We start from the raw sequence: 57671 nt of genomic DNA, 5'->3' as shown, positions 1-57671 counted from the left end.
GAGAGGCGCTCCCGACATCGCCGGCCGCGAGCGGGCGAAGTCCTCGATCGAAGCGCTGAGGACCTCGTCCGCCTCGGACCAGCGGCCGGTCCACAGGTGCACGGCCCCGTACTCCGCTCGGCAGAAGGCGAGCATGTACCGGCTTCCGTAGCGCTCCGCGAAGTCCGCGATGTGGGCGCACCACTCGCGTGCGCGCGCGTAGTCGCGGACGGACTCGCAGGCGCCGACCAGGAAGCAGCAGGCCCACGCGCCCGAGATCGGGATCTCCGGGGTCCCCTCGAGCGCGGTGACCGCCGCCTCGTCGAGCGCGCGCATGCCGTCGGAGACGTCGCCGGTCGCCACGAGCGCCGCGCCCTCGAGCGCGAGGCCGAGGATCTCGAGGTCGACGACGCCGAGGCGCCGCCCGGTCTCCGCCGCGGTCCGCGCGAGCCGCGCCGAGCCCTCGACGTCGCCGCCGAGACGGGCGAGGTAGCCGTCGAGGAAGGCGAGCCAGCCGTGCTCGGCCGACGGCGGGGCACCCTCGAGGAGCCGGTGCGCTCGTCGCAGCCAGCCGCTGGCGACGGAGGCCGCCCCGTTGAAGTCGAGCTCGTCGCTCGCGAGCCAGATCGCCATGCGCGCCGCGCCGGCGACGTCGCCGGCGTCACGGTGCCGCGCGAACGCCCGCTCCCGGCAGGCGAAGACCTCGCCGGCGTCGTCGAGCCACCACGCCGCCCAGCTGAGCCCCTCGAGCGCGGCGGCGTCCTCGCTGTCGCGGAGGACCTCCCGGAAGCGGTCGCGGGCCTCCTCCCACCGGCCGCCGCGCAGCGCATCCCGGCCGGCGGTCAGCCGCGGATCCTCGCGGGCGTCGGTCGTCGACTCCACGTCCCGATCCTCCCACGACCGCCACCCGTCCTGACGTTCCTCACGCCAGGCGTGAGGAACGTCAGGGACGACGGGTCCACGCGTCACTCGACGACGCGCAGAGAACCCGGGATGTCGGTGCGGCCGAGTCGCCGGGCCGTGAGGAGCGGCGCCGCGGCGACGACGATCGCGCCGGCGGCGACCGCGAGCAGGTAGGTCGACGGACCGACCGACAGGAGCATCCCGAGCTCGGGCATCGTCTCGGGCACGTTCGTCTCCACGACCCACCGCAGCAGCCGGTGGCCGGCCGCGATCCCGACCGCCGTGCCGAGGATGCCGATGAGGAGCGCCTCGACGACCCCGCCGGTGAGGATGCCCGGCACCCGCACGCCGTGCGCGAGCATCGTCGCGTTCTCGCGGACGCGCTCGTCGGCGTTGATCGCCGCGGCGTTGAAGGCGAGGAGGAGGGCCATCCCGGCGGCGATGAGGACGGTGACGAGGAGGATCTCGTCGAACTGGGCGACACGCTCGTCGACGGCGTCGATCGTCGCGGCGGCGCTCTGGACCGCGGTGACCGTCGACTGGCCGAGGAGCTCGGCCTTCACGTCGTCGGCGTCGCGACCGCGTGCCGGGACGACGGAGAGGCGGTTCACGAGGCCGTCGAGGCCGAGACGGTCGGCCGCCGCGGCGTTCGCGTAGCTGAGGAACCGCAGCGGGCTCGTGTGGATCCCCGTCACCGGGAGCGAGGCCGAGACGAGCCGGAACGACTCCGCTCCGCTCGGCACCGGGTAGGTGACGGTGACGCGGTCGCCCACGTCGACGTCGAGGACCTCCGAGGCGCGGCGCGCGACCACGAGGCCAGGAGCGCCGGTGGGGAGGCCGCCCTCGAGGAACGTGGGATGCCACAGCGACGTGTCGTCCCCGATGAGCTCGAGCGACACGTCGATGCGGTCGCCCGCCTCCCCGAGCATCGAGGGGAGCCGCAGGGACGCCTGGGTCGCCCCGACCGCCGTCGCCGCGCGGACGCCGCGGACGTCCTCGCCCCCGGCGGGGGCCGGTGACGCGAGGTCGACGGTGAGCCGGTCCGGGGCGCCCGCGAGCGCCTCCTGGCGGCTCTCGGCGAGCGTCGCGTCGAACGAGTCCATCATCCCCGCGAGGACGACGACGACGGTGACGACGGCGGCGATCCCGAGTGCCGTCAGGCCCGTCCGGCGCGGCGTCCGCAGGACGTTGCGGACGGGGAGGTTCGCGAGTGCCCCGCCCGGCAGCCGCACCCCGCGGGTGAGCCATGCGAGGCCGCTCCGCCGGGAGGCGCGGGCACCGACGCGGATCGCCTCGACGGGGGTGACGCGGAGCGCCCTCCACACGGGCCCGGCGGCGGCGAGGAGCGGGAGCACGAGGCCGAGGACGGCCCCGCGCGCGAAGATGTCGCCCTGGAGCTCCGAGCGGATGATCGGCAGCGGCGTGAAGTCCTCCATGATCCCCGCGAGCCACTGGCCGGTGAGGAGGCCGACCGGGACGCCGAGCACGACGCCGGCGACCGCGATCTGCCCGGCGAGGAGGAACGGCCGCCGCGCGAGCGCGCGCGGCTCGACGCCCAGCGCCATGCCGATGCCGATCTCCCGGCGCTGCGCGTCCACGGTGCGGCTCACGAGGTTGAACGCGGCGAGCGTCGCGGCACCGAGGAGGAGCAGGGCGAAGATGTCGAGCATCTCCTGGTCGCCTTCGGCGTCCTCGTAGATGATGCGATGCGCCGGCTCGTCCTCGCGGGCCGTGAACGTGAGGCCGACGCCCGGCAGCTCGGCGCGGAGGGCTCGCGCGAGCCGCGCCTGGGCGGCCCCTCGGTCGACCCCGGGTCGCAGGCGCAGGACGATCTCGTTCACGCGGCCGGGCGCGTCGGCGAGGGCCTGGGCCGTCGGCAGCGACGCGAAGAGGATCGCGAACGTCGACTCGGCGCCGAACGCGGCGCCGGGCAGCGTCACGATGAAGGACTCCGGCGCGAGCGCCTGTCCCGTGTATCGGACCGGTCGGCCGCCGGTGAGGGTGAGAGCCCCCGAGGGCGGCAGGTCGTTCGCGGCGGCGAAGTTGTGCTCGAGGAGCACCGTCCCCTCGGTCGCCGTGCTGCCGCGGCGAAGAGCGAGCGTGTCGACCGTCGACGCCGTCGGGGTGCCGACGATCCGGCCGGGGACGAGGATCGTGCGACCGGCATGCGAGGCGTCGACCTGGGTCTCGACGACGAGCCGCTCCGCGGCCGCGAGGACGTCATCGTCGTCGTCGGCGCGCCGCAGGGCCCCCCGCAGGCGCCCCTCCTCGGCGGTGCCGCCCTCGACGAGCGAGACGCGGAGGTCGTGCATGCCGAGCGCGGCGAAGCTCGCGTCCGCGGAGGAGAGCCTCCAGGCGGACATGCTGCTCATCGACGCGTACATCCCGACCCCGAGGGCGAGGAGGAGGGCGATCGTGATGACCTGCGTGCGGTGGCCGCGAGCGTCCCGGAGCGCCCAGCGGACCCACAGGCGGCTCCGCCGCAGACGCCTCATCGGCTCACCACCGGAGGTCGGCGATCTCGACCTGCCCGCCTTCGGGCGGGCCGATCCGCGCGACGCGGCCGCTCGAGAGCTCGACGACGCGGTCGGCGACGCGGGCGATCTCGCGGTTGTGGGTGACGACGACGACGGCGCGCCCCGTGTGCGCCTGAGCGTGGAGCAGCTCGAGGATCTGGCGGCCGGTCGCGAAGTCGAGCTCGCCGGTCGGCTCGTCCGCCAGGAGGATCGGATTCCCCGACGCGAGGGCACGCGCGATGGCGACGCGCTGCTGCTCGCCACCTGACAGCTCGTGCGGGAAGTGACGGAGCCGGTCGCCGAGTCCGACGCGCTCGAGCATGTCGGCCGCCACCCCCACGGGGTCGTCGCGGCCGGCGACGTCGGCGCCGAACTCGGCGTTCTCGAGCGCCGTGAGCGCGGGGAAGAGGTTGAACGTCTGGAACACGAAGCTCACGCCGTGCCGCCGGAAGGCGAAGAGCTCCTTGCGCGTCGCGCCGGTGATGTCGCGTCCCGCGACGACGACGCGCCCGTCGGTCGGGGAGTCGAGGGCGCCGATCATGTTGAGGAGGGTCGTCTTCCCGCAGCCGGACGGCCCGAGGACGACGACGAACTCGGTCGCGCGGATCTCGAGGGTGACGTCGGCGAGCGCGACGACCTCGCTCTCCCCGACGCGGTACCGCCGGCCGACGCCCTCGAGGTGGATGAGGACCTCGCCCTCCGCGGCCGGGGAGGCGGCGTCCGGCTGCTCGCGAGCGGTCGTCGACATGGCGCTCGACGGTAGGCGCTCACCTCGCGAGGGCCATCCGCACACGCCCTCACCCGTGAGGGGACGTTCTACGGAGCCTCAGTCCGCCCGCTCTCGGATGACCTCCGCGACGTCGAGGCGGCGCAGCGCGCGGACGCCCGGCACCTGGGAGACGAGCGCGACGGCGAGGATCGCCGCGGCCGCGAGCACCGGGGTCGAGGCGCGCATCTCCAGGTCGAAGCGGAACTGGTCGCTGCTGAACGACGACATGAAGGCCGAAGCCGCGAGGTATCCGAGAGCGAGTCCGGGGACGAGGGCGGCGGCAGTCGTGAGGAGGTTCTCGCCGGTGACGAGACGCGCGAGCATGCCGTGCGGGGCGCCTGCCGCCCGCAAGGTCGCCATCTCGATCCGGCGCTCCGAGAGGCTCGAGCTCATCGCGTTGAAGATGAGGGCGAACGCCATGACCGCGCCGAAGACGAGCATGACGCCGACGAAGGCGTAGAAGAGCGCGAGCGACTCGTCGACCGTGTCGCGGAGGGCTTGTGCGTCCTCGTAGGCCGTCACGCCCGGCAGCGAGCTCAGCCGCCGGCGCATCTCGTCGCGGTCGGCGCCGGGCGTGAACCGCACGAGGGCCGAGTTCGGTTGCGCGGCGGGGCCCGCGGCGGCGAGCGTGGCCTCGAGAGGCGCGTAGGCGAGGGTGCCGAGCGGCTCGTCGACGAAGCCGCGGAGCGGCACGGTCGTGGACACGTCGCCGTCGGCGGCCCTCACGGTGACGCGATCCCCCGCGGCGACGCCGAGCTCCTCCCGCAGCGCCCGGCCGGCGAGGAGCCCGGCGGGAGGCAGGCGCGTCGCGCCTCCCTCCTCGCCGATGAAGCCGTGCATCTCGGTTCCCCGGGGGAGCGCGACGAGGAGCGTCGCGTAGCGCTGGTCGCCGGCGCTGAGGACCACCGGGCTCTGGAGGGCCGGCTCCACGTCCTCGACGCCGACGGCTCGGCGGAGGCGCGCGAGATCTTCCGAGGCGACGCCGCGGTCGTAGAACAGCTCGGCGTCCTGTCGCTCGATCTGCTCGAACTGCCTCTCGACGAGGACGTCGACGGTGTCGACCATCCCCCACGATGTGAGAATGAGGACGAGCGCGAGCACGACGCCGCTCGCCGTCGCGAACACGCGCCGCCGGTTGCGCCCGAGCGCGCGGAGCGTCATCCGCCACCGCGCCGGGAGGCGGCGCAGCGGCGGGACGAGGCGCTCGACGAGGCTCGGGGAGCCTCCCGAGGCGGAGGTGACGCTCCGCATCGCCTCGGCAGGAGGCACGCGGGCGGCGCTCGCCGCCGAGAGCCCCGAGGCGGCGAGTCCGCTGAGCAGCGCGATGGCGATGCCGGTGAGCAGCGTGCCGGGGCGCAGCTCGGTCACGGTGAGCGGGATCGACAGCTCGCTGGTGTAGACGTCGGTGACGAGGCCCGCGAGGAGGAGCCCGGCGAGCGCCCCGGCGAGGCCGCCCACGCCGCCGACGAGCGCTCCGTATCCGAGGTAGTGACGCAGGACGGCTCCGCGCGAGAATCCGGCGGCGCGCAGCACGCCGATGATCGATCGCTGGGCGGTGACGAGCCGCCGCATGAGCACGGCGGTCGCGAGCGCCGCGGCGCCGAGGAAGAGGGCGGGGAAGAGGATGCTGAGCTCGGCGAACCCGTCGACGTCCTCCTGAAGCAGCGAGTTCGAGGGCTGCTCCGCGCGTGTGACGACGTCCGCCGCGCCGGCCGACTCTGCGAGACGCGTGAGCCGATCCGTGAGGCGTCCCCCGCCGGCCCCGTCGGCGTACGCGACGAGGACCTGGTCGGGGCCGGCCCCCGCGAGCTCCCGGGCGAGGGGCTCGGGGGCGAAGACGACGCCGAAGTCCTCCGGGGAGACGAAGATCTCCTGGCGGCTCGGGGAGGGCCAGAAGTACTCCGCGGATGCTGCCGTGCCGACGACCTCGAGCCGGCGCGGTCGCCCGTCGCTCCCGATCGCCCGGAGCTCGTCACCGGGTCCCAGCCCGAAGTGCTCGGCCATGTGCTGCTCGACCACCACGCCGCGAGGGCGGGAGGAGGAGATGCGGTCGCCCTCGAGGATCTCGATGCGGTCGACCGCGGCGGGGGCCGAAGGCGGCAGTCCGACGACGCGTCCGCGGAGCTTCGCCTCGTCCACGCGCAGCGAGACCTCCGCCTGCGTCCGCGTCTGCACGTGCGCGACGCCGGGAACGGTGCGTGCAGCCGCCGTGATGGCGCGCGTGTCGCCCCCGCTGATCGTGAGGTCGGCGAACCGCAGCTCCTCGAACGCCCGCTCGTAGGACGCTTCGAGGTTGCGGTAGGCGTCGTACGAGGCGCCGAAGAGCGTCACCCCGAGGAACATCGTCGCGCCGATCGCGAGGAACTGCGCGCGGCGCCGCGCGAGGTCACGCCACAGCTTGCGGCGCAGCGTCCTCATCCGCGGAGACTCACCACTCGAGCTTCTCGGGCGAGACCGGATGGGGGTTGCGCTCGTCCGAGGCGATGCGGCCGTCGCGCATCTTCAGCACGCGATCGGCCATGCGAGCGATCGCGGCGTTGTGCGTGACGAGGAGGATCGTCTGACCGAGCTCGTCGCCGACCTCGCGCAAGAGGGCGAGCACCGAGCGGCCCGTCTCGAGGTCGAGGGCGCCGGTCGGCTCGTCGCCGAGGAGCAGCCGCGGCTCGCCGGCGAGGGCACGCGCGACGGCGATGCGCTGCTGCTCGCCCCCGGACAGCTGCGAGGGGAAGTGGTCGCCGCGGTCGGCGAGTCCGACCCGGGCGACCATGTCCCGCGCACGGTCCCCTCTGCCGGTGAGCTCGGCGACGAGCTCGACGTTCTCGATGCCCGTGAGCGTCGGGATGAGGTTGAAGAACTGGAAGACGAAGCCGACGGTCTCGCGGCGGAACCGCGTCCGCTCCTCCTCGTCGAAGGACGCGATGTCGGTCCCGTCCACCTCGATCCGCCCGGCGCTCGGCGGCTCGATGCCGCCGATGACGTTGAGGAGCGTCGTCTTGCCGGAGCCGCTCGGGCCGAGGAGCACGACGAGCTCGCCCTCCTCGATCTCGAGGTCGACGCCCCGGAGCGCCTCGACCTCGGCGGCGCCCCGTCCATAGCACTTGGAGACCGCGCGGAGCGTGACCATCGGCGCAGCATCGCGGATGCCGTGCCGCCGCGAAGCGGGACGCCGGTCAGCCGCCGCCCTCTGTGAGCGCCACCTCGCCGTCCGGCCCGGTGCAGACGAGCACGACGGGGCGCGTCGCGGCCTCGCCGGACTCGCACGTGAAGCCCTCGATCTCCTGGACCTTCTCGCCCTGGGCGTCGTAAGCGGAGATCGCGGCGAGCGCCGTCTCGCAGGCGACGTCCCCGGCGACGATCTGCACGACGCCGCCGTCGACCTGACCGCACCCGTCGTCCGTCGCCTGCGGCGCGGGGGGCGAGGGATCGAAGGCGCCCTCGGCGTCCGTCTCGAGGTTCGGCCTGGGAGCGTTCGTCGTCGCCTGACCGTCGGGGACCGCGACGGGTGTCGTCTCCTCGTCGTCGCCGCACGCGGCGAGGCCGAGGGTGAGCGCGCAGAGCGCAGCGGTCGTAGCCCGTGCCGTCCTCATGGTGGCCGCAGTGTGCCCAGCGAAGCCGCCTGCGACACGTCTGCGTCGCCCGCGACGACCACGGGTACCACAGCAGCGAGATGTTCGATCAGGGACCGCTTCCGCTCTCGCTCCACGCGATCGCCGACTACGTCGTCGGCGCGGCGCTCGTCGCGGCGCCGTTCATCCTCGGCTTCAGCGACGTCGGCGCCCCGACCGCGCTCGCGATCGTCGCGGGCATCGCCATCATCGTCCTCGCGGCCTGCACCTGCTGGTCGCTGTCGCTCATCGAGGTCGTCCCGGCGCGGCTCCACGCGTCGATCGACCTCCTCCTCGGCGCGCTGTTCGTCGCCGCTCCGTTCCTCTTCGCGTTCAGCGACGACAGCGGGGCCGCGACCGGCCTCTTCATCGCGCTCGGCGTCGTGGGGATCCTCGGGACGATCGCCACCCGCTGGACCGACCGGGTCGCCGCCCACCGCTGATCCGCGCGGGCCGCTCAGGGGCCGACCGACGAGAACATCGCGTGGGAGGTGACGCCGAGCTGCTCGCGCCAGGTGACGAGCGCCTCGCCCGCGGGCGTCCAGGCCGCGCGCGGGACCGCCGACGGCCGCGGCCCCGACAGGGCGGTCGCGGGAGAGAAGCCGCCGTCCTCGCCTCCGGTCGACGCGACGACGCTGCTCGTCACCGGGGGGATCGGCTCGATCTCCTCCGCGGTCTCGAGCCAGGCGACGAGCGCCTGCCGGCCTGGGCCGATCGCGAGGTCGGGCTCCCCGCCGGAGAGGTCGCGCGGTCCGGCGAGGGTCTCGGTGGATGTCCGGGTCGTGCCGTGGACGTGCGTCACCTGGACGCGGTGGCGACCGTCGACCGGGGCCGACCACGCGACGAGCGCGTCGTTGGCGGAGACGTACTCCGCGTCGATGCCGGGGTGCTCGAAGCGCCCGCCGGTCGGCGAGTCGCTCAGCTCGCGGGCACGCCAGCCGGAGAGGCGCGGTCGGACCGCGAGGCCGGCGAGGACGCCGAGGTCGTCGCCGCCGGAGCCGATGTCGTGGGCCTGCCAGGCGATGAGGAAGCGGCCGGCGGCGTCCCCCGTGGCGACGGTCCGCGGCGCGCCGTGCGAAAGCGCGGCGACCTCGGCGACGTCCCGCCAGCGCGGGTCCCCGACCCGTCGGATCCGCGCCTCGATGCGGCGCCCGCTCCCGGTCTTGCGCCACCAGGCGGCCACGACGTCGCCGTTCTCCGCGACGGCGACCGCGGGGTTGCGCGCATAGCTCTTCGACAGGGTCACCACCTTTCCGAACGAGCGGCCGGCGGGCCGGATCGCCGCCTTCACGACGGTCGGGCCCGCGCGGCCCGTCGCCCAGACGGCGGCGGCGCGACCGTCGTCGGAGGCGTCGACCGCGCCGTCGACCGACGGGCCGGCGGCGAGGAGGCGCGAGGGCCCGAAGGTGCCGTCCGAGCGGCCGAAGCGCACGCGGACGTCCCAGTCGCTGGGGAAGCTCTCCCCGCTCGGCCGCAGGGCGAGGAGGATCGCGCGCGTCTGCGCGTAGAGGTCGATGACGGAAGGGCTGATCGCGTCTCGGATCGTCGGCCCCGCCGTCCAGGTGCCGTCGGTCGCACGCGTGGCGGTGCCCTCGACCTGCTCCTCGCCCTCGAAGCGCTCGAGCCAGGTCGCGAGGGCGCCGCCGCGGCCGTCGACGTCGAGCGTCGACTGGAGCGCCCCGGAGGACTCGGAGCCGGGGAGGAGCTGGGGCGGGGCCCACGCCGCGTGGGCGGCAGGGGCGACGGCGAGCATCCCAGCCGCAGCCGCAGCCGCAGCCGCGGCGACGAGGGCACGGGGGCGCGACCGGAGCGACGTCATCGGCCAACTGTCTCAGCGGTCGCGGTTGCGGGGCATCCGTGGGCTCCCGCGGACCACGACGGCTGACTACGCTCGTCTCTCTCCCCGCTCGCCGTAGGGAGCGATCTCGAGGAGGTCCTCGTCGCAGCGGTGGTCGACCTGCAGCGTCGTGTGCTCGATCGAGAAGCGCTCTCGGAGCAGCCGCTCGAGCGCGCGCCGGCGCTCGTGGCAGTCGTCGTCGCGGCCGACGAGGACGTGCGCGCTGAGCGCGGGGAAGCCCGAGGTGACCTCCCAGACGTGGAGGTCGTGGACCTCGACGACGCCGCGCTCGCCGCTCATCGCGCGCCCGATCTCGTCGGCGTCGACCCCCGCCGGAGTGCCCTCGAGGAGGATGCGCCCGGAGTCGCGCACGAGCCTCCAGCCCGAGCGGAACATGAGGACGACGACGACCGAGGCGGCGATCGGGTCGGCGACCCCGACGCCGGTGAGCACGATGACGACGCCGCTGACGATCGCGGCGACCGAGCCGAAGAGGTCCATGAGGACGTGCTGCATCGCGCCCTCGACGTTGAGCGAGCGGCGCTCGGCGCGCGCGAGCGCCCACGCGGCCCCGACGTTGGCGAACGCCCCGATGACGCCCACGGCGATGACGAGGCCGCCCTCGACGTCGGGCGGCTCGGCGAACCGGCGCGCCGCCTCGTAGGCGAGCACCGCGCCGAGCACGAGGAGCGTCGCGCCGTTGATCTGAGCGGAGAGGATCTCCGCCCGGCGCAGACCGAAGGTGAAGGTCCCCGAGCTCGGTCGCGTGGCGAGGCGCGCGGCGACGAGCGCGAGGGCGATCGAGCCGGCATCGGTGAGCATGTGCGCCGCGTCGGTGAGGAGCGCGAGCGAGTTCGCGACGAGGCCCGCGACGACCTCGACGAGCATGAAGCTCGCGATGATCGCCAGGGCGAGCGTGAGCTTCCCGCGGTCGGCGTCCGCGGTCGGCGCGTGCGAGTGGCCGTGGTGGTGCCCGTGCGCCATGTGCATCCAGCCTACGACCCCGATGTGCCGAACCGGATTCCTGTGGCGCTCTGGCGCCACAGGAATCCGGTTCGGCGTCAGAGGAGGGTGAGGGCGACGGCCCCGACGACGTAGAGGCCGAGGATCGCGACGCCCTCGAAGCCGACGCCGCGGCGCTCGCGGCTGATGAGGCCGGCGGCGGCGAGGGCGACGAGGCCGATCGTCCAGCCGACGACGAACAGGTCGTCACCCGTCATCGCGCCGTAGACCGAGCCCTCCTGGTAGACGGCGTCCCCGGCGGCGACGAAGAGCACGTCGAACGCGTTGCCCCCGATGATGCCGCCGATCGCGAGCGTGAGGGCTCCTGCGCGGACCGCGGCGACGGCGGTGACGAGCTCGGGAAGCGACGTCGCGATGCTCGTGAAGAACGTCCCGACCACCGTGGACCCGAGGCCCGTCTCCTCGATGATCCGCAACCCGCTCTGCCCGACGGCCCACCCCGCGGCGGCGAGCACCGCCGCGAGGGCGGCGAAGCGCAGCCAGAGCGCACGCGTCGACGAGTCGGCCTCGGCCTGCTCGTCGGGCTCGTCCTCCACCGTCTCGTCGGTGCGGCGCGGCTCCCACATCTGGCGCTTGCCGACCTCCCGGCCGAGACGCAGCCCGTAGGCGTAGACCGCGACGAGCGCGAACGAGGCGGGGTGGAGGCCGAGCACCGTCGTGTCCGGGCCGCTGGCGCCCATGAGCACGATCGCGAGGAGGAGCACCATGAGGACGGCGGAGAAGACGTTCGTCAGCGACGCCGCCGCGTGCTCGAGGTTGACGCCGCGGTACGCGACGTCGGCGGCGACGATGAACGCCGTCTGCGCGGCGATGCCCCCGACGGAGTTGCTCACCGCGAGGCTCGCATCGCCCTCCGCGGCGGCGACGACGCTCACGACGAGGCCCGACAGCGAGGTGGCCGCGCCGAGGACGACGGCTCCCGCGATCGCCTCGCCGAGCCCGGTGCGGTCCGCGAGCGCGTCGACCGTCTTCGCGAGACGGGTGCCCGTCAGGCCGATGACGAGCGCCGCGACCGCGAAGACGGTGATCGCGACGCCGAGAGGCCATGTCTCGGCGATGTCCACGGTGCCCTGGCTCTACCCGGTCGGCGGCCGTCTCCCGCACGCATCGTCCTGGCCGGACGCGGCGTCCGGCGAGCTTCTCGGGTCTGTTCACGCACGTTAAGCTCGTGCGTCCCGGCCCACATGAGGAGAGCACCGATGACCGACGTGTCCGACACCACCGCCGACGCCCCGAGGACGATCCCCGTCGAGGACCCCGCGCGCGGGACGACGATCCGCGAGGTGCCCGTCATGGACGCGGCCGCCGTCCGCGCGCTCGCGACCCGGGCGCGCATGGCGCAGACCGGCTGGCGCGAGACGAGCTTCGACGAGCGCGCGGAGATCCTGCGTCACATGCGCCGCTGGCTCGTGCGCAACAGCGACCGGATGATCCGGACGATCTGCTCGGAGACGGGCAAGACCTACGAGGACGCGACGCTCGAGGTGAGCATCGCGATCGAGAGCTTCACCTTCTGGGCGCGGCACGCCCAGAAGTACCTCGCCGACGAGAAGGTGCGCCCGGGCTCGCTGTTCCTCCTCGGTCGCCGCGTGCGCGTCCGCTACGAGCCGGTCGGCCTCGTCGGCGTCATCGGCCCGTGGAACTACCCGCTCGTCAACGCCTTCTGCGACTCCGTCCCCGCCCTCATGGCCGGCAACTCGGTGCTCCTCAAGCCGTCCGAGGTGACCCCGCTCACCGCGCTCCTCGTGAAGGAGATGGCCGATGCCGCGGGCCTCCCGCAGGACGTCCTCTCGATCGCGACGGGGGACGGCGAGACGGGCGGCGCGGTCGTCGACGCCGCGGACTACGTCATGTTCACGGGCTCGACCCGGACCGGCCAGAAGGTGATGGAGCGCGCGTCGAAGACGCTCACCCAGGTCTCGCTCGAGCTCGGCGGGAAGGACGCGATGGTCGTCTGCGCCGACGCCGACATCGATCGCGCCGCGAACGCCGCCGCGTACTACGGCCTCCTCAACGGCGGCCAGGTCTGCATCTCCGTCGAGCGGATCTACGTCGAGGAGCCGGTGCACGACGAGTTCGTCCGCAAGCTCGTCGAGAACGTCCGTCAGCTTCGCCAGGGCGTGCCGGGCGACCCCGGCACCGTCGAGGTCGGCGCGCTCACCTTCGCGCCCCAGCTCGACATCGTCGACTCGCACGTCAAGGACGCGGTCGCGAAGGGCGCGAACATCGAGATCGGCGGGAAGCCGGGTGCGGGTCCCGGCCGCTTCTACGAGCCCACCGTCCTCACCGGCGTCACCCACGACATGACGTGCATGCGCGACGAGACGTTCGGCCCGACCGTCCCGGTCATGAAGGTGCGCGACGTGGAGGAGGCCATCGCGATGGCCAACGACTCCGAGTACGGCCTCCAGGCGAGCGTCTGGACGAAGGACCGCGCGAAGGGCGAGAAGCTCGCCGAGCGCATCGAGGCGGGCGCGGTCGTCGTCAACGACGCGATGCTCAACTACGCCGCGTTCGGCGCCCCCATGGGCGGCTGGAAGTCCTCGGGCGTCGGCTCCCGGCACGGAGCCAACGGCATCCGCAAGTACTGCAAGACGCAGACGATCATGTCCGCGCCCTTCGCGCTGAAGAAGGACGTGAACATGTACCCGTACGCGCCGTGGCGGTCGAAGCTCCTCCTCCGCCTCGTGCGCGCGGTCTACTCGCGCTGACCGAATCGCCAACCTCTCCTGACGAAACTCACCGTCAGCGTGAGTTTCGTCAGGTCGGGGGTGGCTACGGGAAGGCCGGGATCGGGCCGCGGGCGCTGTCGACCGTCGGCGGCCCCTCGACGTCCGGCTCGGGCGGGGCGGTGTAGGGCGGCGACTTCGGGCGCGGCTCGCCGCCGGGGAACGCGAGCCGGACGATCGTCCGCTGGACCATGCCCCACTGCCTGAAGAACGGGCCCGTGTTGTACGGGAGGCCGAACTCCTCGCAGACCGCCTTCACCTGCGGCGCGATCTCCTTGTAGCGCGAGCTCGGCATGTCCGGGAAGAGGTGGTGCTCCACCTGGTAGCCGAGGTTGCCGCTCATGAGGTGGAACGTGTCGCCGCCCTCGATGTTCGCCGCGCCGATGAGCTGGCGGACGTACCACGCGCCGCGGCTCTCGTCCGCCGCCTCCTCCTCGGTGAACGTGTACGCCTGGTCCGGGAAGTGGCCGCAGAAGATGATCGCGTGGGACCACACGTTGCGCACGACGTTCGCCGTGAAGTTCGCGGCGAGCGTCTTCTTGAAGCCCTTGCGCCCGCTGAGCGCGGGGAACGCGATGTAGTCCTTGACGATCTGCCGCAGGCCCTTGCCCGCGATGCCCTTCAGCTCCTGCCGGAGGACCTTCGGGTCCTTCTCGCCGCGCCGGATCGCCTCGAGGTCGAGGTCGTGGAGCGCGACCCCCCACTCGAAGGCGAGCATGAGCAGGACGTTGTAGAGCGGCTGCGCGAGGTAGACCGGCTCCCACTTCTGCTTGGGGTCCACCCGCATGATCTCGTAGCCGACGTCCTTGTCCTTGCCGACGACGTTCGTGTACGTGTGGTGGAGGTAGTTGTGGGAGTGCTTCCACGAGGCGGCGGTCGAGGCGGTGTCCCAGTCCCACGTCGAGGAGTGGATGTTCGGGTCGTTCATCCAGTCCCACTGGCCGTGCAGGACGTTGTGCCCGATCTCCATGTTCTCGAGGATCTTCGCGACCGAGAGGCCCGCCGTCCCGAGGATCCAGGCCGGCGGGTACCGGGACGCCATGAGCACGATGCGCGAGAGCGCCGCGAGCCGGCGGTGGAAGACGATGACCCCCCGGATGTACTGCGCGTCGCGCTCGCCGAGGTCGGCGCGGACCTCGTCGTGGATCGCGTCGAAGCGGCGACCGATCTCCTCGAGCTGCTCGGGCGACAGCCGTCGGAGGGGGTGGTTCGGGTCCTCGCTGGTGTACGTCGCGGTCGTGCCGGGCATGATGCCCTCCTCTCGCGAGCCCCTGCTCAGAGCTCGATCTCGACGTGGCCTTCAGGTGCGTTGACGCAGGTGCGGATGGTCTGGCCGACCTCGCCGCCGAGCTCGCCCGTCCGCAGATCGCGGACCTGGCCCTCGAGCAGCTTGCCGACGCAGGTGTGGCAGATGCCGAGCCGGCAGCCGTAGGGGAGGCAGGCCCCCGCCTGCTCGCCGCCGACGAGGATCGAGACGCCGACGTCGCAGCTCGCCTCGACGTCGGTGACGCGGAAGCGGACGGTGCCGCCGGAGCCGACGTCGGCGTCGCCGGTGCCGATGATCGGCTGGAAGCGCTCGAGGAAGAGCCGCTGCGGATCGCCCTCGTCCGACCAGTGCTGCTCCATGGCGTCCATGAGCTCGCGCGGGCCGGACATGAACGTCTCGCGCTCGCGCCAGTCGGGGACCATCTCGGTGAGCCGCTCGGCGGTGAGGCGCGGGCCCTCGCTCGTGAGGTTCTCGACGAGCGTGTAGCCGGCTTCCTCGCGGTCCATCCTGCGCAGCTCGTCGCCGAAGATGACGGCCGCGCGTGACCTCTCGCAGTGGACGTGCATGACGTCGCGCAGCACCCCGCGGCGCAGGAGCTCGCGGAGCATCGCCCAGACCGGGGTGATGCCGCTTCCCGCGCTGAGGAGGAGCACGCGCTCGGGCAGCGGCTCGGGGAGGCGGAACTCCCCCTCCACCGCACCGAGGTAGACCATCGCGCCGCGGGCGATCTCGCGCGTGAAGTAGGGGGACATCCGGCCGTCCTCGACGCGCTTCACGGTCACCGAGACGAGGCCCTCCGGGTGATCGGGGTCGGACGTGATCGAGTAGGCGCGCCAGTGCCGCACGCCGTCGAGCTCGGCGCCGATGCGGAGGTACTGGCCGGGCCGGTGGCCGGGCCAGGGGAAGCTCGGCTTCACGACGATCGTCGCCGCCTCCTCCGTCTCGGGGACGACTCGGACGACCGTTCCGGTGAGCTCGCGCGCCGACCAGCGCGGGTTGATGAGCGCGAGGTAGTCGTCGGGGACGAGCGGCGTCGTGATCGCCTTCGCGAGGCGCATGAGGCGCCGGCGGACGGCGGGGACGGTGGGCTCGGCGGCGCGCTCGACCATGACATCGATCAATGTAACCGTTGTCGGGCCCGGGCAAACGCGCGGTCCGCACTCGACACCATGTCTGGCTGCGCAGCCAGTTCCGATAAGGTGCCGCCCGTGCTCGGGGGGATCGCCGAACTGACGTGGCGCCGGCCGCGCCTCGTCCTCGCTGTCGTCGCGGTCTTCGCGGTCATCGCCGGCGCGGTCGGCTACGACGTCGAGCACGACCTGCAGGCCGCGGGGTTCACCGACAGCTCGTCGGAGTCCGAGCGCGCGACCGCGGAGCTGCGCGAGGCGCTCGGCTACGACCCGACGCCCGCGATCGTCGCGCTCGTGCGGGACCCGGACGGCGATCGCCTCGATCTCGAGGACCCAGCCGTCCGCGAGGAGGTCGGCCGCGTCGCCGAGCGCCTCCGGTCGGTCGAGCACGTCGGCGACGTCGTCGACCCGCTCACCGACCCGCGGGGCGTCAAGAACGTCGCGTCCGACGGCCGGTCGCTCGTCATCACCGCGTTCCTCTCGGCGCAGGACGTCGAGGACGTCGGCGGCGACGCGGCGGTCGAGGCGAAGGAGAAGGCGACCTCCGACGTCCTCGACGTCACCTTCGCGGGCTTCGCGCCGACGTTCAAGGAGACGGAGCAGCAGGCCCGGCGAGACCTCACGAACGCCGAGCTCATCGCGTTCCCGGCGCTCACGATCCTGCTCCTCCTCGTCTTCCGCAGCGTCGTCGCCGCCGTCATCCCGCTCCTCATCGGGGTCCTGTCGATCCTCGGGGTCTTCCTGTTCCTCAGCCTCATGTCGCGGCTGGTGGACACGTCGCTCTTCGCGCTCAACCTCTCGACCGCTCTCAGTCTCGGACTCGCGGTCGACTACGCGCTCCTCCTCATCTCCCGATATCGGGAGGAGGCCGACACCCATGGCCACGGCCGCGAGGCGCACCGCCGGATGGTCGTCGGCGCGGGTCGCGGCGTGCTCTTCTCGGGCCTCACGGTCGCCGCTGCGATGGCCGCCCTCGTCGTCATGCCGCAGCGCTTCCTCTACTCGATCGGCGCGGCCGGAGCGGCGGTCGGCCTGCTCGCCGTCGTCCTCGCGCTCCTCGTCGTCCCGTCGCTCGTCGCCGTGCTCGGGCCGCGCATCGAGGCGCTCTCCCTCCGGCGCGGGTCCTCGGTCGCGGCGATCTCCCCCGGGTGGTACCGCCTCGCCCGCGACGTCATGCGCCGTCCGGGGCTCGTCGCGGCCGCGAGCGCCCTCATCCTCCTCGCGTTCTCGGCGCCGGTGGCCGTGGCCGAGCTCACCGGGCCGGCCGCGAGCACGGTTCCCGAGGGTCAGCCGTCGTACGAGCCGAACGCGTACATCGGCGACCGCTACCCGCGCGACGTCACCGAGGCGATCACGGTCTCCGTGCGCGGGGACGTCTCGGATGTGCGGCTCGCCGCCCTGCGCGACCGCATCGCGGGGACGTCCGGCATCGGCTCGGTGACGCCCTTCACCCGCGCCTCGCCGGACCTCGCCTTCACGATGGCCGCGGCGACGGGGCCGGCCCTCGACGACGCCGCGCAGGACGCCGTCCGCGAGATCCGCGACCTCGCGCCGCCGGCGAGGTCCGACCTCCTCGTCACCGGCAACACCGCGCGGTTCCTCGACCAGAAGGAGAGCCTCGTCCGCAACGCGATCATCGTCGCGGTGCTCATCGTGCTCGGCACGGGCGTGCTCATCTTCCTGCTCACGGGCTCCGTCATCCTGCCCATCAAGACGCTCGTCATGAACGTCGTCACCCTCGCCGCGACGCTCGGGATCGTGCTCCTCGGGTTCCAGTACGGGCTCCTCGAGACGCCGTTCGCCTATCCGGGACCGGACGCGGTCGAGATCATCAGCCTCGCCTTCCTCTTCGCCGTGACGTTCGCCCTCGCCACCGATTACGCGGTGCTCGTCCTCGCCCGCATCAAGGAGCAGCACGAGAGCGGCGCGTCGACCGAGGACGCCGTCGCTCTCGGCATCGCGCGCACCGGCCGGATCATCACCGCGGCGGCGGCGATGATCGCCGTCGTCTTCCTCGCGTTCGCGGTGAGCCCGATCTTCTTCATGAAGCAGATCGCGGTCGGTGCGGCGGTCGGGGTCATCATTGACACGACGATCGTCCGCGCGCTGCTCGTGCCGGCTCTCATGCGCCTCTTCGGCGAGTGGAACTGGTGGGCTCCGGCGCCGCTGCGGCGCTTCCACGCGCGATTCGGCCTGCGCGAGGGCTGAGCGCCTCTCGCGGGGCGACCCACCCCGCTCTACGATGACGCTCGCCGGCCGGGCCGGCGGGACGAGAGATGACATCGATCGCGCGAGAGCAGGACGGAATCGTCGTCGAGATGCTCGGCGGCTTCCGCCTGCGCCGGGAAGGCCGGGAGGTCGTCGAGGACGACTTCGCCACGCGCCGCGCCCACGAGCTCGTCGCGCTGCTCGCGCTCTCCGCGGAGCGGCGGCTCGTCCGCGACGTCGTCCTCGAGAGGCTGTGGCCGCACCTCGCCCCCGACCGCGCCGCGGCGAACCTCCGCAAGGCCGCCCATCACGCACGACGTGCGCTCGGCGACGACGACGCCGTCGTCCTGCGCGGCGGTCGCGTCGAGCTCTTCCCCGGGCACGCCGTCCGCACCGATCTCGACGCGTTCCTCGCCGACGGCGGCGCCGCCCTGGCGGCGGACGACGCGGCGGCGTGCGCCGACGTCGCGGCGCGCTGGACCGGTGACGTCCTCCCGTCGGCGCCCTACGAGGAGTGGACCCAGGACGCGCGGCGGCGCGCGCGCTCGCTCGCCTGCGAGCTGCTCGCGCGCGCCGGCGAGTGGGAGAGGCTCGCCGAGCTCGATCCGACCGACGAGACCGCCTGCCGCGAGCTCATGCGCGCGGCGATCGACGCGGGACGACGGCACGTCGCGATCCGCCGCTACGAGCGTCTGCGGGTCGCGATGGTCCGCGAGCTCGGCGCGCAGCCGGACGCGGAGACCCGCGCGCTCTACGAGGAGTGCACCGCCGGGGTGCGCCTCGGCGAGTCCGCCTTCGTGGGCCGCGCCGACGAGCTGGCGAGCGCGATGCGGATGCTCGGCGCGGGGCCGGCGGCCGAGACGAGCGCCCTCCTCGTCCGCGGGCCGACCGGGATCGGGAAGTCGGCCTACTGCCGCGAGCTGACCCACCGGGCGGCGGAGGGCGGCTGGCGCGTCGTCGGCGTGACGGGCGTCCCGTCGGGCCCGCCGTACGGGCCGGTCGGAGCCGCGATCGAGCAGCTCCTCGTCGACGGTCGCGAGGCGCTCGCCGCGCTGCCCGCCCGCACCCGGGCGATCCTCGCGGAGCTCAGCCCGCTCGTCGGCCCCGCCGAGCCGCTGGAGGGCCCGCTCACCCGGCACCAGGTCGTTGGCGCGCTCCGGCGCGCGCTCGCCCTCGGCGGCGTCGTGCCGACGGTTCTCCTCGTCGAGGACGCCCACGCTCTCGACGAGGCGACGGCGGACGTCCTCCACCAGCTCGTCGCGGGCGGGGGCGGCCCGCTCGTCGTCGTCCTCGCGTCGCGATCCGAGCGGATGCGCACGAGCCTTCCCCACGGCCTGCTCGAGCTCGCCCGCTGCGAGCGCACCGACGTCCTCGAGCTGGGCCCGCTTCCCGACGAGGAGGTCGCCGAGCTGGTCGCGCGGGAGGAAGCGCCGCTCGGCGACGAGGAGGTCGCGCGCATCGTCGCCGCCTCGGACGGCCGGCCGTTCTTCGCCCTCGAGCTCGCGCGGGCGCGGGCGACCGGCGGCGCGGAGGCGCTCCCGCCGACGGCGCGCGCGGCGATCACCGACCGCTTCGTCGGCGTCGACCCCGAGACGATGGACGTCCTCGCGATCCTCGCGGTCGCCGCCGACGAGCTCGACCTCGCGACGGTGCTCGCGCTCACGGGCCTCGACGAGGACCCCGCGTTCGCGCTGCTCGACGAGGCGCTCGAGCGCGGCGTGCTCGTCGTCGCGGGCACCCGCTACCGCTTCCGCCACGACCTCGTCCGCCAGGCACTCGTCGAGGCGATCCCTCCGCACCGGCGGGTGGTCCTGCATCGCACGGCGGCGGGCCGGCTCGCCGCGGCGGGCGCGCCGCCCGCGCTCATCGCCGACCACTGGCTCGCGGGAGGACGACCCGAGGAGGCGGTCGCGTGGCTCCTCACCTCGGCGCGCGAGGCGAAGGCGATCGGCGCGTTCGCCGACGGCCTCGCGCAGGTCGAGCGGCTGCTCGCGCACGACGACGCGCACCTCGAAGGGCTGACGCTGCGCGCCGAGCTCCTCGACGCCCTGGGCGACGGCCGCGCGCCGGAGGCCTACGCTCGCGCGGCAGCGGCCATCGGCGATCCGGAGGCGCAGGAGCTGCGCGCCCGGCAGGCGCTCGCGGAGATCAAGGCGAGCGACCCCGCGCGGGCGCTCCGGACGCTCGAGGGCACGCGGCCCCGCACGACCGTCGGGCGGCTCGCGGAGGCGCTCACCTTGTGCGCCGCCGCGGCGATCGGCTTCAACCCCGACGCAGAGACCGCGGCCGCGAAGGCGGAGGAGGCGCGCCTCCTCGCCATCGAGCTCGGGGAGCCGGAGGCGATCCTCGACGCGACGTGGGCGCATGCGCTCGCCGCGCATGCGAAGGGCGAGCTGCCGACCCGCCTGCGGGACTACCTCCGGGAGACGCGGGACCTCCCGGCGCTGGCGTCCCGGGTCTTCGACGGGCAGCTCTGCGTCACCGAGCGGATGCTCTACGGCGGCCTCCCCAACGACGAGATCATCGCGTTCGCCGACGCGCTCGCGAGCGAAGCGCGCCGGCTCGGCGCGGCCCGGGGCGAGGCGTTCGCCCACACGCTGCGGGGCGAGGCGGCGATCCTCGCCGGCCGCCTCGACGAGGCCGACGCCGATTTCGCAGAGGGTGCGCGGCTCCACGGCCGCATCGGCGCGGTCGCCGGAGAGGCGCTGTCCCTGCTCGGCCGCGCCCAGGTCGCGCGCTACCGCGGCCATCCCGAGGTCGCGCGAGCGTTCCTCGCCGACGCGCTCGTCATGGCCCGCGAGTCGGAGGTCGGCCACCACACCCTCGACCGCGTCTACGGCGCGATCGTCGCGGCGGCGGGCGATCCCGAGCACGGGCTGGACGCCGTCCGCGACGCGGAGACGGCGATCCGCGGGCCCGCCGAGACGTGCCCGACGTGCCGGATCGCGTTCATCGTCCCGGCGGCGATCGCGGCGGCGCGGGCCGGCGATCTCGAGCGCGCCCGGCGCTACGCCTCCGACTGCGACCGCGCGATCGAGGTCATCGCGCTCCCGCCCGCGTGGAGCGCGGCGGTCGAGGAGGTGCGGGGATGGCTCGCGAACGCCGAGGGTCGTCGCGACGAGGCCCGGTCCCGCTTCGGCGCGGCCGCCGAGGGCTTCGCCGCATGGAGCCAGCCGCTCGACGCGGAGCGCTGCCGCGCCCTCGCCCGCGGGTAGGGAACGTCCGAGGAACGCGCGTTGGCGACGGTGGGCCCCACCACGACACCGACAGGAGGCGCACCATGCGTTCCATCCCGCTCGACCAGATCCCCGTCGTCATCGAAGACGGCGACCTGCGCGTCCGGCTGCTCGACCAGGACGGCATGTCCATCGGCCACTTCCGGCTCCCCGCCGGGACCGATCTGCGCGGCGCGACGGCCGGGCTCCCGGACGACCTCTGCCCGTGCCCGCACTGGGGCTACATGATCAAGGGCCGGATCCGGATGCACACGAAGGACGGCCATCAGGACTTCGCCGCCGGCGAGGCGTTCTACTGGGCCGCCGGTCACGCGCCCGAGGCGCTCGAGGACAGCGAGTACGTCGACGTCTCCCCGACGCACGAGTTCGCGCCGGTCATCGCGCACCTCACGGGCGGCGCGACGACGACCGTCCCCGCCTGAGTGACTCCGCCGCGAGACGCAGGAACGTGGCCGCAACGGTCACGAACCTGCGTCTCGCGTGAGGACGCGCTTCTCTGAACGGTTCCGTACACTCGGCCCGCACTCGACGGGGAGGGGCCGGGGATGGAGCCGCAGGGGAAGACACGCGAGCACGGACGCACGCCGCGACGGAGGCGGGGGCTGCTCGTCGCGCCCCTCGTCGGGCTGGCGCTCGCCGTGCCGGTCGTCCAGGCGGCCTCGACGCAGCTGAACGACCTCCTCGCGCTCGGGAAGGGGGGCGGCCAGTCGATCGAGAAGGCCCCGCTGCGCGCGATCGAGGAGCCGCCGTACGCGCCGACGCCGCAGGTCGACTGCCTCCCCGGCTCCCGTCCCGAGCCCGGGATCCAGGGCCGCGTCCCCGCGGGTGCGGCGCGCAACGGCCTGCACTGCAACGCCGAGATCGTCGGGCGGCACGGGAAGTCCGGCGGCTTCAAGGTCCTGCGCTACACCGACCGCTCCGGCCGCGAGTGCGCCTACTACGACACGGCGCTGCTGTTCCCGGTGAACGCGCTCAAGTTCGGGGGCGACTCGCTCGGCGTCCAGGTCCTCGACATGTCGGACCCCACGAACCCGCGGCAGACCGCGACGCTCACCGAGATCCCGATGATGTCGCCGCACGAGTCGCTCACGCTCAACCGCGAGCGCGGGCTGCTCGCGGCCGTGCTCGGCAACCCGGCGACCTATCCCGGCCTCGTCTCGATCTACGATCTCAGCGAGGACTGCCGCACGCCGGTGCTGAAGTCGACGCGGCTCGTCGCGCGCTTCGGGCACGAGAGCGGCTTCTCCGAGGACGGCAAGACGTTCTACGCCGCGGGCACGGCGACCGAGTCGGTCACCGCGATCGACGTCACCGACCCCGCCACCCCCCGCGTCCTCTGGCAGGGGCAGATCGCCTCCCACGGCCTCGGCCTCAGCGACGACGGCAACCGCGCGTACCTCGCCGATCCGGGAGGCGAGATGGTCGTCCTCGACACGAGCGAGATCCAGGCGCGCCGACCCGATCCGCAGGCGCGCGAGATCAGCCGGTCGACGTGGGAGCGCGCGTCGATCCCGCAGAACGCGATCCCGTTCCGCGTCGGCGGCGCGCCGTACATCCTCGAGATCGACGAGTACACCGCCGGCACGACGGGTGGCGGCGGCCGCGACACCGTCGGCGCCGCGCGCATCATCGACATCTCCGACGAGACGAGACCGCGCGTCCTGTCGCACCTCCGTCTCGAGGTGAACGAGCCGGAGGCCCACCGCGCCGCGGCCGGCGATCCCGGTGCGGCGAGCCCGGTCCAGGGGTACGCGGCCCACTACTGCGACCTCGACTCGCGCGTGGACCCGACGGTCGTCGCGTGCTCGTTCATCGCCTCCGGCCTGCGGGTCTTCGACATCACCGAGCTCGAGAAGCCGAAGGAGATCGCCTACGTCGTCGCGCCGACGAAGGCCGTCGCCGAGACGTTCGGCCAGGAGTCGAGCTTCGCGATGTCGAAGCCGGAGGTCGTGAGGGACCGGCGTGAGATCTGGTACTCCGACGGCGCGAGCGGCTTCTACGCCGTCCGCGTCGCGCCGGAGGTCTGGCCCGCGGAGCGTCCCCGGTGCGCGGCCCGCTCGCGGCGCTTCGTTCGGCTGCGGACGCCGAAGGGCGCGAAGGTCGTGCGCACGAGCGCGCGGTTCGACGGCCGGCGGGCGAGGGTCGTCCGCCGCAAGGGCCGCCTCGGCGTCGTCGTCGACCTGAGGGAGCGCGCGCCCGGGACCTACCGCCTGTCCGGCACGATCCGGACGAAGACGGGCAGGGTCGTGAAGACGCGGCGGTCCTACCGCGTCTGCGCGGGCTGAGGCGCCGCGGCCCCGGCCTCCTCCTCGCGCATCACCTCGGAGATGCGCCGGCTGCCGACGGTGTCGGTGAGCCCGTGGGCGACGATCGACGCGAGGATCGTCGCGGCCGCGATCTCGAAGACGAGCGTCTTGTCGGGCGCCGACGAGTGCAGCGCGAAGAGCGCGAAGAGCATCGAGGCGATGCCCTTCGGGCCGAACCACGCGATGAAGCGCCGCTCGGCGCGATGGAGGTCCGTCCCGTGGAGCGCGACGAGCACGGACGCCGGGCGCGCGACGACGAGCGCGAAGACCGCGAAGGCGGCGAACGTCAGGAGATGGTCGCTCAGGCCGATGTCGATGACGAGTGCGCCGAACACGACGAACGCGACGAGCTGCAGGACGTTGAGGAGGTTCTCGTTGCGGCGGTGGAACATCTCGGGACCCTCGTCCCGCAGGAAGGCGAAGGCCGCCCCGCCGACGAACGCCGCGATGAAGCCGTTCCCGTGGATGAGCTCCGCGCCCCCGTAGGCGAGACCGGCGGTGCCGAGGAGGATCATGCCCTCGTAGGTGTCCGTGATCGCGCGGTCCGGGAGGAGTCCCACGAGACGACCCGACGCGAGGCCGATGACGAGGCCCGCGACGAGGCCGATGAGCGTCTCGACGGCGAGGTCCCCCGCGGTCGAGAGGACCTCGGCGCCGCCCGGGGCGCTGAGCGCGACGAAGAAGAGGACGAACGGGAGGGCGAGACCGTCGTTGAGCCCCGATTCGAGGTTGAGCGTCTGCCGGACGCGGCGCGGGACGTCCTCGGAGGCGACGAGCGCCGAGGTGACGACGGGATCGGTCGGGGAGAGGATGAAGCCGACGAGGAACGCCTCCGCCCACGAGAGGTCGCCGAAGAGCGTCTTCGCGGCGAGCGCCAAGATCGCCGCGTTGAGCGGCATCGCGAGCACGAGCGCGCGGGCGACGGCGCTCCAGTGATGGCGGAGCAGATCGTGCTCGACGAGCAGCCCGTCCGCGAAGAGCGTGACGAGCAGGACGATCTCGACGATGACGATGAGGCTCTCGGCCTCGGTGCTGACGCCGAGGACGCCCGTCCCGGTGAGGAGGGCGCCGGCGGCGACGGCGAGGACGGTGAGCGAGAGCACCGTCCGGTGCACGAGGCCGGAGACCGCGGCCGCCGCGACGAGGAGGACCCCGAGCGCGGCGGAGGCAGCGGGAAGTCCGATCTCCATGACGAGATGGTGGCGGGTCGCCCCTGAGGACGACCCGCCACCAGGCTCCTACGGCGTCGTCGGCGTCGTCGGGCTCGTCGGGGTCGTCACGGTCTGGGTCTGGGTCTCCGTCTCCGTCTCCGTCTCGGTCTCCGTGCGCGTCGGCGGCCGGACGACGTCGGTCTCGGTCTCCGTCTCGGTCTCGGTCTCCGTGTCGGTCGTCGTCTCGGTCTCGGTCGTCGTCACGGTCTGCGTGTCGGTCGGCCGCCCGCTCGTCACGTCGATCTCGCCGCGGATGTCGTCGGGCTGGTTCGCGTCGTAGATCGCGTAGGTGCCCGGATCGAGCGTCACCCGCAGGATCGCGTCGGCGCCGGGGTCGATGTCGTCCGTGCGGTCGACCTCGCCCTCGTCGCCCTCGACGACGACGGCGTGCGGCAGGTCGCCCTCGTTGGAGATCTCGAAGCGCACCTCGCCGTCGCTCACCTGGATGTCGGCCGGATCGAAGCCCGTGTCGTTCACGAGGAGGTCGACGGTCTGCGGGTCGGTGGGGGTCTCCTCGTCCTCGTCGTCGCTGCATGCGGCCACCCCGAATCCGAGGGCGAGGCCGAGCAGCAGAGCGACGAGCAGCTTGGGTCCTGGGAAGTTGCTCATGCCGCGGTCGGTGCCCCGCAGGGGCGCTCCGAAACGCGGAGCGCTCACCGTCCGGACGGATGACCGGCACGCCGCCGCGTCTCAGCGAGGGCGGTTCCGGGCATGCGTCACCCATGCGCGACATCGACCTCCACCTCGATCCCAACGAGGCCTCCGACCTCTGTCCCGTCTTCGACGACGCGGCGCTCGCCGCGCAGGGCTGGGACCGCGCGTTCGTCACCGTGCTCGACGAGGCCTCGGTCGCCGACGCGATCGCGCTCGTCGTCCACGACGCGACGGCCGACGAGGAGGAGGGCTGGTCGTGCCGGTCGGTCGCGCTCTCACCGACGGCGAAGGGCAAGACCGAGGACGCCGAGGCGTGCGCCGCCCACGACGGATGGGTCTACGTGCTCGGCTCGCAGTTCGGCAAGAAGGACGGCCCTCTCCAGCCGCGCCGGTCCTTCGCCGCCCGCCTGCGCGAGTCCGACCTTCTCGCCGCCTCGGACGGCAAGAAGGTCCCGCTCGAGCTCGCGCGCCTGCGCTTCGGGCTCCATCGCGCCGTCAACGACGCGCTCGCCGCCGCGGAGCCCGGGCTCGACCTCCTGCCGCTCGGGCCGCGGACGCGCGAGGCGTACATCGACGCGACGATCCGCCGTGGGGCCGAGAAGAAGAAGAGCTGGTCGGGCCGACTGCTCTCCTCCGACCACCCGATCAACGTCGAGGGCTGCGCGTTCCGCCCGAGCGGCCGCCTGCTCCTCGGGCTCCGCTATCCCGTCACGGCCGGCGGCCACCCGATCCTCGTGGAGCTCGAGGACCCCGCCGCCCTGTTCGACGACCCGGACTCGCCGCCCCGCTGCTCGCACGTGTGGTTCCTCGAGAACGTCGGCAGCACCGACACGCCGATGGGGGTCCGCGCGCTCCATTCCCACGGCGGCGACCGCTTCGACGCGGTCGTCGGCAACCTCGACTCGGCCGGGAAGGGCGCGACCGTCCTCGAGGACCATCCCGCCGGCCGCGAGGCGACCTCGCAGCACGTCCGCTTCGAGCTGCCGGCCTTCGCGGCCGCTGGGGCGGTCGAGGCGGAGGCGATCCGGGACTTCGACGACTTCCGCCGGATCGAGGGCCTCGTCGTCGACGACGCCGGGCGCTCGCATTACGTCATCGACCACGACGGCCGCGTGGACCTGAGGATCGCGGCGGCCTAGGGGTCTCCGCTCGGGCTCGGCCTCAGCCGGCCTCGACCGGGAGCGCCTCGGCGAGGCGGGGCGCCGTGGCGTGGCCCGCCCTCCAGCCCACGACCGCGGCTCCGACGAGGAGGACGATCGCGAGGGCGAGGAACGACCACCGCCAGCCGGCGAGCACGCCCTCGCGCATGACCGCGGCCGCCGGAGTGTCGAGGGCCGCCGCCGGTGAGTCGAGGACCGCGGCGGCGAGGGCGTCGGGGACGGCGCCGAGGCGGTCCTCGACGGCGCCGCGGTAGGCGCTGTTGAACGCCGATCCCGCGACGGCGATGCCGAACGACGCTCCCAGCTCCCGCGTGAGGTCGTTGACCGCCGAGGCGACGCCCTGCTTCGCCGCCGGCACGGCGTCGATGATGAGCTCCGTCGGGGGCGCCATCGCGAGCCCCATGCCGCACCACATGACCGCCGCGCCTGCCGCGAACGTCCAGTAGGTCGCGACGTCCGCGGCCGCGAGCCCGGCGCAGATCGTCGTCCCCGCCGCGGCGAGCAGCAGTCCGGCGACGATCGTCTCCCGGGGGCCGATGCGGTGGGCGATGCGGGGGCTGAACGGCGTGAGCACGAAGCCGATGCACGGCGGGACGATGCCGAGCGCGGCCTCGAACGGACTCATGCCGAGCACGTAGCTCTCGTACTGGAACGCGAGGAAGACGAGCCCGAAGTGGGCGAGGAACATGACGAAGAGGGCCGCCGAGGCCGCGCCGAAGCGCGGGTCGGCGAGGAGGCGGACGTCGAGCATCGGCTCGGCCACGCGCCGTTCCCAGGCGATGAAGGCGACCAGGAGGGCGATGCCCGCGCCCGCGGCGAGCAGCGTCCCGCCGCTCGTCCACCCGTGCACGGGCGCCTCGGTGACGGCGAGCGTGAGACCGCCGACGGCGCCGATCGAGGCGACGACGCCGACGGGGTCCATCGTGACGCCGTGCTCGCCGCGGGTCTCGGGGACGACCGCGACCGTGAGGGCCGTGAGGACGACGACGATGCCGGCGAGGACGAGGAACGCCGCCTGCCACGTCGCGACGTCGGCGATCGCGGAGCAGAGGAGGAGGCCGGCGATCGCGCCGATGACGAGGCTGAACGCCCACATCGCGACGGCCCGGCGGCGCTCTTCTCCAGGGAGGACCGCCGTGATCGTCGCGAGCGTGCCCGGGAAGACGAGCGCGGCGCCGACGCCGGCCGCGCAGCGCGTGGCGATGACGGCCCCGACGGACTCCGACGCGGCGGTGCCGACGAGCGACGTCGCGAGGACGACGAGGCCGACGAGCATGCCCCGCTTGCGCCCGTAGCGGTCGAGGAGGGCGCCGGCGGGGAGGAGGAGCGCGGCGACGACGAGGGGGAAGCAGTCACCGATCCACTGCAGCTCGCCCTGGCTGGCGCCGAGGTCCCGGGCGATCGCCGGGAGGACCGCGATCGCGCCGGCGGTGAGCCCGATGATGACCGCGACGCACCCGCAGGTCGTGAGCACCATGAGGCGCGGCGATGGCGTGCGGCCCTGCACCGCCGCGATCGTACAGCGCGCACGGACCCGGTGTCCGAACGTCGTGTTCGGGCCGCGCGGCCGTCAGTGCGCGACGTCGACCGTCGTGAGGAGGTACTCGCCCGGGGCGCGGAAACGACCGCCTCGCGTCTCGCCGAAGCTCGCGAAGAGGTCCGCCAGCTGCGCGCGCAGTTCCGGCCACCGGCCTTCGGGCTCGAGCGCCGCCTTCGCGAGGACGAGCGGGCCGAGCACGCGCTCCGCGTCGTCGAGGTAGGCCTCCACGGACTCGTCCTCGAAGACGACGACGGCCGTCTCGCACTCCACCGCGAGCCCGTCGGCGGAGAACAGGCGCCGCACGTACTCCTCGACGCCCCACATCACCGGTGGGACGAAGTCCTCGGGCGGCGGCGGGAGGAAGCTCCCGACGGTGCGGAACATCTGACCGATCGCGCTCTCCGGCGTCCACGCCGCGACGACGAGGCGCCCTCCGGGGCGCAGCACCCGCACGAGCTCACCGGCGGCGACGTCGTGGCGCGGGGCGAACATGCAGCCGAAGACCGAGACGGCGGCGTCGAAGGCGTCGTCCTGCACCGGGAGGTCCTCGGCGTCGCCCTCGACGAAGTCGACGTCTACGCCCTCGCGCGCCGCTCGCTCGCGACCCAGGGCGAGGAGGTCGGGGACGAGGTCGACGGCGACGACCGACGCGCCGCGCGACGCCGCCGGGACCGCGGCGTTGCCGTCCCCGCAGGCGACGTCGAGCAGCCGCGTGCTCTCGCCGACTTCGAGCCGTGAGAGCGCGTCGTCGGAGGCGCTCTGGATGCGCTCGCCCACCGACGGCCAGTGACCGGCCTCCCACGTCCGGCGCTGCGTGGCCTTGAAGTCTTCTGCGAAGCCCATGGGGTGCCTCCTGTCGTCGCAGGTCGCCGCCGCCGACGACGATACGCCGTCGCCGTCGGCCGCTTCAAGGCGCCGGCCCGTGCCGGCACCGGTGGATGCGTCGGTGACCTCAGCCTCGAGAGATCTCGGCGAGGGCAGCGATCCGGTCCGCGACCGCCGGCGCCTGGTCCTCCTGGAGGAAGTGCTTCGCCGGGACGCGGTGGATCGTCTCGACGCCGGCGATCCGCTTTGCCTGCTCGCCCTGGACGTCGATCTTCAGGGCGGGATCGCGGTCGCCCCACACGAGCTGCACCGGGTAGGCGTCGCTGGAGACGACGGCGGCGTAGCGGTCGCGCTTCTCGCGCGTGCGCTCGAAGCCGCGCATGATCTTCAGGAAGGCGCGGCCGCCGTCGCCGCGGCGCAGGAGGTCGACGTGCGCGTCGAGCTCGGCGGCGGGGACCTTCGACATGTCCGCGACGCCCTGGAGGCGCATGAGGACGCGGAACGACGGCTTCGTGAGGGTGCGGAGGTAGACCTCCCCGACGCCGCGCCGGGCGAACGGCTCCATCGACCACGGCCGCTTGAAGGTGTCGACCTCGACGAGGGTGTTGAGGAGCGTGAGGGAGCGGATGCGGTCGGGCATCGCGTGCGCGATCTCGAATCCGACCGGGCCGCCGATGTCGTGGACGACGAGGTGGAACCGGTCGAGGCCGAGCGCGTCGACAGCGGCGGTCGCGTAGTCCCCGAGGCCGCTCCACGAGTAGTCGAAGCTCTCCGGTCGCGCGGCGAGACCGAGCCCGGGGAGGTCGAACGCCACGCCGCGCAGGCCGCGCGCGGCCAGCTCGTCGAGCACCTTGCGGTAGAGGAAGCTCGAGACCGGGACGCCGTGCATGCAGACGACGGCCTCTCCCTCCCCGGCCTCGCGGACGAAGCCGTCGATCCCCGCGGCGGTGAACCTCCGTCCCGCGGCTTCGTGCTGTCGGACGATCTCCTCGCTGCGCATGCACCGATCCTATGCGCGCCGGGTAGAGCCTGAACATGATCACCCCCGAGGACATCAATGCTCTCGCGTCCGCTGACGTCACGGGACCGGTCCTGTCGATCGTGCTTCGCACCGATCCGCGCGACCCGGCGAACACCCGCACCACCCAGGCCTGGCGGGTGACTCTCCACACCGCGCTGCGCGACCTCGTCGCCCACGCCGAGGAGGAGGGGTCGCGCGACGACAAGCTCGCCCTCCGCCGTCTGCAGAAGGAGGTCGAGGCCGAGATCGACGACCTCACGCCTGCCGAGCGCGACCGCGGGCTCGCCTGGTTCCTCACCGCCGACCGGTCGCTCGACCGGCGCTTCTCCTTCCATCTCACGCCCGCCGAGGACGTCGTCGTGCGGTGGGACGACAAGCCGCACGTCGCGCCTCTCCTCGCCCTCGCCGATCGGGGCCGCCCGGTCGCGATCGTGCTCGTCTCCGCCGACTCCGTCCGGCTGCTGCGCTGGCAGCAGGGGCGCGTCGAGGAGCCCGAGCGCTCGGTGTTCCAGCTCGAGCTCGGTGCGTGGCGCGACTACAGCGGCCCGGTCGAGCCGAACCCGGCGCGCGGTCAGCAGCACTCGAATCACCGCGAGTTCTACGAGCAGCGCGTCGCCGCCTGGCGCGACCGCTTCTACAAGGACACGGGTGAGACCCTCGCGCAGCGGATCGAGGAGCTCGGCGTCGACGAGGTCCTCATCGCCGGCGAGCCCGGGCTCGTCGAGACCTTCGAGGAGCTCGTGCCGCAGGCGCTCTCGCGCAAGGTGCTCACCGACGTCGACGACAACCTCATCCGGGCGAAGACGACGGCGATCGCCGAGCACTTCGAGGAGCCGATCCTCGAGGCGTGGCGGTCGGAGGTGCGCAAGGCGGCCGAGTCCGCGATCGATGCGGCACGCGCCGGCGCGAACGGCGCGATCGGTCCCGACCAGACGCTGCAGGCGCTCGCCTCCCACCGCGTCGAGCGTCTCGTGCTCGATCCGGGGCGGAGCTTCGACATCGCCGACCTCGGTGCGCTCGCGACCGAGGCGCTGCGCGACGCCCAGGACGACATGGTCGCCGAGTGCGCCGTCGAGCTCGCGATCGCCGGCGGCGCCCGCATCACCGCGGTCTCCGAGGACGACGCCCCCGCGCTCTCCGAGGCGGGCGGCATGCTTGCCGCCCTGCGCTACTGACACCCCGTCCGAGAGCGCTGAGTGTGGATCCACCCGGCTCTCCGCCAGGTCGATCCACACTCACGCCTCGGGGAGGGTCAGAGGCGGGGCATCACCATCGTGATGCCGTCCGCGAGCGGGAGCATGAGCGCCGAGACGCGCTCGTCCGCCGCGACGTGCGCGTTGAACGCGCGGATCGCCCGCAGCGACTCGGTCTGCTCGGCGCCGGGGTCGCAGGCCGTCCCGTTCCAGAGGACGTTGTCGGCGAGGAGGATGCCGTCCCTCTCGAGACGCGGGAGGGCCAGCTCGTAGTAGTCGACGTAGCCCGCCTTGTCGGCGTCGAGGAAGACGAGTCCGAAGCGCTCGTCGTCGCCGAGCGCCGCCAGCGTGTCGTGCGCGTCGCCGATCCGCGCGTCGATGCGCCCCTCGACTCCAGCCCGCTTCCAGGCGGAGCGACCGAGGGCCTCCTGCGGCTCCGGGTCGATGTCGAGCGTGACGACGACGCCCTCCGCGCCGACGCCCTGGGCGAGGGCGAGAGCGCCGACGCCCGTGTAGGTCCCGATCTCGAGGCAGCGACGCGTGCCGCGCGTCCTCGCGAGCATCGAGAGCAGCGTCGCCTCGTGCGCGGTGACCGCCATCCCGGCGGTCTCGGGCCGCTCGGAGCGCGTGCGCTCGATGAGCGACGCGACGTGCGGGTCGACGGCCGTCGTCATCGCGCGGGCGTACTCGAGGACCGCCGGCGTCGTGAGGAGATCGGAGCTCATGCGACGACGGTAGCGGCACCGCCATGTGTGGAATTCCTGTGAAGGCGACCGGCGAATCGGATAGGAATGAGCCAGCAACCATCCATCTCTGGAGGGAGTGACACGTGTTGAAAAACCGATTCGGGTGGCTGATCGTCGCCCTGAGCGCCCTCGTCCTCACGTTCGGCCTCGCCGCCTGCGGCGACGACGACGATGACGACGGGGGCGACGCCGCGACGACGACCGAGGACACCGGCGGCGCGCCGCCGAACGCCTCGTTCGATCTCACGATCGGCGACCTCGTCCCGCTCACCGGCGACCTCTCCGCCTACGGCCCGCCCGGCCGCAAGGCGGCCGACCTCGCCGTCGACCAGATCAACGAGGCGATCGGGGAGACCGGCGCGGACATCACGGTGAACGTCGAGCACGCCGACACCCAGACGCAGGAGCAGGCGGCGGTCCAGGCGGCCCGTCAGCTCGTCTCCGGCGGCGCCGGCTGCCTCGCCGGCGCGTGGGCGTCGAGCAACACCATCCCGGTCGGCACGTCGGTGGCCTCGCGGCAGCGCGTGCCGCTCATCTCGCCGGCGTCGACGAGCGCGGAGATCACCGGGCTCAGCGACAACGGCTTCGTGTTCCGCACCGCGCCGTCCGACAACCTCCAGGGCCCCGCGCTCGCCGACGTCATCGAGGAGGAGCTCGGAGGCACCGACGCCGTCCTCTCGCTCGCCGGCCGCAACGACGCCTACGGCGAGGGTCTCCTCGAGGCCTTCAAGGAAGCGTGGGAGGGCAAGGGCGGACAGACGACCGGACCGGTCCTCTACGACCCCGAGCAGCCGAACTTCAACTCGGAGGCGTCGGAGATCACGTCCGGTAACCCGGGCGGTTACGTCATCGTCGACTTCCCCGACACCTACGCCCGCATGGGCGCCGCGCTCGCGCGGAGCGGCGACTTCGACGCCTCGACGCTCTTCGTCACCGACGGCCTCGCGGCCAAGACGGTCGAAGAGATCGGTGCGCCTCAGCGGTCGCTCGTCGGAGCCCGGGGAACGCGGCCGGGGCTGCCCGAGGGGCAGGACGCCGTGACGGCGTTCGACGAGCTCTTCACGAGCGCTCCGGGCCCGGAGCGCCAGACGTTCGACGCGCAGACGTTCGACGCGACGATGCTCTGCTTCCTCGCGGCCGTCGCCGCGGGGTCGGGCGAGGGTCCGGACATCCAGGAGAAGCTCCAGGAGATCTCGGGGGCGCCCGGGACGCAGTACACCTGGCAGCAGCTCCCCGAGGCGATCGAGGCGCTGCAGCAGGGCGAGGACATCGACTACCAGGGCGTCACCGGCCCGATCGACTTCGACGAGGCGGGCGATCCGACGGCCGCGACGTACGAGGTCTTCGCGTACAACGACGACGGTGAGCTCGAGGTCGTCCGCACCATCGCGGGCGAGGCCTCCGAGTAGCCGACCGGCGTGACGGTCCCTCCGCGCGGGCGCTCAGCCCGCGTGGAGGCGGCCGCCGCCGAGGTAGAGCTCGGCGACCTTCGGGTCCTCGATGAGCTCCTTGCCGGCGCCCTCGTAGGCGTTCTGGCCGAGGTCGAGGACGTAGCCGCGGTGACTCATCCGCAGCGCGCGCCGCGCGTTCTGCTCGACCATGAGCACCGACACGCCCGACGCGTTGATCGCCTCGACCCTCTCGAAGATCGCGTCGACGAACTGCGGGGCGAGGCCGGCGGACGGCTCGTCGAGGAGGATGAGCTGGGGGTCGGGCATGAGCGCCTTCGCCATCGCGACCATCTGCCGCTCGCCGCCGGACATCGTGCCCGCGGCCTGCCGGCGCCGCTCCGCGAGCCGCGGGAAGATCTCGAACATCTGCGCCATCCGCTCGTCGCGGTTGGCGCCCTTCGTGACGACCGCCCCCATCTCGAGGTTCTCCTCGACGGTGAGGGTCTGGAAGACGTTGTCGAGCTGGGGCACGTAGCTGAGCCCGTGCTTCGCGACCTTGTGCGGCTTCGCGCCCGTGATGTCCTCGCCGCGGAAGCGGATCGTCCCCTCCCGCGGGTGGAGGAGCCCGAAGATGGCCTTGAGGAGCGTCGACTTGCCGGCGCCGTTGGGACCGACGATCGTGACGATCTCGCCGTCCCGCACCTCGAGGTCGACGCCGCGGAGGATGTCGACCTCGGGCACGTACCCGCCGACGACGCCCTCGGCGGTGAGGATCGTCTCGCCGGCGCTCATGCGCCGCTCCTCGTCGCCGGCTCGCCCAGATAGGCGTCGATGACCGCCTTGTCGCTGCGGACGGTCTCGGGGGAGCCGTCCGCGATGACCGCGCCCTGCGCCATGACGATGACGCGATCGGAGTGGCCCATGACGACGTCCATGTCGTGCTCGATGAAGAGGAACGTCACGCCGCGGTTCTCCCGGAGATCGGCCATGTGGTCGAGGAGCGTCGCGCCGAGCGTCGGGTTGATGCCCGCCATCGGCTCGTCGAGGAGCACGAAGCGCGGCTCCACCATGAGGGCGCGCGCGAGCTCCAGGAGCTTGCGCTGACCGCCCGAGAGCGTGCCGGCGTAGTCGTCGGCCTTCGTCGCCAGCCCGAACACGTCGAGCAGCTCGAGCGCGCGCTCGCGGACCTCCTTCTCGCGCTTGCGGCTCGCGACCGGCCGCAGCAGGAGCGTCGTGAGCTTCTCGCCCGGCTGGTCGGGCGCGGCGAGCATCATGTTGTCGATGACCGGCATCGCGCCGAGCGCCTTCGTGATCTGGAAGGTGCGGACCATGCCGCGCCGAGCGATGACGTGGGGCGGCTTGCGGAAGATCGACGCGCCGTCGTAGTAGACCGTCCCCGCGTCGGCCTTGTAGAAGCCGGTGAGCACGTTGAAGAGCGTCGTCTTGCCCGCTCCGTTCGGCCCGATGAGCGCGGTGATCGAGCCGCGCTTCACGTCGAGCGTCGCGCCGTCGACCGCGTTGATGCCGCCGAAGCGCTTGACGACGTCGGTCGCCTCGAGGATGCGGTCCTCGGCGGCGGCCGGCGTCGCCGTCGGGGCAGGGTCCGCGTCAGTCACCGAGCACCATCTCCTCCCGCTTGCCGAACATGCCCTGCGGGCGGAACGCCATGAGCGCGATGAGGAGGAGCCCCACGATGATGAAGCGCAGCGCCGCGACCTTCTCGGCGGCGAGCGGCAGGTCGATGAAGCGCGTCGCCTCGAGGAGCGTCCAGAGGATGATCGCGCCGATGGCGACACCGACGTAGCTCGCCAGCCCGCCGAGGACGAGGACGGCGTAGCCGAGGAACGTCACGAGCGGCTCGAACTGGTTCGGGTTGATGAACGCGAGGTTGACGACGAGGAACCAGCCGGCGACCGCGCCGATCCCGGCGGCGATCGCGAGCGACTGCAGCTTGTAGAGGAAGACGTTCTTCCCGAGCGCCCGGGCGGCGTCCTCGTCCTCGCGGATCGCTCGCAGCACCCGGCCCCAAGGGCTGTCGGTGACGAGTCGCAGGAGGACGGTGATGACGAGCGCCGTGAGCCAGACGAAGATGAGCAGCGGGAGGAGGAACTGGTCGCCGAGCCCGAAGCTGCCGAGCCAGTCCTGCACCTCCGTCGAGAACTCGACCCAGTCGCTGTCGAAGCCGAGCAGCCCCTGGTTGCCACCGGTGAGCTCGCGGGCGTTCTGCGCCGTGTGCCGGATCATCTCGGCGAACGCGATCGTCACGATCGCGAAGTAGTCGGCTCTCAGTCGCAGGGACGGCAGCCCGATGAGGAGGCCGGCCGCCATCGCGATCGCCATCGACACGGGAAGCGCGGCCCAGAAGGAGAAGCCGTGGTCGACGACGAGGATGCCCATCGCGTAGGCGCCGATCGCCATGAAGCCGGCCTGGCCGAAGTTGACGATCCCCGTGAAGCCGACGTTGAGCTGGAGGCCGAGCGCGAAGATCGTGTAGGCGCCCGCGAGGATGCCGACGCCGATCCAGAACTCGACGCCGGTGAACGCGTCGAACGAGACCGCGAGCACGCCGCTCATACGGTGCGCTCCCGGCCGAAGATCCCCTCGGGACGCACGATGAGGACCGCGATGAGGACCGCGAAGCCCACCGCGACCTTCCAGCGCGCGTCGAAGAGCAGCGTCGACCACTCCTGCGCGAGGCCGATGATGACGCCGCCCGCCAGAGCGCCGTACGCGTTGCCGATGCCGCCGAGGATGACGGCGGCGAAGAGGCTGAGGAGGAGGAAGAAGCCGATGTTCGGCGTGAGCGTGCCGATCGCCGAGGTGTAGAGCACGCCCGCCAGCCCCGCCGAGCCCGCCGCGAAGATCCACGTGACGAGGACGATGCGGTCGGTGTCGATGCCGGTCGTCTCCGCGAGGTCGAAGTCGTCGGAGAGCGCGCGCATCTGCTTGCCGAGCGACGTGAAGCGGAGCATGAGCGCGATCGCGACGAGGACGGCGAAGCCGATGATGACCACGATGAGCTCGGTCTCGCCGATGCGCAGGTCGAGGAAGCGCACCGACGAGGAAACGTCGACCTCGAGCGCGCGCGGCTCGGTCCCCGCGACGAACTGGATGCTGTTGCGCAGGACGAACGCGAGGCCGATCGTCATGAGGAGGAGCTGGAGCAGCCCCGCCTTGCGCTCGCGCATCGGGCGCCACATCACCCGCTCGGTGCCGATGCCCAGGAGCGCGGTCACCGCGATCGCGATGACGGCCGCGACGACGAGCGGCATCCCGATCGTCACGCTGAACAGGAACGCGATGTAGGCGCCGAAGGTGAGCAGGTCGCCGTGCGCGAAGTTGACGAGCTTGAGCGTCCCGTAGACGAGCGTGAGGCCGACCGCGCCGAGAGCGAAGTAGCTCCCGGAGACGAGGCCGTTGATGGTGCGCTGGGCGGTCGGCTGGAGCCCCTCGCCGACGATGAGGGCGAGGGCGACGACAGCGACGATGACCGCGACCGTGCGGGGCGGGTGGCGACGCGCCGCCTCGCGGAGCCCCGCCAGCGGGGCAGGGGGCGAGGGGCGGACGGCGGATCCGGCTTCCATGTGCGCCCGACTATCTCACCTTCGTGCGACGGCGCGCGAAGTTCCTCCTCCGGAGAGCCTGGCGAGGATCGCTCCGTTACCGTGCGCGGCCATGCCCGCGCCGCTCTTCCGCCTCGTCTGCGTCCCCTCCGCCCTCGACGGCGCACCCGAGGGATGGGCCGCCGACATGCTCGAGACGGGCGACGTGGCGCTCCTCGTCGACGAGGGCGGGCTCGAGGCGATCGACCGCGTCGCCCGCGACCTCGACCTCATCACGGTCTCGCTCGTGCGCGCCGAGAAGACCGACGCCGAGCAGGAGCGCACGGTGATGGCCTACGCCTCCGGACTCGCGCTCGTGTGGGTCGGCAAGGCGTTCAGCGACACGACCCGGGAATGGGCGCGCAGCCGCGGGCCGATGACCCTCCTCGTCGAGGTCGACGGTCCGCTGCCCGCTGAGGAGCGGCGGCGCATCGAGCGCTTCGTCGCCTCGCTCGGCCGCCAGGCCGACTGACGCCGCGCCCCCGCGAGATGCAGGAACGTGACCGCCGCGGTCACGTTCCTGCATCTCGCGGCTATGCGGCGCTCGCGCGGTGGATCGGGAGGTGGACGACCTCGCCGCCGCCACCGCCGCCGCCGCTCGCGAGGCGCTCGAGCCTCTCCCGCGCCTCGCTGCGGAACGCCTCGACGCCGCGGAGCTTGATCGCCTCGTAGCCGCGGACGCGCTCGTGGAGGGCGGCGATCGCGACGACCTCGGCGGCCGTCGTGGCGTCGAGCCGCTCGAGCGCGGCGTGGACCGTCGCGAGGTACTCGCCCGGGAGCGCGCGCTCGACCCGGCGCACCTCCGCGTGCCCGAACGGGTCGAGCGGCGTCCCGCGCAGCCGGCGCGCACGCCGCAGCGCCCGGAGGACCGGGACGAACGAGCGGCCGAGCCGGAGCTTGCGGTCCATGCCGAGCGCCCGCAGAAGCGGGGGGTGGAGCCGGAGGTGGACGCGCGAGCCGGGGGCCATCGCGTCGAGCGCCTCGAGATGCAGGCGCGCGACCTCGTACTCGTCCTTGTAGGCGCGCAGGCGATGGAGGCCGCGGGCGACCTCCTCGGCGACCGCCGTGCTCCCCGGCACGCGCTCCTGCTCGCGCCGGAGGACCTCGGCGACCTCGTCGACGTAGGTGCGGGCGGCGGTCTCCCCGCCCCAGCCCAGGAGGTCCTCGGTGCGGATCTCGACGAGGCGGCGGAGCTCGCCCGGCGCGGTCGTCACGACGTCGGTGAGCGCGCGGGCCCGGTCGCCCGGCGCGGGGAGCCGCGTCCCGGCGACGAGCCCCGACTCCGAGCCCTCCGCGCGGGCCAGCAGCGCCTCGACCGCGTCGGGCGCCGCGACGCACGCCCGGCCCCACTCGAGCGCGGCGAGGTTGCGTTCGACCGCGGTCCCGTTGAGCCGCAGCGCCTCGCGCAGCGCGCCGAGCGACACGGGGAGCAGTCCCGCCTGCGCGGCGGCGCCGAGCACGACGACGTTCGCCTGGACGTGGTCGCCGCACGCCGCCTCGGCGACCGCCTGCGCGTCGAGGACGACGCGCCTCGCGGCGTCCGTCGCCGCGTCGATCGTCTCGAGAGCACGCGTGACGTCGGGCCGCGCCGCGCCGACGTCGGTCACCATCGCGGCGGTCGGGACGACCGTCGTCGACACGACGGCGGCGGTGCGCCGCGGGTCGGCGGCCGTGAGGATGCGCTGCGTCGCCGTCGTCACGAGGTCGAGCCCGAGGAGGACGTCGAGCGTCCCCGACGGCGGAGCGGCGCCGCCGTCGACCGCCGCGTCGGCGATGCGGATGTCCGACACGACGGGACCGGCCTTCTGGCTGAGGCCCGTCTGGTCGAGCCCCGCGGCCTGCCGATCGTCGAGGAGCGCCGCCATGCCGAGCACCTGGCTCACGGTGACGACGCCGGTGCCGCCGATCCCGACGAGCCGCAGGCGGACGTCGCCGGCGCTCGGAGCGGGGGGCTCCGGCAGCTGCGGCGGCGCGGCCGGCCCGGCGCGCACGGCCGGCGCCGCGGGAGGGACGACCTCCATGAACGACGGGCAGTCGCCGGCGAGGCACGAGCGGTCGACGTTGCACGACGACTGGTGGATGCGCGTCTTGCGCCCGAGCTCGGTGTCGACCGGCTCGACCGAGAGGCACCCCGACTTCTCGCCGCAGTCGCCGCAGCCCTCGCAGACGCGCTCGTTGATGACGATGCGCTCGGCGGGCTCCGGCGCGAGGCCGCGCTTGCGCGCACGGCGCAGCTCGGTCGCGCACGGCTCGTCGTGGACGATGACGGTGACCCCCGGCACCTTCGCCAGCTCGCGCTGCGTCGCGGGCAGCGCCTCGCGCCCACGGACCTCCGCGAGCGCCGGGAGCTCGACGTCCCCGTAGCGGTCGACGTCGTCGGTCGTGACGACGACGCGGGCGACGCCCTCCGCCTCGAGCGCCCGCGCGAGCGACGGGACGTCCATCCCGCCCTCGACCGCCTGCCCGCCGGTCATGGCGGCGGCGCCGTTGAAGAGGATCTTGTACGTGACGTCGAGGCCGGCCGCGATCGCCGCCCGGATCGCCAGCGACCCCGAGTGGTGGAGCGTCCCGTCGCCGAGGTTCTGGAAGAAGTGGCGGGGCGCGAGGAACGGCGCGATCCCGATCCACTGCGCGCCCTCGCCCCCCATCTGCGTGAGGCCGGCGACGTTCCCGCGCCCACGGGTGTCGAGGACGATCATCGTGTGGCAGCCGATCCCGGCGCCGACGAGCGCGTCGTCGTCGGCCTTCGTGCTGCGGCTGTGCGGGCAGCCCGAGCAGAAGTGCGGCACCCGCACGGCGGCGGGCGGCGGGACGACGCGCGCGGCGGCGGCCTCGACGCGGTCGAGCGCGGCGAGGACGGCCGGGTCGTCGCGGAGCGCGAGCATCCGCCGCGCGACCGCGCGCGCGAGCGCATCGGCGGAGAGACCCCCGACGTCCGGGACGAGCCGAGCCCCGGAGGCGTCGAGCTGGCCGCACACCCGCGGCGGGCGCGGGGTCCCGTAGAGGGCGTCCTTCACCTGACGCTCGAGGAACGGGCCCTTCTCCTCGAGGACGAGGACCTCGTCGAGCCCGTCGGCGAACCGGCGCACGGCGTCGGCGTCGAGCGGCCACGGCATGCCGATCCGCAGGACGCGGAGCTCCTCGTCGCCGTCGAGGCCGAGGATCTCGAGCGCGGTCCCGAGGCGCCGGGCGACGGCGCCGGACGCGACGAGCCCGAGTCGCGCGCGCCGGCCGTCGTGGACCACCGCGTTGAGGTCGTTGAGCTGGGCGTACCGGACGGCGAGCGGCAGCCGGATCTCGCGCAGGGAGCGCTCCATCTCGTGCGAGTGCGGCGGCAGGAGGTGGGCGACGGGACGGTGGCGGTACGGCTCGCCCCCGTCGCGCGGCGCGATCGGGCGCACCCGCGCGTGGCCGACCTCGACGGTCGCGGTCGCGTCCGCGAGCGACGTGACGACCTTGAGCGCCGCCCACGTGCCGGTGACCCGCGAGAGCGCGACCGCGTGGCGCCCGAGGTCGAGCATCTCCTGCACCGTGCCCGGCGCGAGGACCGGGACCTCGAGGGCGGCGAGCAGCGTCTCCGACGCGCTCGGGAGCGTCGAGGACTTGCACTCGGGATCGTCGCCGCACAGAGCGACGACGCCCCCGTGCGGGTGCGTCCCGACGAGGTTGCCGTGGCGGATCGCGTCGGACGCCCGGTCGACCCCCGGCGCCTTCCCGTACCAGACGCCGACGACCCCGTCGTGCGTCGCGCCGGGCAGCCCGGGGACGAGCTGCGAGCCCCAGACCGACGTCGCGCCGAGCTCCTCGTTGACCGCGGGCCGGTGGACGATGCCGCTCTCGGCGGCGAGAGGGCCGAGCGCGGCGATCTCGCGATCGAGTCCGCCGAGCGGCGATCCCGGGTAGCCGGAGGCGAGCACGCCGATCCGCCGGCCGGCGGCGGCATCGGCCCGGTGCTGGTCGATGAGGACGCGGACCAGCGCCTGGATGCCGCTGAGGAAGACCCGGCCCTCATCGGCGCGGTAGCGGTCCTCGAGGGTGACGTTGCGCGTCGTGATGGAGGGGGCGGTGGTGCTCATGCCGCCACCGCCTCCGTCGGCGGCAGGCCCCGTCGGGCCGCCGCGGCGATCCGCGCCCGGGCGCGCTCGACGGCGACGGCGTGCGGCGTGAGCCCCGACGAGTCGGCGCCGGCGAGGATCTCCGTCGTCCGCCCGCCGATCGCGTCGACCGCCGCGGCGATCCGGCGCTCGTCGTCTCCGCGACGCTCTCCGGCGATGTCGATGACGCCGCCCGCGTTCGCGATGAAGTCCGGGACGGCGACGATCCCCGCGGCCCTGAGCGCCTCTGCGGCCGCGGCGTCCGAGAGGATGTCGTTGGCCGCACCGGCGATGACCCGGCAGCGCAGGGACGGTGCGCCTGCTGCCGTCACGACGCGGGCCGTCGCGCACGGCGCAAGCACGTCGCAGCGGGTGGCGAGCGCATCGGACGCCGGGACGGCGCGACCCCCCAGCTCCTGCGCGAGCGCGTGCGCCCTGTCGGGGCGGACGTCGGCGACGAGCACCTCGGCGCCGTCGGCGGCGCACCGTCGCGCGAGCGCGGTGCCGACCTGGCCCGCGCCCTGGACGAGGACCGTGAGTCCCTCGAGCGTCCCGCCGCCGTCGGCGTACGCGACGGCGGCCCGCATCGCGGCATGCACGCCGCGGGCCGTCCAGGGCGACGGGTCGGACTCCGCGCACGAGACGACGGCGCCGGCCCGCGCCATCTCGCGGAGGTCCTCCGCCCGCGTGTTCATGTCGACGCCCGGGACGTACGCGCCGCCGAGCGCGGCGACGAACTCGCCGACGCGCCGCATGACGCTCGTCCGGTCGCCGAGGCGGTCGTGGTCGACGACGACCGCCTTCCCGCCGCCGAGCGGCAGCTCCGCGGCGGCGTTCTTGAGCGTCATGGCGGCCGCGAGCCGGCGGGCCTCCGTCGCGGCGGCGTCGAGCTCCGCGTAGCGCGCGAGGCGCACGCCGCCGAGCGCGGGGCCGAGCGCCGTGGAGTCGATCGCGATGACCGCGACCAGGCCGAGCTCGTCGTCGCGGCGGACGACGAGCTGCTCGCCGCCGAAGCCGCCGAGAGCCGTTCTCACCTCGTCCATGCCACGAGGGAAGCGCGCGTCCAAGTCGGGCGCAAGGAAGACGCGTCCATCGGTGCCTCGACGCATGGACGATGCGCCCCACGCGAAAAATTCGTGCTCGATCATGCGCTGCTCGCTACGATCGCCACATGGCGGAGCAGATCCGGCTCGACGCCGTCGACCACGAGATCCTCGTGCTCCTGCAGCGCGACGCCCGCCGCACGATCGCGGACATCGCCGACCGCGTGAACCTCTCGCCCGCGCCCGTGAAGCGGCGCATCGACCGCATGGAGCGCGCCGGCGTCATCGTCGGCTACACGGCGCTCGTCGACCGCTCGCACCTCGGGGCGGGGGTGGAGGCGATGATCGAGCTGCGGTTCGCCGGTCACGTCTCGATCGAGGACATGTACGCCGTCGCCCAGCGCATGGAGGAGATCGACGAGATCTCGACGGTCGCCGGCGACCCCGATGCCGTGCTGCGCGTGCGTGTCGACAGCGTCGAGCACCTCCAGCAGCTCATCGGCCAGCTCCGGCGGACCGGCCTCGTCACCGGGACGAAGACGATGATGATCCTCGGGACGTGGAGGCGGACGCGTTGACCCCGGAGCCCGACGGCCGCACCGCGTGGCTCGACGTCCGCAAGGGACGCGTCTGGACGGGCGCGCGCGTCCCGGGCGTCGTCCGCGTGGAGGGACGCGACCTCGTCTTCACGATCACCGAGCACCGCCACGACAAGAAGGAGCGGCTCGCCATCAGCCGGCTCGGCGACGAGCACGCGCTCGGCCGGGTCCTCTCGCGGGAGCCGCTCGAGCTGCGCTTCCCGCTCGACGAGACCCGCCTCCGGTTCCCGCGCACCCCCGGACTCGGCCGCTCGCTCGTCGGCATCCGCCAGGAGGGCCGCCCGCCCGCGCTCATCACCTTCCTGCACCCGGGATCGACCGCCGACCCGTTCGCGCTCACGCTCCGCGTCCTGCGCCGCGGGACGCCGGCACGGCGGCAGCGCGATGAGCTGCGCGCGGAGATCGAGGCCGCGCTCGCCGGCGATCCGGCCGGGTGACGAGCGTGCCGGCGGCGCCGCGACTGGTGGACTCGGACAGTTGGCGGCCCTCGTCTTGTCGGAACCGAGGTGGTCCGGCGTCCGCGGGGGCGAGAAAGTCTCCCTCGTGACCCCGACCGCCGACGCCGATCCACGCCGCCTCGGCACCGCCCTCGAACGCGCCGCCCGGTCGCTCGTCACCGCCGACGCCGACGACGCGGTCGGTCGCACGCTGCGCGCTCTCGATCTCACGCTCGTCCTGCGGGACGAGGCGGCCGAGGCCGTCGCCGTCCGGCTCGGCGCGGACGCCGTCGTCGTCCTGGGCGACCCGGCGGAGGCCGTCGAGCCGCGCGTCGTGGTGCAGGGCGAGCGGGCGCAGCTCGACCTCGTGTTCAGCGGCGGGCGCGGGCTCTCCGCGGCGATCGGCGCCGACGAGATCGCGGTCGAGGGCCCCGTCGACCGCGTCCTCCTCCTCTGCGCCAGGCTCGAGAACGTCGCCCCGGTCTACCGGCGCCTCCTTCGCCGTGAGATCGCCGATGCGGCCGACGCCGAGCCCGAGGCGGAGTCGGCGGGCGTCGGGGCGTAGCGGTCCCGCGGCCGTCAGGCCGACGCCGAGGCCCCCGCGACGCGAGCGTCGCCGGCGGGCCCGTCACCGCCGCTCGTGCCGAGCCGCTCCGACACCGAGTTCCAGTCGCGGAACGTCCCGCGCTGCAGCGCCCGCACGACGACGAGGAAGTAGACGGCGGCCGGCACCCCGACGATGTCCGTGACGCCCATGTGGACGTCCCAGTCGTACTGGCCCGTGAGGGTGTGGAGCGCGCCGATGCCGTGCATGACCGAGCAGGAGGCGAAGATGACCGCGAGCGAGAGCCCGCTCGCCGACCAGCCGCCGAGCGGGCCGCGGTTGGCGATCTGCGTCCTCGACACGGAGTACGCGATGACCGCGTAGAGGACGACGAGGAGCAGGTTCGCGCTCACGCCGGGGAGGTTCTCGAGTCGCGGGGCCGGCCCGTAGAACGCCGTCGTCGCGGCGGCGGTGACGTACATCGCGAGCACGGTCGGGAGGAGGAGGATCCAGCGCGGGGAGCCGGGGATGTGGCGGTCGCCCTGGCCTCCGAGGAACGCCTCGACGCGGAGTGCGAACCAGGCGATGGCGGCCGGGAGGGAGACGACCACGGTGACGAGGTCGAGCGCCGTCGCGTCGCGGCCCTCGAGGAGGAGGTGGACGCCGTGGAAGAAGTGGTGCGGACCGCACGTGAAGGCCATCGCGACCCACGCGGCGCCGAAGTGCGAGAAGCCCATCACCGTGCGCTGGCGGCGCATCTCGATGAGGGTCATCGTCCCGTACTGGGCGTAGACGATGCCGAGGAGGAGGTGGAGCGTCCCGGCGGTGAGGCTCACGTGAGTCTCGCGGGGATGCCGATCTGGCGCATGAACTCGCGGATGACGAACGGGTCGCCGACGCCCGGCGCGCCGCGCGGGACGAATCCGCCGAGCGGGACCTCGCCCGGCGGCACCGGACGGCCGAAGTGATAGCCCTGGACGACCTCGCAGCCGAGCTCGGCGAGCGCGTGCGCCTGGCCGGCCGTCTCCACGCCCTCGGCGATGACCTCGAGCCCGGTCCTCCGCGCGAGCTGGACGAGCGCGGCGACGACCGCCCGGTCCTCCTCCTCGAACGCGACGCCGTCGACGAACCCCTTGTCGATCTTGATGACGTCGATCGGCAGGTGCTTGACGTGGCCGAGCGACGACCACCCGCGGCCGAAGTCGTCGAGCGCGAGACGGACTCCGATGTCCTTGAGCGCCGTGAGCGCGTCGCCGATGCGCGGCAGGTCGGTGCTCACCGCCGTCTCGGTCACCTCGACGCAGACCGTCGCGGGCGGGAGCCGCGCCTCCTCGAGGAGCGTGCGAACGCGCGCCGGGAACGCGGGATCGGCGAGCTGCCGCGGCGAGACGTTGACGGCCATCGCGACGTCGTGACCCCGGCGCCGCCATCGCCGCGCCTGCCCGATCGCCGTCCGCAGCACCCAGTCGCCGAGGACGACGATCTCGTCGTCGTCCTCCGCGATGTCGAGGAACGCGCCGGGGGAGAGGAGGCCGCGCTCCGGGTGGCTCCAGCGGACGAGCGCCTCGACGCCGACGACGGCGCGATCCGCGAGGGTCACCTGGGGCTGGTAGTGGAGCACGAGCTCGCCGCGGGCGGCCGCGCCGTGCAGCTCGTGTCCGAGCGCGACGCGCTCGCGGACCTCCCGGCGGAGCCCGTCGTCGACCTCCACGGAGCCGCCGTGCGACGTCGCCTTCGCGCGGTACATCGCGACGTCGGCCTCCCGCAGGACCTCGGAGGCGACCTGACCGGGTTGGGCGACGGTCACCCCGATGCTCGCTCCGACCCTGATCGAGGTGCGCGCGACGACGACCGGCTCGTCGAACGCCGCCTTCACGCGGCCGACGAGCGTCCGCCGCCCGTCGGCGCTCCCGACGTTCTCGGCGACGACGACGAACTCGTCGCCGCCGAGGCGGCCGACCGTGTCGCTGTCCCGGACCGCGTCGCGCAGCCGGGTGCCGACCTCGCGCAGGACCTCGTCGCCGGTCGCGTGGCCGAGCGAGTCGTTGACGCCCTTGAACCCGTCGAGGTCGAGGAACAGCACGACGACGTCCGTCCCGCCGCGCTGGGCGAGGGCGAGCGCGTGCTCGAGCCGGTCGAGGACGGCGGAGCGGGTCGCGAGGCCGGTGAGGTCATCGCGGAGCGCGGCGCGCGCGTTCCGCGTCCGGTCCGTCACGTCCTGCGCGATCGCGAGCCACGCGGAGCCGTCCCAGTGCCCGGCCCAGAGGAGCCGGCGCCAGTCCCCGGCGCGGGTGCGGTAGCGGTTCTCGACGCCGACCGCCATCCCGAGGCCGTCCCCGCCGCCGCGCAACGTGCGCTCCGTCGCCGGCCAGTCGTCGGGATGGACGAGCTCGCGCACGTTGCGTCCCGCGAGCTCGTCGGGCGACCACCCGAGCGTCGTCTCCCACGCGTGGTTCGCGTGAAGGATCGCGCCCGTGCCGTCGATCGCCGCGAACAGGTGCGTCGAACGCGAGAAGAGCCGGCCCATCTCGCCGGGATCGACGACTTCGGTCCCCATGTGCCCATGAGAATCGGTCCAGCGGACCGGGAGCGCAGTCGGACATCCGTCCAGCGGCCCGTCACGGGACCACGCGGACGCGCCAGGACCGCGAGGCTCGCGCTCAGGCGGCCTCGCGGAGCGTCTGCTGCCGCTCCCACGTCGCGAGCCAGGCCTCGAGCTCGGCGGCGGGGACCGGTCGCTGCAGGAAGAAGCCCTGCGCCTCCTCGCACCCGGCGTCCGTGAGGCGGGCGAGCGCCCACGCGGTCTCGACGCCCTCGGCGACGACGCGGAGGCCGAGCCTCTGCGCCAGCTCGGTCGTCGAGCGGACGATCATCTCGTCGGCCCGCGACTCCTCCATCCCGAGGACGAAGGACTTGTCGATCTTCAGCTCGTCGAGCGGGAGCCGCTTGAGGTAGGCGAGCGAGGACGTGCCGGTGCCGAAGTCGTCGAGGGAGAGTTCGACGCCGAGGGCCCGCAGACCCGTGAGCACCTCGATGATCCGCGTCGGGTCGCTCACCACGACGTTCTCGGTCACCTCGAGCCGCAGCCGCGAGGGCGGCACGCCCCAGAAGGAGAGGCGGTCCGCGACGTCGTCGGCGAGCCGCGTGTCGAGGAGGTTCGGGACCGCGAGGTTGACCGCGACCGTCAGGTCGATGCCCCGGTCGGTCCAGGCGCGGCACTGCGCGAGCGCGGCGTCGAGCACGTGCATCGTCAGGGGGCGCATGAGCGCCGTCCGCTCGGCGAGGGGGAGGAACGCCCCGGGGCCGAGGAGGCCGCGCTCGGGGTGACGCCAGCGCACGAGCGCCTCCACGCCGGTCACCTTCCGCGACCGGAGATCGACCTTCGGCTGATAGTGGAGCTCGAGCTCGCCGCCGTCGATCGCCCCGCGCAGGTCGCCGAGGAGCCCGAGCCGGTCGCGGCTGTGCGGATCGCGCTCGGCGAGGTAGACCTCGCAGCCCGTGCCCGCCGCCTTCGCCTGGTACATGGCGACGTCCGCGTGCCGGATGAGCGCGTCGAGGTCGTCGGCGTGCTCGGGGAACGAGGCGACGCCGAAGCTCGCCTCGACGAGCAGCGTGAGCCCGCGCAGCGCGAACGGCTGCTCGAGGATCGCCCGGAGGTCGGCGACGACCGTCTGCGCGGCGGTGGCGTCGAGGCCGGGGAGGAGGACCGCGAACTCGTCGCCGCCGAGCCGCGCGAGCGTGTCGCGGGCGCGCAGCGCGTCCCGCAGCCGCGGGCCGATCTGCTGGAGGAGCAGGTCCCCGGCCTGGTGCCCGAGCGTGTCGTTGAGCTCCTTGAACCGGTCGATGTCGCCGACGAGGAGCGTGAAGGGCTCGCCCGTCCGCGACGCCGTGTCGATGGCGGCGCGGGCGCGACCGTAGAAGTACCGGCGGTTCGGGAGCCCGGTGAGGTCGTCGGTCGTCGCCTGCCGTCGCGTCTCGGCGAGGCTGCGAAGCTCGCGGAAGCTCAGCCCGAGCCGCACGACCGCGGCGAAGATCGTCGCGCTCGCGAGGACGGTCGCCGCGGCGTGGACGCCCGTGATGTTGCCGTGCACGAGGATCGCGACCGCCGCGAGCGTGAACATGAGGGGCAGCGGGACGGCGACGACCGGGACGCCGCGCGTGTCGTGCGTCGCCGTCCGCGGCGGCACCTGCCACGCGGCGACGGCGAGGAGGAGCATGCCCGCCGGCCAGATCGCGTCGAGCCATGCCCCCTCGACGAACGTGCCCTGGGCGACCTGCGCGAGGTAGACCGTGTCGGCGACGGCGAAGAGGACGAGCCCGAGCCCGATGAGCGTCCACGCGCGGCCCGGTCGCCAGGAGCTGATCGCGGCGGCGCCGACGACGAGGGCGATGAGGACGAGATCGGCGAGCGGGTAGGCGATGTTCGTCGCGACGACGGCGACGCCGCCGCTCGTGTCGGTGACGATGACGGGGATGACGAAGGCCGCGCCGACCGCGCTCACCGCGAGCGCCGCGATGATGCCGTCGAGCCAGACGCTCGAGCTGATCCGCCGCCAGCGCGGGCGGACGAGGAGCATGAGCGCGACGTAGCAGGGCGGGTAGAGCCCGAGGTAGAGCGCATCGCCGAGCGATGGGTAGGGCGGCGCCTCGAGCGAGGCGAGCACGGCGCTCCAGTAGATCGAGCCGCCGGCCCAGAGGAGCATCCCCGTCCCGAGGAGGGCCCATGTCGGCCGCTCGCGCGAGACGATGGCCGCGCGAGCGAGGCAGAGGAGCGCGGCCGCGGCGAGCATGCCGCTGAAGACGTAGGTCTTCATGACGCGGTCGAGGCCGAGGCCGCCGTCGGAGAGGGCGTAGGCGAAGTAGGCCGCCCACACCGCGGCGAGGCCGAGCGTCGCGAGACGCACGGCCTGCCGCGGCAGCGCGGGCAGACCCGCGGTGAGGGGAAGGACCCTTCTCGTGAGAGGTGGAGGACCTGGCACGCACCCATTCATCGGCGCGACGACGGTCGCTCTTGATAAGGGCCCTATACGTCATCTGTCGCGGTCGCCTCCCGGAAGGCGGGCGCCGACGAAGAGGAGGCCGTCGTAGCCGGGGTCCGAGGCCGGGTCCTCGGCGCCGACCGTGCGGACCTCGACGTCCTCGAGCCGCAGCCCCGCGCGGTCGAGGTAGCCGAAGATCGTCTCGTCGTCGACCGAGAAGGCGGGGAAGTCGCGCTGCTGGATGCGGTAGCCGCCCGAGCGGCAGATGAACGAGAGGAGGAGCGTCGCCCCGGGACGGCCGAGGTCGCCGAGCTTGCGGAGGAACGCGACGAGCTCCTCCTCGTCGTTCGTCGCCGACTCGGCGAAGAAGTGGCAGGACACGACGTCGTGGGCGCCGCGCCACCTCGCGGGCACGGGGTCGCGCCAGTCGAAGCCGGCGAGGTCCCACGTCGAGTCGCGCAGCGCCCTGGTGAGGAGGGCCGGATCCGCGCCGGTCTCCTCGTGCAGCCAGTCGAGGACCGGCGAGTAGTCGAACTGCGACGGATCGTCGCGCAGCCAGCCGTCGACCTCGCTGAGGTTCTTCCAGCCGATGTCGGTGAACGTGACGTGCTCGTACGGCCGCGCCCGCGCCGCCATGAGGGCGATGAGGGAGTAGAGGCACGGTCCCCCGGCGACCTCGATGACGCTGCCCGTCGGCACGTCGCGGGCGGCGAGGTAGTCGGTGATGGACCGGACGAAGGCGATGTTCTCGGGACCCATCGCGCCGTAGTACTTCTCGAGGTAGCTGCGGGCGGGGAACTCGAAGAAGACGGAGTCGGGGCTCACGGTGGTGGTCATGGTCTGCGGTCTCCTCGGGGAGGTGGGGAACGAAACGGAACGGGACGGAGGGTCAGTCGCGGACGACCCGGACGGCCGCCGTCGCGGCGTCCCAGGTGCCGCGCAGCGGGAGGCCGAGCTCGCGCATCTCCTCGAGATGGGCGACGAGCCCGGCGGTGAAGCGCTCGCCCGGCAGGACCTTCGCGATGCCGGGCGGGTAGACGGCGATCGTGTCGGCGCTCACGCGCCCGACCGCGTCGCGGAGCGGCACGCGGTCGTGCGAGGCGAAGAACGCGTCGCGCGGGCGCATGGCGGGCTCCCCGACGCATCCACCGCCGGACGGCGAGCGCGGAGGGCCGGCGATGGGGGCCCGCGGCTGGGTGAGCAGGGCGTCGACGAGGCGAGACCCGTACCGGCGGACCGGGGTGCCGACGCCGACGTGGGCGACGACGACGGTCGGGGTGACGAGCTCGAGGTTGACGTCGGCGTCCCGGAGCAGTCCCTGCGCGAGCGCGGGACCGTCGGTCGCGGTCCCGGTCACGTCGATCGCGAGGCGCAGCCGGTCGTAACCGGCGACGCCGTGCCGGCCGACGAGCTCCTCGCCGAGGACGCGGAAGCCGCAGAGCTCGCGGATGTCCCGCTTCACCGACTCCATCTCGGCGACCGCGGTCGCGACGAGCCGGGGACCCTCGTCGTCCATGCGCGCCCGGGCGGCGTCGAGCGAGGACATGAGGAGCGAGCTCGGGCTCGTCGAGCGGACGAGGGCGAGGGCGCGGTCGATGTGGTGCGCGTCGAGCTGCGGGAGGCGGCGCGTCCCGAGGTGGAGCATCGCGGACTGGCTGAGGCTCCCGACGAGCTTGTGCGTGCCGGAGACGACGACGTCGGCGCCGGCCGCGAGCGCGTCGTCCGGCAGCTCGTCGTGGAAGCGCAGGTGGGCGCCCCACGCCTCGTCGACGACGAGCGCGACCCCGCGGGCGTGGCAGACGCCGGCGAGAGCGCGGACGTCGGCGGTCGCCCCGAAGTACGTCGGGCTCACGACGAACGCGGCGACGGCGTCCGGTGCGTCGTCGAGCGCCGTCGCGAGCTCGCCCGCCGTGATGCAGTGCGCGATGCCGAGGCGCTCGTCGACGGCCGGGGTGAGGAAGCGCGGCCGCAGGCCGCCGAGGACGAGCCCGTGGATCGTGCTCTGGTGGACGTTGCGCTGGACGACGACGCTCCCGCCCGCCTCGCCGAGCGCGAGGCAGACGGCGTGCGAGGCCTCGCTCGACCCGTTGACCATGAACCACGTGCGCCGCGCGCCCCACGTGCGGGCGGCGAGGCGCTCGGCACGGGCGAGCGGCGTCTCGGCGTCGCCGATGTCGACCCCCTCGATGCACGACGGCACGTCGAGGGCGAGGGCGGCGCCGAAGGCGCGGCGGAGGAGCTGGTCGGCGCCGTCGCCGCCGCCATGGGCGGGGACGTGGAAGCGCGCCGGCGAGCGGCGGGCATACGCCTCGACCGCCGCGAGATAGGGGGCGGCGCTCGTCGCGCCGAGTAGGTCGTCGGCAGGTGCGCTGCGCGCAGGACGCGTCGCGCGGGCCGCCGGCTGGGGAACCGAGATCGCCATGCCGAGTGAGTCGGCGGCGACCAAGGGCGACTGTAGTCGCACTCTTCGCAATTTGCGAGAAATGGAGAGCGAGGCCGTCTCTCGGCCCGCCGGGTGGGCGTCGTCCGGACGACGCGGGCGGTGCGCGGCGCGACGGCCGACCTGCTGAGCTTCGCGGTCATGACGACGTCGTGGCCCGATCCCGCGCAGCCCCCGAGCGGTCCCCTCGCGGGCGTGCGCGTCCTCGACCTCAGCCGCATCCTCGCCGGCCCCTTCTCGACGCAGATCCTCGCCGACCTCGGCGCGGACGTCATCAAGGTCGAGCGTTCGGGCGAGGGCGACGAGACGCGGCGGTGGGGGCCTCCGTACGCCGCGAGCGGGGACGCCGCGTACTTCCTCACCTGCAACCGCGGCCGCCGCTCGATCGCGCTCGACCTCCGCGACGACGCGGACCGCGCCGTCGTCCTGGCGCTCGTCGAGCACGCCGACGTCCTCCTCGAGAACTTCCTCCCCGGGACGATGGAGCGTCTCGGGCTCTCCGACGAGGTGCTCGCCGCCCGCAATCCGAAGCTCGTCCACGGCGTCATCTCCGGCTACGGCCACGACGGCGCCCGCGCGAGCTGGCCGGCGCTCGACTTCGTCGTGCAGGCGCACGCCGGCGTCGTCTCGCTGACGGGCCCCGACCCGGAGACGCCGGTGAAGGCGGGCGTCCCGATCGCGGACCTCTCGGCCGGGCTCTACGCCGCGATCGGCGTCCTCGCCGCGCTCCGGCGCGCCGAGGCGACGGGCGTCGGAGAACGCGTCGAGGTCGCGCTCGCCGAGGCCTGCGGATCCCTCCTCGTCAACCACGCGCTCAACCACCTCGTCAGCGGGACGGCGCCGCGCGCGCGAGGCAACACGCACCCGAGCATCGCGCCCTACCAGGTGCTTCCGGCCGGCGACAAGGGCGTCGCGATCGCGGCGACGAGCGAGGCCCAGTTCGCGCGCCTCTGCGACGTCGTCGGCGCCCCGCAGCTCGCGCGGGACCCCCGGTTCGCGACGAACCCGCTGCGCGTCGAGCACCGCGAGGAGCTCGAGGCCCTCCTCGCCGAGCGCCTCGCCGCGCGGCCGGCGGCCGAGTGGGTGCAGGCGCTCAACGAGGCGGGCGTCGCGGCGGCGCCGATCAACACGGTCGAGGAGATGCTCGCCGACCCCGACACCCGCGCGGGCCTCGTCGCGGAGCTGCCCGACGGGACACCGCAGCTGAGGACGCCGATCCGGCTCGGCGGCGCGCCGCTCCCGCTGTCGGGTTCCCCTCCCGCGCTCGGTGAGCACGACGCGGGGATCCGCGCGGCGGCGCAGGGCCCCGAGCGCGGGCGCACGGGCCAGAGCCCGGCGACCGAGGGCGCGGCGACCGGTGAGCCGCCGCGTCACCCGCACCCGGGGTGAAGCGCCCGGTCAGGCGTCGGGCAGCGCGCCGGACGCGCGCAGCTTCTCCTGCCGCGCCGCGTCGAAGCCCCAGCTCTCGAGCACGGCGGCGCTGTCGGCGATCGGGGGCCGGGCGGCTCCCGGGGTCCGGTCGAAGCGCGGGGCGGCGTCCGGCTGGCGCATCCCGGCGACCTCGACGAACGTGCCGCGGGCGGCCATGTGCGGGTGCTCGTGCGCGTCGCCGAGGCCGCGGACGACGGTCGCGCAGGTCTCCTCCTTCTCGAGGAGGTCCGCCCAGTGCGCGGTGTCCTTCGACGCGAAGACGCCGGTGAGGCGCTCCTTGAACTCGGGCCAGCGGTCCTGGGCGAACTGCGGCATCTCGTCCGCCGGGATCTCGAGGAGCTCGAGGAGGCGCGCGTAGAACTGCGGCTCGATCGCGCCGACCGCGACGTGACCGCCGTCCGCCGCGCGGTAGACCTCGTAGAAGTGGGCGCCCGAGTCGAGGAGGTTCGTGCCCGGCTCGTCGGACCAGAAGCCCGCGGCGCGCATGCCGTGGAACATCGCCGTGAGGGTGGCGGCGCCGTCGACCATCGCGGCGTCGACGACCTGGCCCTTCCCGGACGTCCGCGCCTCGATGACGCCCGCGAGCACGCCGAGGGCGAGGAACATCGCCCCTCCGCCGTAGTCGCCGACGAGGTTGAGCGCGAACATCGGCCGCTCGCCCTTGCGCGCCGAGGGGCCGAGCGCGCCTGCGAGCGAGATGTAGTTGATGTCGTGGCCGGCGACCGAGGCCATCGGCCCCTCCTGCCCGTAGCCGGTCATGCGGCCGTAGACGAGCTTCGGGTTGCGGGCGTGGACGTCGTCGGGACCGAGGCCGAGCCGCTCCATGACGCCGGGCCGGTATCCCTCGATGAGCGCGTCGGCCTCCGCGGCGAGGTCGAGCACGGCCTCCCGCCCGGCGTCGCTCTTGAGGTCGACGAGCACGGTCGCGCGCCCGCGGAGCGTCGTGTTGAACTTCGTCGGGAAGAGATCCCCGCCCGGGCGGTCGAGCCGCAGCACGTCGGCGCCGAGGTCCGAGAGGAGCATCCCGGCGAAGGGGTTCGGGCCGATGCCGCCGACCTCGAGGATGCGGACGCCCGTGAGGGGGCCGGTGCGCGGAGGGGTCTCAGGGGAGCTCATGCGGCGGCATCCTGCCAGAGACATCCTGCAGACGGCGCTGTTGGCAGCCTGCCAACCCGCCGGACGCCTGGGTCGGGGACGACGCGGCGCGCAGACCCGTGCTGCGCGCCGCGAGCGCGCGGTCAGTCGATCGAGAGCGTGTGCACCGCCGGATCGGTCGGGGTGCGCGCGGCGACCTCGTCGTAGTCGAACGCCGTGCCCGGGACGTCGCCCGGCTTGCCGAACCCGAAGCCGACGGACTCGAGGACCTCGACTGCCTTGAGGATGCTCGAGAAGCCGCCCTGACCGGTCGTCGGGATGTTCGGCGTCTGCTCGGCCTGCCGGAACTTCGCGTACGCGCGGTCGTTGCCGAGGCGTCCCAGAGACTGGAGCGCGAGCGCGCGGTGGACGGCCTCGGTCGCCATGATCTCCGCGGTGTAGCGGGCGAACTTCGAGCCGCTCAGCGTCCCCTGGCGCGCGAAGACCGTGTTGGCGAGCAGGTAGGCGTTGATGAAGACCTGGTCGCCGACGACGAGCGCGGTGAGGAGGTTCTCGGGGGTCTCGAAGACCGAGTTCGGGACGAAGATCCTCTTCGTCACCGGCTTGCCGCCGACGGCGTCGGAGGTGAGCAGCTCGTAGTGGTTCTTCTCCTGCTGCGCCGCGGCCGCCACGTTGCGGCGCGTCACGGGGTCGAGCCGGTCCCCGAGCCGCTCGACGCCGACCGTGTTGACGATCGTCGCGAGGACCTCGGCGGTCGCCGCGACCGCCGCGATCGTCTCGATCGAGTTCTTCTCGTCCGTCGCGACCTTCGCGGCCGCCGGGCTCGCCGCGTAGCCGAGGAGGCCCATCGATCCGAGGGCGGCCGCGGTCCCCGCGACGATCTGACGGCGGGTCGCTGCGGGCTCTGCGGAATGCTGGCGGTCGATCGTCTCGAAGAGATGGTCGTTGACGTCGGACATGCGGGTCCTCCTCCGGTGGGGGTCGTCTCCTCGTAGCGCCGCGGCCGGTGTCGCAGCTCATCGCGTGGCGTCGGCCCGCTCGCGCCTCGGCGCGCGGCCGCTGCGGCGGTGTGCGCGCACGCGTCCTGATCGGCACGCCGACGCGCCACGTAGCACGGACATGACCTCGTTCGCCACGATCGCCCTCGCCGGGCCCGGCTCGGTGCTGCCGGTCGCCGCGGTCGCCGTCGCCGCACTCATGCTCGCGACGTGGGGACTCGCTCTCGTGCTCCGCGACGTCTCGATCGTCGACGTCACATGGGGGCTCGCGTTCGTGACGATCGCGGTCGCGAGCGCGCTCGCCGGTGACGGCGACGAGGCGCGACGCGTCCTCCTCCTCGTCCTCGTCGGCCTGTGGGGCCTGCGGCTCGCGGGTTACATCGCGTGGCGGAAGACGCGCGAGTCGGGGGAGGACCGCCGCTACGCGCGGATGCGCGAGCGACACGGCGACGCCTTCGCGCTCGTGAGCCTCGTGAAGATCTTCCTCCTCCAAGGCGTGCTCGCCCTCGTCGTCGCGCTCCCCGTCATGGTCGGCGCCGAGCAGGACGACCCCGTCTCCGCGTTCGTCGTGGCCGGCGTCCTGCTCTGGGCGATCGGCGTCTTCTTCGAGGCGGTGGGCGACGCGCAGCTCGCGCGGTTCAAGGCCGACCCCGCGAACGAGGGGCAGGTGATGGACCGCGGGCTCTGGCGCTACACCCGCCATCCGAACTACTTCGGCGACTTCTGCGTGTGGTGGGGGATCTGGCTCGTCGTCGTGGACGCCGGGGGCACGTGGTGGACCCTCGTCGGCCCCGTCGTCATGAGCGTCCTCCTCATCCGCGTGAGCGGCGCCGGCCTCCTCGAGAAGGACATCGACGAGCGCCGTCCCGGCTACAAGGAGTACGTGAAGTCGACCTCCGGCTTCGTCCCCCTTCCGCCGCGGACCCGCAGCGAGCCGCGCGGCGTCCTCGGCTGAGCCCGAGGGGTCACGCACGGGGGCGCAGGAGGTAGTGGCTCACGAGCCACTCGTTCCCGCCGCGGAAGCCCCAGATGACGTCGGTGGAGAGGAAGAAGAGGCGCCACGTGCCGAAGAGGCGGCGCGCCTCGCGCTCCGAGCGGCCCGCGCCGCGCAGGACGCGGATCGCCTCCGCCTCGCTCGCGTCGAGGCGGTCGAGCCACGCCCGGAGGGTCCGCGCGTAGTGCGTGCCGGGGACGACCCAGCGCTCCTCGAGGAGCAGGTCGTCCTGGAAGCGGGCGATGAGGTCGTGGCTCGGCATGAGGCCCGACGTGAAGAAGCGCTCGGCCGCCCACGTCCCGACGAAGAGGTAGGGCGTCGTGCGGTGGCTGAAGACGTGGACGAAGAGACGGGAGTCCTCGTCCTTCAGCCACGTCGAGACGCGCCGCAGGAGCTCCTCCCAGTTGCGCATGTGCTCGAACATCTCGATCGACATGACGCGGTCGAACGTGCGGCCCGGGGCGAAGTCGTTGACGTCGGCGGTGACGATCTCGAGGTTGCCGAAGCCGCGCTCGCGCGCCGTCTCCGTGATCCACTCGCGCTGCCCGTGCGAGTTCGACACGCCGAGGATGCGCGCGTTCGGGTAGTGCTCGGCGAGCCAGAGGGAGAGCGAGCCCCAGCCGCAGCCGAGGTCGAGGATCTCCATGCCGTCGCGGATGCCGGCGCGCTCGCACGACAGCCGCAGCATCGCCTCCTCGGCGCCGGCGAGGTCGGTGACGCCGTCGGCCCACAGGCAGCCGCTGTACTTGCGGCGAGGACCGAGCGTGAGGCCGAGGAACTCCGCGGGCAGCTCGTAGTGCTGGGCGTTCGCCTCCTCCGTCGCCTCGGCGATCGGCCCTGTCCGCATGCGCTCCAGCAGCTCGCGGAGCCGGATCTCCTCGCCCTCCACGCCACCGGCGTGCATGCCGCGCAGCCGCTTGCGCGTCGCGAGGGAGGAGCCCGCGCGCAGGACGGCGTCCGGGAGCAGTCCGCGCTCGAGGCAGACGTCGAGGGCGCGGTAGCGCAGAGCGGAGTGGTTCGTCACGCCACGGAGTGCGGCGCAACGGCGCTCGCGGATCACCGCTGAACGCGATCGCGGGGACCCGCCGCGCTCTCTCAGGCGGCTCCCAGGAACCTCTCACGCTCCTCCGGGGCGGCGCGGCGATCGTCGCGCCATGGCGAACACGGCCGAGCCACGCTCTCTCGCCCTTCGCCGCCCTGCCCCCGACGACGCGCTCGCCCGCCGCGCCGCGGGCGGCGACGCCGACGCCTTCGCCGTCCTCGTCCGCCGCCACCAGGCGCGCATCGAGCTGTACTGCCGCTCGATCCTGCGGCACGAGGAGGACGCCCGAGACGCGGCGCAGTCCGCCTTCACGAAGGCGTTCTTCGCGCTCCAGGGGCGCGACGAGGATCTCGCGGTGAAGCCCTGGCTCTACCGCATCGCCCGCAACGAGGCGATCTCGCTCCTGCGACGGCGCCGTCCGGACGCCGAGCTCGCCGATTCGACGCCGGCGCCCGACGCGACGCCCCACGAGGCGCTCGTCGTCCGCGAGGAGCTGCGCGCGGTGCTCCACGCCGTCGGCGACCTGCCCCCTCGCGCTCGCGAGGCGCTCCTCCTGCGCGAGCTCGCGGGCCTCGGCTACGCCGAGGTCGGGGGCGTCATGGGCACGTCGACCGGCGGCGCCCGCCAGGCGGTCTTCGAGGCGCGCAGCGCGCTGCACGACGACCGGGGCGGCCGCGACGCCGACTGCGAGGAGATCCGCGCCGAGCTGTCGGCCGCCGATCACCGCCGTCGTCCGACCCGCCGCGTGCGCGGCCATCTGCGCGCGTGCGCCGGCTGCGGGGCGTGGAGCGCGGCGCAGGACGCTCGCCGCACGCGTCTCGCCCTGCCGCCGCTCGCCGGTCTCCCGGTCGCCGGAGGTCTGTCGGACTGGCTCACCGGCGTGCTCGGCGCCTCGGCGGGGGCGGGGGCCGGCGGCGCCGCCACCGGCTTCGCGATCCCCGGTGGCGCCTCCGCGCTCGCGACCGTCGCGGTCCTCGCCGCGACGGCCGCCCCGCCGCTCGCGACCGGCCCGCCCGAACGCGAGGCGGCGCACCCGCGCGCCGCCGCGTCGGCCCCGGCCGTCCGCGAGGCCCCCTCGGCGTCGATCTCGGCCGCTGCAGCGTCGGGCGCGAGCGGAGTCGCGG

Annotated in this window: 47 protein-coding genes (1 of these 47 running past the window's edge); 16 read left to right on the top strand and 31 right to left on the bottom strand. The window is 73.7% G+C overall.

Translation table 11 applies throughout. The features are described from left to right. The 6 genes from ACME2J_RS07230 to ACME2J_RS07205 all read right to left on the bottom strand — a co-directional run. On the bottom strand, nt 1-861 hold the 5' portion of the coding sequence (locus ACME2J_RS07230; protein ID WP_495544216.1) for a LuxR C-terminal-related transcriptional regulator. 774 nt of this gene lie to the left of the window's left edge; 861 of the gene's 1635 nt are visible here — the first part of the coding sequence; it begins with the start codon at nt 859-861; its stop codon lies off the left edge, out of view. 83 nt (nt 862-944) lie between these two features. Further along, nucleotides 945-3377 carry an ABC transporter permease gene (locus ACME2J_RS07225; RefSeq protein ID WP_495544215.1) on the bottom strand — a complete coding sequence of 811 codons (2433 nt, stop codon included), beginning with the start codon at nt 3375-3377 and terminating at the stop codon, nt 945-947. A gap of 4 nt (nt 3378-3381) precedes the next feature. Beyond that, the gene (locus ACME2J_RS07220) at nt 3382-4146 is read right to left on the bottom strand and encodes an ABC transporter ATP-binding protein (protein ID WP_495544213.1); all 765 of its coding nucleotides are present in this window, start codon (nt 4144-4146) and stop codon (nt 3382-3384) included. Nucleotides 4147-4224: 78 nt separating this feature from the next. Further along, the gene (locus tag ACME2J_RS07215; RefSeq protein ID WP_495544212.1) at nt 4225-6585 is read right to left on the bottom strand and encodes an FtsX-like permease family protein; all 2361 of its coding nucleotides are present in this window, start codon (nt 6583-6585) and stop codon (nt 4225-4227) included. 10 nt (nt 6586-6595) lie between these two features. After that, entirely contained in the window at nt 6596-7291 is a 696-nt protein-coding gene (locus tag ACME2J_RS07210) for an ABC transporter ATP-binding protein (RefSeq protein WP_495544211.1), read from the bottom strand. Between the two features lie 46 nt (nt 7292-7337). Continuing rightward, a complete protein-coding gene (locus tag ACME2J_RS07205) occupies nt 7338-7754 on the bottom strand; it encodes a hypothetical protein (protein ID WP_495544210.1) in 417 nt (138 codons plus the stop codon). An 80-nt stretch (nt 7755-7834) separates the two neighbouring features. Here ACME2J_RS07205 and ACME2J_RS07200 point away from each other — a divergent pair, with 80 nt between their 5' ends. Then, nucleotides 7835-8215 (top strand): SPW repeat domain-containing protein, encoded by a 381-nt coding sequence (locus tag ACME2J_RS07200; RefSeq protein WP_495544209.1) that lies wholly within the window; start codon nt 7835-7837, stop codon nt 8213-8215. A gap of 14 nt (nt 8216-8229) precedes the next feature. Here ACME2J_RS07200 and ACME2J_RS07195 read toward each other — a convergent pair whose 3' ends face one another. From ACME2J_RS07195 to ACME2J_RS07185, 3 genes are all read right to left on the bottom strand, one after another. Then, entirely contained in the window at nt 8230-9591 is a 1362-nt protein-coding gene (locus ACME2J_RS07195) for a hypothetical protein (RefSeq protein WP_495544208.1), read from the bottom strand. Between the two features lie 66 nt (nt 9592-9657). Beyond that, nucleotides 9658-10593 (bottom strand): cation diffusion facilitator family transporter, encoded by a 936-nt coding sequence (locus ACME2J_RS07190; protein ID WP_495544207.1) that lies wholly within the window; start codon nt 10591-10593, stop codon nt 9658-9660. Nucleotides 10594-10670: 77 nt separating this feature from the next. Further along, complete coding sequence (locus ACME2J_RS07185) at nt 10671-11696, bottom strand: sodium:calcium antiporter (RefSeq protein WP_495544206.1); 1026 nt, start codon at nt 11694-11696, stop codon at nt 10671-10673. A gap of 135 nt (nt 11697-11831) precedes the next feature. Between ACME2J_RS07185 and ACME2J_RS07180 the strand changes: the two genes are divergently transcribed. Then, the gene (locus tag ACME2J_RS07180; RefSeq protein WP_495544205.1) at nt 11832-13343 is read left to right on the top strand and encodes a succinic semialdehyde dehydrogenase; all 1512 of its coding nucleotides are present in this window, start codon (nt 11832-11834) and stop codon (nt 13341-13343) included. A gap of 64 nt (nt 13344-13407) precedes the next feature. Here the strand turns inward: ACME2J_RS07180 and ACME2J_RS07175 are convergent, their stop codons facing one another. Together ACME2J_RS07175 and ACME2J_RS07170 are read right to left on the bottom strand one after the other, a co-directional pair. Beyond that, a complete protein-coding gene (locus ACME2J_RS07175; RefSeq protein WP_495544204.1) occupies nt 13408-14610 on the bottom strand; it encodes a fatty acid desaturase family protein in 1203 nt (400 codons plus the stop codon). Nucleotides 14611-14636: 26 nt separating this feature from the next. Beyond that, the gene (locus ACME2J_RS07170; protein ID WP_495544203.1) at nt 14637-15737 is read right to left on the bottom strand and encodes a ferredoxin reductase; all 1101 of its coding nucleotides are present in this window, start codon (nt 15735-15737) and stop codon (nt 14637-14639) included. 99 nt (nt 15738-15836) lie between these two features. On the opposite strand from ACME2J_RS07170, the gene ACME2J_RS07165 reads away from it, so the two are divergent. The 4 genes from ACME2J_RS07165 (at nt 15837) to ACME2J_RS07150 (ending at nt 23487) form a co-directional block, all read left to right on the top strand. Further along, a complete protein-coding gene (locus ACME2J_RS07165) occupies nt 15837-17966 on the top strand; it encodes an MMPL family transporter (protein ID WP_495544202.1) in 2130 nt (709 codons plus the stop codon). 68 nt (nt 17967-18034) lie between these two features. Beyond that, nucleotides 18035-21181: an ATP-binding protein gene (locus tag ACME2J_RS07160; RefSeq protein WP_495544201.1), complete on the top strand. Its 3147-nt coding sequence runs from the start codon at nt 18035-18037 to the stop codon at nt 21179-21181. A 65-nt stretch (nt 21182-21246) separates the two neighbouring features. Continuing rightward, nucleotides 21247-21624 carry a cupin domain-containing protein gene (locus tag ACME2J_RS07155; RefSeq protein ID WP_495544200.1) on the top strand — a complete coding sequence of 126 codons (378 nt, stop codon included), beginning with the start codon at nt 21247-21249 and terminating at the stop codon, nt 21622-21624. Between the two features lie 123 nt (nt 21625-21747). Next, nucleotides 21748-23487 carry an LVIVD repeat-containing protein gene (locus tag ACME2J_RS07150; RefSeq protein ID WP_495544199.1) on the top strand — a complete coding sequence of 580 codons (1740 nt, stop codon included), beginning with the start codon at nt 21748-21750 and terminating at the stop codon, nt 23485-23487. On the opposite strand, the gene ACME2J_RS07145 is transcribed toward ACME2J_RS07150, so the two are convergent. Continuing rightward, nucleotides 23466-24698, bottom strand: coding sequence for a cation:proton antiporter (locus ACME2J_RS07145; RefSeq protein WP_495544198.1), 1233 nt, complete (start codon nt 24696-24698; stop codon nt 23466-23468). The two genes, ACME2J_RS07150 and ACME2J_RS07145, sit on opposite strands and share 22 nt — an antisense overlap. Before the next feature lie 48 nt (nt 24699-24746). Continuing rightward, nucleotides 24747-25328 (bottom strand): cupredoxin domain-containing protein, encoded by a 582-nt coding sequence (locus ACME2J_RS07140; RefSeq protein ID WP_495544197.1) that lies wholly within the window; start codon nt 25326-25328, stop codon nt 24747-24749. Nucleotides 25329-25441: 113 nt separating this feature from the next. On the opposite strand from ACME2J_RS07140, the gene ACME2J_RS07135 reads away from it, so the two are divergent. After that, entirely contained in the window at nt 25442-26512 is a 1071-nt protein-coding gene (locus ACME2J_RS07135) for a hypothetical protein (RefSeq protein WP_495544196.1), read from the top strand. 22 nt (nt 26513-26534) lie between these two features. Here the strand turns inward: ACME2J_RS07135 and ACME2J_RS07130 are convergent, their stop codons facing one another. The 3 genes from ACME2J_RS07130 to ACME2J_RS07120 form a co-directional block, all read right to left on the bottom strand. After that, on the bottom strand, nt 26535-28040 hold the full coding sequence (locus ACME2J_RS07130) for an MFS transporter (protein WP_495544195.1): 1506 nt from the start codon (nt 28038-28040) through the stop codon (nt 26535-26537). 63 nt (nt 28041-28103) lie between these two features. After that, nucleotides 28104-28916, bottom strand: a complete 813-nt coding sequence (locus ACME2J_RS07125) for a class I SAM-dependent methyltransferase (RefSeq protein WP_495544194.1) — start codon at nt 28914-28916, stop codon at nt 28104-28106. Nucleotides 28917-29025: 109 nt separating this feature from the next. Next, complete coding sequence (locus ACME2J_RS07120; protein WP_495544193.1) at nt 29026-29898, bottom strand: alpha/beta fold hydrolase; 873 nt, start codon at nt 29896-29898, stop codon at nt 29026-29028. Between the two features lie 35 nt (nt 29899-29933). On the opposite strand from ACME2J_RS07120, the gene ACME2J_RS07115 reads away from it, so the two are divergent. After that, entirely contained in the window at nt 29934-31094 is a 1161-nt protein-coding gene (locus tag ACME2J_RS07115) for a VLRF1 family aeRF1-type release factor (RefSeq protein ID WP_495544192.1), read from the top strand. A 77-nt stretch (nt 31095-31171) separates the two neighbouring features. Here the strand turns inward: ACME2J_RS07115 and ACME2J_RS07110 are convergent, their stop codons facing one another. After that, on the bottom strand, nt 31172-31837 hold the full coding sequence (locus tag ACME2J_RS07110) for an O-methyltransferase (RefSeq protein ID WP_495544191.1): 666 nt from the start codon (nt 31835-31837) through the stop codon (nt 31172-31174). Between the two features lie 104 nt (nt 31838-31941). Here ACME2J_RS07110 and ACME2J_RS07105 point away from each other — a divergent pair, with 104 nt between their 5' ends. Next, a complete protein-coding gene (locus ACME2J_RS07105; protein ID WP_495544190.1) occupies nt 31942-33267 on the top strand; it encodes an ABC transporter substrate-binding protein in 1326 nt (441 codons plus the stop codon). Nucleotides 33268-33300: 33 nt separating this feature from the next. On the opposite strand, the gene ACME2J_RS07100 is transcribed toward ACME2J_RS07105, so the two are convergent. The 4 genes from ACME2J_RS07100 to ACME2J_RS07085 are packed head-to-tail and all read right to left on the bottom strand — an operon-like array spanning nt 33301 to nt 36833. Then, nucleotides 33301-34041 carry an ABC transporter ATP-binding protein gene (locus ACME2J_RS07100; protein WP_495544189.1) on the bottom strand — a complete coding sequence of 247 codons (741 nt, stop codon included), beginning with the start codon at nt 34039-34041 and terminating at the stop codon, nt 33301-33303. Further along, on the bottom strand, nt 34038-34865 hold the full coding sequence (locus ACME2J_RS07095; RefSeq protein WP_495544188.1) for an ABC transporter ATP-binding protein: 828 nt from the start codon (nt 34863-34865) through the stop codon (nt 34038-34040). The genes ACME2J_RS07100 and ACME2J_RS07095 overlap by 4 nt, the downstream gene beginning before the upstream one ends. Beyond that, the gene (locus ACME2J_RS07090) at nt 34858-35823 is read right to left on the bottom strand and encodes a branched-chain amino acid ABC transporter permease (RefSeq protein WP_495544187.1); all 966 of its coding nucleotides are present in this window, start codon (nt 35821-35823) and stop codon (nt 34858-34860) included. The genes ACME2J_RS07095 and ACME2J_RS07090 overlap by 8 nt, the downstream gene beginning before the upstream one ends. Then, nucleotides 35820-36833, bottom strand: a complete 1014-nt coding sequence (locus tag ACME2J_RS07085) for a branched-chain amino acid ABC transporter permease (protein WP_495544186.1) — start codon at nt 36831-36833, stop codon at nt 35820-35822. The genes ACME2J_RS07090 and ACME2J_RS07085 overlap by 4 nt, the downstream gene beginning before the upstream one ends. A gap of 91 nt (nt 36834-36924) precedes the next feature. Here ACME2J_RS07085 and ACME2J_RS07080 point away from each other — a divergent pair, with 91 nt between their 5' ends. Further along, nucleotides 36925-37323 (top strand): hypothetical protein, encoded by a 399-nt coding sequence (locus ACME2J_RS07080; protein WP_495544185.1) that lies wholly within the window; start codon nt 36925-36927, stop codon nt 37321-37323. Nucleotides 37324-37384: 61 nt separating this feature from the next. On the opposite strand, the gene ACME2J_RS07075 is transcribed toward ACME2J_RS07080, so the two are convergent. Together ACME2J_RS07075 and ACME2J_RS07070 are read right to left on the bottom strand one after the other, a co-directional pair. Continuing rightward, nucleotides 37385-40927, bottom strand: a complete 3543-nt coding sequence (locus ACME2J_RS07075; RefSeq protein ID WP_495544184.1) for an indolepyruvate ferredoxin oxidoreductase family protein — start codon at nt 40925-40927, stop codon at nt 37385-37387. Next, nucleotides 40924-41988 carry an SDR family NAD(P)-dependent oxidoreductase gene (locus ACME2J_RS07070; protein ID WP_495544183.1) on the bottom strand — a complete coding sequence of 355 codons (1065 nt, stop codon included), beginning with the start codon at nt 41986-41988 and terminating at the stop codon, nt 40924-40926. The genes ACME2J_RS07075 and ACME2J_RS07070 overlap by 4 nt, the downstream gene beginning before the upstream one ends. A 128-nt stretch (nt 41989-42116) precedes the next feature. On the opposite strand from ACME2J_RS07070, the gene ACME2J_RS07065 reads away from it, so the two are divergent. From ACME2J_RS07065 to ACME2J_RS07055, 3 genes are all read left to right on the top strand, one after another. After that, nucleotides 42117-42566 carry an Lrp/AsnC family transcriptional regulator gene (locus tag ACME2J_RS07065; protein ID WP_495544182.1) on the top strand — a complete coding sequence of 150 codons (450 nt, stop codon included), beginning with the start codon at nt 42117-42119 and terminating at the stop codon, nt 42564-42566. Next, nucleotides 42563-43024: a hypothetical protein gene (locus ACME2J_RS07060; RefSeq protein WP_495544181.1), complete on the top strand. Its 462-nt coding sequence runs from the start codon at nt 42563-42565 to the stop codon at nt 43022-43024. The genes ACME2J_RS07065 and ACME2J_RS07060 overlap by 4 nt, the downstream gene beginning before the upstream one ends. Nucleotides 43025-43130: 106 nt before the next feature. Then, complete coding sequence (locus ACME2J_RS07055; RefSeq protein WP_495544180.1) at nt 43131-43589, top strand: hypothetical protein; 459 nt, start codon at nt 43131-43133, stop codon at nt 43587-43589. Nucleotides 43590-43603: 14 nt separating this feature from the next. Here the strand turns inward: ACME2J_RS07055 and ACME2J_RS07050 are convergent, their stop codons facing one another. The 5 genes from ACME2J_RS07050 to ACME2J_RS07030 all read right to left on the bottom strand — a co-directional run bounded on the left by ACME2J_RS07050 (nt 43604) and on the right by ACME2J_RS07030 (nt 50969). Beyond that, a complete protein-coding gene (locus tag ACME2J_RS07050) occupies nt 43604-44404 on the bottom strand; it encodes a hypothetical protein (protein ID WP_495544179.1) in 801 nt (266 codons plus the stop codon). Beyond that, nucleotides 44401-46125, bottom strand: coding sequence for a putative bifunctional diguanylate cyclase/phosphodiesterase (locus tag ACME2J_RS07045; protein WP_495544178.1), 1725 nt, complete (start codon nt 46123-46125; stop codon nt 44401-44403). The genes ACME2J_RS07050 and ACME2J_RS07045 overlap by 4 nt, the downstream gene beginning before the upstream one ends. A 103-nt stretch (nt 46126-46228) precedes the next feature. Next, a complete protein-coding gene (locus tag ACME2J_RS07040; RefSeq protein ID WP_495544177.1) occupies nt 46229-48472 on the bottom strand; it encodes a putative bifunctional diguanylate cyclase/phosphodiesterase in 2244 nt (747 codons plus the stop codon). A gap of 126 nt (nt 48473-48598) precedes the next feature. Then, nucleotides 48599-49384: a class I SAM-dependent methyltransferase gene (locus tag ACME2J_RS07035; RefSeq protein ID WP_495544176.1), complete on the bottom strand. Its 786-nt coding sequence runs from the start codon at nt 49382-49384 to the stop codon at nt 48599-48601. 52 nt (nt 49385-49436) lie between these two features. Next, nucleotides 49437-50969: an aminotransferase class I/II-fold pyridoxal phosphate-dependent enzyme gene (locus ACME2J_RS07030; protein WP_495544175.1), complete on the bottom strand. Its 1533-nt coding sequence runs from the start codon at nt 50967-50969 to the stop codon at nt 49437-49439. 120 nt (nt 50970-51089) lie between these two features. Here ACME2J_RS07030 and ACME2J_RS07025 point away from each other — a divergent pair, with 120 nt between their 5' ends. Beyond that, complete coding sequence (locus tag ACME2J_RS07025) at nt 51090-52376, top strand: CaiB/BaiF CoA transferase family protein (protein WP_495544174.1); 1287 nt, start codon at nt 51090-51092, stop codon at nt 52374-52376. A 9-nt stretch (nt 52377-52385) separates the two neighbouring features. Here the strand turns inward: ACME2J_RS07025 and ACME2J_RS07020 are convergent, their stop codons facing one another. Then, a complete protein-coding gene (locus tag ACME2J_RS07020) occupies nt 52386-53534 on the bottom strand; it encodes a CaiB/BaiF CoA transferase family protein (RefSeq protein WP_495544173.1) in 1149 nt (382 codons plus the stop codon). Between the two features lie 122 nt (nt 53535-53656). Beyond that, entirely contained in the window at nt 53657-54472 is an 816-nt protein-coding gene (locus ACME2J_RS07015; RefSeq protein WP_495544172.1) for a ferritin-like domain-containing protein, read from the bottom strand. A 160-nt stretch (nt 54473-54632) separates the two neighbouring features. Between ACME2J_RS07015 and ACME2J_RS07010 the strand changes: the two genes are divergently transcribed. Then, the gene (locus tag ACME2J_RS07010) at nt 54633-55466 is read left to right on the top strand and encodes a DUF1295 domain-containing protein (protein WP_495544171.1); all 834 of its coding nucleotides are present in this window, start codon (nt 54633-54635) and stop codon (nt 55464-55466) included. Nucleotides 55467-55476: 10 nt separating this feature from the next. On the opposite strand, the gene ACME2J_RS07005 is transcribed toward ACME2J_RS07010, so the two are convergent. Beyond that, complete coding sequence (locus ACME2J_RS07005; protein WP_495544170.1) at nt 55477-56529, bottom strand: SAM-dependent methyltransferase; 1053 nt, start codon at nt 56527-56529, stop codon at nt 55477-55479. 130 nt (nt 56530-56659) lie between these two features. Between ACME2J_RS07005 and ACME2J_RS07000 the strand changes: the two genes are divergently transcribed. Further along, the coding region (locus ACME2J_RS07000; protein WP_495544169.1) for an RNA polymerase sigma factor at nt 56660-57671 on the top strand (1012 nt) is incomplete at its 3' end.

Source organism: Paraconexibacter sp. (genome assembly GCF_059438195.1).
Note: the sequence above shows the minus strand (reverse complement) of the source record. Positions and strands in the feature narration are given on the sequence as shown.

Coding starts and splice junctions, on each gene's coding strand:
- ACME2J_RS07200 (WP_495544209.1), top strand. CDS start 7,835: ATGTTCGATCAGGGACCGCTTCCGCTCTCGCTCCACGCGATCGCCGAC.
- ACME2J_RS07115 (WP_495544192.1), top strand. CDS start 29,934: ATGATCACCCCCGAGGACATCAATGCTCTCGCGTCCGCTGACGTCACG.
- ACME2J_RS07220 (WP_495544213.1), bottom strand. CDS start 4,146: ATGTCGACGACCGCTCGCGAGCAGCCGGACGCCGCCTCCCCGGCCGCG.
- ACME2J_RS07030 (WP_495544175.1), bottom strand. CDS start 50,969: ATGGCGATCTCGGTTCCCCAGCCGGCGGCCCGCGCGACGCGTCCTGCG.
- ACME2J_RS07140 (WP_495544197.1), bottom strand. CDS start 25,328: ATGAGCAACTTCCCAGGACCCAAGCTGCTCGTCGCTCTGCTGCTCGGC.
- ACME2J_RS07150 (WP_495544199.1), top strand. CDS start 21,748: ATGGAGCCGCAGGGGAAGACACGCGAGCACGGACGCACGCCGCGACGG.
- ACME2J_RS07170 (WP_495544203.1), bottom strand. CDS start 15,737: ATGGTCGAGCGCGCCGCCGAGCCCACCGTCCCCGCCGTCCGCCGGCGC.
- ACME2J_RS07065 (WP_495544182.1), top strand. CDS start 42,117: ATGGCGGAGCAGATCCGGCTCGACGCCGTCGACCACGAGATCCTCGTG.
- ACME2J_RS07070 (WP_495544183.1), bottom strand. CDS start 41,988: ATGGACGAGGTGAGAACGGCTCTCGGCGGCTTCGGCGGCGAGCAGCTC.
- ACME2J_RS07045 (WP_495544178.1), bottom strand. CDS start 46,125: ATGGGGACCGAAGTCGTCGATCCCGGCGAGATGGGCCGGCTCTTCTCG.
- ACME2J_RS07215 (WP_495544212.1), bottom strand. CDS start 6,585: ATGAGGACGCTGCGCCGCAAGCTGTGGCGTGACCTCGCGCGGCGCCGC.
- ACME2J_RS07020 (WP_495544173.1), bottom strand. CDS start 53,534: ATGAGCTCCCCTGAGACCCCTCCGCGCACCGGCCCCCTCACGGGCGTC.
- ACME2J_RS07180 (WP_495544205.1), top strand. CDS start 11,832: ATGACCGACGTGTCCGACACCACCGCCGACGCCCCGAGGACGATCCCC.
- ACME2J_RS07205 (WP_495544210.1), bottom strand. CDS start 7,754: ATGAGGACGGCACGGGCTACGACCGCTGCGCTCTGCGCGCTCACCCTC.
- ACME2J_RS07120 (WP_495544193.1), bottom strand. CDS start 29,898: ATGCGCAGCGAGGAGATCGTCCGACAGCACGAAGCCGCGGGACGGAGG.
- ACME2J_RS07015 (WP_495544172.1), bottom strand. CDS start 54,472: ATGTCCGACGTCAACGACCATCTCTTCGAGACGATCGACCGCCAGCAT.
- ACME2J_RS07190 (WP_495544207.1), bottom strand. CDS start 10,593: ATGGCGCACGGGCACCACCACGGCCACTCGCACGCGCCGACCGCGGAC.
- ACME2J_RS07210 (WP_495544211.1), bottom strand. CDS start 7,291: ATGGTCACGCTCCGCGCGGTCTCCAAGTGCTATGGACGGGGCGCCGCC.
- ACME2J_RS07100 (WP_495544189.1), bottom strand. CDS start 34,041: ATGAGCGCCGGCGAGACGATCCTCACCGCCGAGGGCGTCGTCGGCGGG.
- ACME2J_RS07090 (WP_495544187.1), bottom strand. CDS start 35,823: ATGAGCGGCGTGCTCGCGGTCTCGTTCGACGCGTTCACCGGCGTCGAG.
- ACME2J_RS07195 (WP_495544208.1), bottom strand. CDS start 9,591: ATGACGTCGCTCCGGTCGCGCCCCCGTGCCCTCGTCGCCGCGGCTGCG.
- ACME2J_RS07010 (WP_495544171.1), top strand. CDS start 54,633: ATGACCTCGTTCGCCACGATCGCCCTCGCCGGGCCCGGCTCGGTGCTG.
- ACME2J_RS07075 (WP_495544184.1), bottom strand. CDS start 40,927: ATGAGCACCACCGCCCCCTCCATCACGACGCGCAACGTCACCCTCGAG.
- ACME2J_RS07160 (WP_495544201.1), top strand. CDS start 18,035: ATGACATCGATCGCGCGAGAGCAGGACGGAATCGTCGTCGAGATGCTC.
- ACME2J_RS07145 (WP_495544198.1), bottom strand. CDS start 24,698: ATGGAGATCGGACTTCCCGCTGCCTCCGCCGCGCTCGGGGTCCTCCTC.
- ACME2J_RS07155 (WP_495544200.1), top strand. CDS start 21,247: ATGCGTTCCATCCCGCTCGACCAGATCCCCGTCGTCATCGAAGACGGC.
- ACME2J_RS07175 (WP_495544204.1), bottom strand. CDS start 14,610: ATGCCCGGCACGACCGCGACGTACACCAGCGAGGACCCGAACCACCCC.
- ACME2J_RS07085 (WP_495544186.1), bottom strand. CDS start 36,833: ATGGAAGCCGGATCCGCCGTCCGCCCCTCGCCCCCTGCCCCGCTGGCG.
- ACME2J_RS07135 (WP_495544196.1), top strand. CDS start 25,442: ATGCGCGACATCGACCTCCACCTCGATCCCAACGAGGCCTCCGACCTC.
- ACME2J_RS07035 (WP_495544176.1), bottom strand. CDS start 49,384: ATGACCACCACCGTGAGCCCCGACTCCGTCTTCTTCGAGTTCCCCGCC.
- ACME2J_RS07125 (WP_495544194.1), bottom strand. CDS start 28,916: ATGGGCTTCGCAGAAGACTTCAAGGCCACGCAGCGCCGGACGTGGGAG.
- ACME2J_RS07110 (WP_495544191.1), bottom strand. CDS start 31,837: ATGAGCTCCGATCTCCTCACGACGCCGGCGGTCCTCGAGTACGCCCGC.
- ACME2J_RS07225 (WP_495544215.1), bottom strand. CDS start 3,377: ATGAGGCGTCTGCGGCGGAGCCGCCTGTGGGTCCGCTGGGCGCTCCGG.
- ACME2J_RS07080 (WP_495544185.1), top strand. CDS start 36,925: ATGCCCGCGCCGCTCTTCCGCCTCGTCTGCGTCCCCTCCGCCCTCGAC.